Source organism: Pseudomonas sp. UYIF39 (assembly GCF_029963765.1).
In the GTDB taxonomy this organism is placed as follows: Bacteria; Pseudomonadota; Gammaproteobacteria; order Pseudomonadales; family Pseudomonadaceae; genus Aquipseudomonas.
Genome location: NZ_JALBYU010000033.1, coordinates 1 through 56,318 on the forward strand (window position 1 = coordinate 1; position 56,318 = coordinate 56,318).

51 protein-coding genes, 1 tRNA gene and 1 pseudogene (1 of these 53 running past the window's edge) are annotated in these 56,318 nt (G+C 59.7%); 35 read left to right on the forward strand and 18 right to left on the reverse strand.

Annotated features, from left to right (window positions below):
* Positions 1-50 precede the first annotated feature (50 nt).
* A complete protein-coding gene (locus MO767_RS28035) occupies positions 51-1,529 on the forward strand; it encodes an efflux transporter outer membrane subunit (protein WP_282483199.1) in 1,479 nt (492 codons plus the stop codon).
* Between the two features lie 220 nt (positions 1,530-1,749).
* Positions 1,750-3,321: a glycosyltransferase family 39 protein gene (locus MO767_RS28040; protein WP_282483163.1), complete on the forward strand. Its 1,572-nt coding sequence runs from the start codon at positions 1,750-1,752 to the stop codon at positions 3,319-3,321.
* A 205-nt stretch (positions 3,322-3,526) separates the two neighbouring features.
* Here MO767_RS28040 and MO767_RS28045 read toward each other — a convergent pair whose 3' ends face one another.
* The 3 genes from MO767_RS28045 to MO767_RS28055 form a co-directional block, all read right to left on the reverse strand.
* Positions 3,527-3,910 (reverse strand): DUF6124 family protein, encoded by a 384-nt coding sequence (locus tag MO767_RS28045; protein ID WP_282483164.1) that lies wholly within the window; start codon positions 3,908-3,910, stop codon positions 3,527-3,529.
* A 362-nt stretch (positions 3,911-4,272) separates the two neighbouring features.
* Positions 4,273-5,031, reverse strand: a complete 759-nt coding sequence (locus MO767_RS28050) for a slipin family protein (protein WP_129439535.1) — start codon at positions 5,029-5,031, stop codon at positions 4,273-4,275.
* 2 nt (positions 5,032-5,033) lie between these two features.
* The gene (locus MO767_RS28055) at positions 5,034-5,564 is read right to left on the reverse strand and encodes an NfeD family protein (RefSeq protein WP_008148135.1); all 531 of its coding nucleotides are present in this window, start codon (positions 5,562-5,564) and stop codon (positions 5,034-5,036) included.
* 198 nt (positions 5,565-5,762) lie between these two features.
* Between MO767_RS28055 and MO767_RS28060 the strand changes: the two genes are divergently transcribed.
* Both MO767_RS28060 and MO767_RS28065 read left to right on the forward strand, forming a co-directional pair.
* Positions 5,763-6,224, forward strand: coding sequence for a YbaK/EbsC family protein (locus MO767_RS28060; protein WP_140894823.1), 462 nt, complete (start codon positions 5,763-5,765; stop codon positions 6,222-6,224).
* A 138-nt stretch (positions 6,225-6,362) separates the two neighbouring features.
* Positions 6,363-6,608: pseudogene (locus MO767_RS28065) on the forward strand (DUF2789 domain-containing protein).
* A gap of 3 nt (positions 6,609-6,611) precedes the next feature.
* On the opposite strand, the gene MO767_RS28070 reads toward MO767_RS28065, so the two are convergent.
* The gene (locus MO767_RS28070) at positions 6,612-6,893 is read right to left on the reverse strand and encodes a type II toxin-antitoxin system RelE/ParE family toxin (RefSeq protein ID WP_282483165.1); all 282 of its coding nucleotides are present in this window, start codon (positions 6,891-6,893) and stop codon (positions 6,612-6,614) included.
* Positions 6,890-7,168, reverse strand: coding sequence for an antitoxin of toxin-antitoxin stability system (locus MO767_RS28075; protein ID WP_149631096.1), 279 nt, complete (start codon positions 7,166-7,168; stop codon positions 6,890-6,892). Before MO767_RS28075 ends, MO767_RS28070 begins: the two co-directional genes overlap by 4 nt.
* A 197-nt stretch (positions 7,169-7,365) precedes the next feature.
* Here MO767_RS28075 and MO767_RS28080 point away from each other — a divergent pair, with 197 nt between their 5' ends.
* The 7 genes from MO767_RS28080 to MO767_RS28110 all read left to right on the forward strand — a co-directional run bounded on the left by MO767_RS28080 (position 7,366) and on the right by MO767_RS28110 (position 14,907).
* A complete protein-coding gene (locus MO767_RS28080) occupies positions 7,366-7,794 on the forward strand; it encodes a MarR family transcriptional regulator (protein ID WP_282483166.1) in 429 nt (142 codons plus the stop codon).
* Complete coding sequence (locus MO767_RS28085; protein WP_282483167.1) at positions 7,791-9,863, forward strand: FUSC family protein; 2,073 nt, start codon at positions 7,791-7,793, stop codon at positions 9,861-9,863. The genes MO767_RS28080 and MO767_RS28085 overlap by 4 nt, the downstream gene beginning before the upstream one ends.
* Entirely contained in the window at positions 9,860-10,069 is a 210-nt protein-coding gene (locus tag MO767_RS28090; protein ID WP_033058629.1) for a DUF1656 domain-containing protein, read from the forward strand. Before MO767_RS28085 ends, MO767_RS28090 begins: the two co-directional genes overlap by 4 nt.
* The gene (locus MO767_RS28095; RefSeq protein WP_282483168.1) at positions 10,066-10,953 is read left to right on the forward strand and encodes an HlyD family secretion protein; all 888 of its coding nucleotides are present in this window, start codon (positions 10,066-10,068) and stop codon (positions 10,951-10,953) included. Before MO767_RS28090 ends, MO767_RS28095 begins: the two co-directional genes overlap by 4 nt.
* Positions 10,950-12,398 carry an efflux transporter outer membrane subunit gene (locus tag MO767_RS28100; protein ID WP_282483169.1) on the forward strand — a complete coding sequence of 483 codons (1,449 nt, stop codon included), beginning with the start codon at positions 10,950-10,952 and terminating at the stop codon, positions 12,396-12,398. The genes MO767_RS28095 and MO767_RS28100 overlap by 4 nt, the downstream gene beginning before the upstream one ends.
* Positions 12,399-12,480: 82 nt before the next feature.
* Entirely contained in the window at positions 12,481-13,119 is a 639-nt protein-coding gene (locus MO767_RS28105) for an NADH:ubiquinone oxidoreductase subunit N (protein WP_282483170.1), read from the forward strand.
* A gap of 282 nt (positions 13,120-13,401) precedes the next feature.
* Positions 13,402-14,907: a YdgA family protein gene (locus MO767_RS28110; RefSeq protein WP_282483171.1), complete on the forward strand. Its 1,506-nt coding sequence runs from the start codon at positions 13,402-13,404 to the stop codon at positions 14,905-14,907.
* 89 nt (positions 14,908-14,996) lie between these two features.
* Here the strand turns inward: MO767_RS28110 and MO767_RS28115 are convergent, their stop codons facing one another.
* Positions 14,997-16,526 carry an FAD-dependent oxidoreductase gene (locus MO767_RS28115; RefSeq protein WP_282483172.1) on the reverse strand — a complete coding sequence of 510 codons (1,530 nt, stop codon included), beginning with the start codon at positions 16,524-16,526 and terminating at the stop codon, positions 14,997-14,999.
* 139 nt (positions 16,527-16,665) lie between these two features.
* On the opposite strand from MO767_RS28115, the gene MO767_RS28120 reads away from it, so the two are divergent.
* From MO767_RS28120 to MO767_RS28140, 5 genes are all read left to right on the forward strand, one after another.
* Positions 16,666-17,226 carry a YbhB/YbcL family Raf kinase inhibitor-like protein gene (locus MO767_RS28120; RefSeq protein WP_282483173.1) on the forward strand — a complete coding sequence of 187 codons (561 nt, stop codon included), beginning with the start codon at positions 16,666-16,668 and terminating at the stop codon, positions 17,224-17,226.
* A gap of 87 nt (positions 17,227-17,313) precedes the next feature.
* Positions 17,314-19,026, forward strand: a complete 1,713-nt coding sequence (locus tag MO767_RS28125) for a VWA domain-containing protein (protein WP_282483174.1) — start codon at positions 17,314-17,316, stop codon at positions 19,024-19,026.
* A 1-nt stretch (position 19,027) separates the two neighbouring features.
* The gene (locus tag MO767_RS28130) at positions 19,028-19,594 is read left to right on the forward strand and encodes an RNA polymerase sigma factor (protein WP_282483175.1); all 567 of its coding nucleotides are present in this window, start codon (positions 19,028-19,030) and stop codon (positions 19,592-19,594) included.
* On the forward strand, positions 19,591-20,223 hold the full coding sequence (locus tag MO767_RS28135) for a hypothetical protein (protein WP_282483176.1): 633 nt from the start codon (positions 19,591-19,593) through the stop codon (positions 20,221-20,223). The genes MO767_RS28130 and MO767_RS28135 overlap by 4 nt, the downstream gene beginning before the upstream one ends.
* Before the next feature lie 20 nt (positions 20,224-20,243).
* The gene (locus tag MO767_RS28140) at positions 20,244-20,510 is read left to right on the forward strand and encodes a hypothetical protein (RefSeq protein ID WP_282483177.1); all 267 of its coding nucleotides are present in this window, start codon (positions 20,244-20,246) and stop codon (positions 20,508-20,510) included.
* A 148-nt stretch (positions 20,511-20,658) separates the two neighbouring features.
* Here MO767_RS28140 and MO767_RS28145 read toward each other — a convergent pair.
* Positions 20,659-20,735, reverse strand: a tRNA-Arg gene (locus MO767_RS28145).
* Between the two features lie 350 nt (positions 20,736-21,085).
* Between MO767_RS28145 and gabD the strand changes: the two genes are divergently transcribed.
* The 3 genes from gabD to MO767_RS28160 all read left to right on the forward strand — a co-directional run bounded on the left by gabD (position 21,086) and on the right by MO767_RS28160 (position 25,367).
* The gene (gabD, locus tag MO767_RS28150) at positions 21,086-22,528 is read left to right on the forward strand and encodes an NADP-dependent succinate-semialdehyde dehydrogenase (RefSeq protein ID WP_150633171.1); all 1,443 of its coding nucleotides are present in this window, start codon (positions 21,086-21,088) and stop codon (positions 22,526-22,528) included.
* A gap of 197 nt (positions 22,529-22,725) precedes the next feature.
* A complete protein-coding gene (gene gabT / locus MO767_RS28155; RefSeq protein WP_134419251.1) occupies positions 22,726-24,003 on the forward strand; it encodes a 4-aminobutyrate--2-oxoglutarate transaminase in 1,278 nt (425 codons plus the stop codon).
* 149 nt (positions 24,004-24,152) lie between these two features.
* On the forward strand, positions 24,153-25,367 hold the full coding sequence (locus tag MO767_RS28160) for a response regulator (RefSeq protein WP_282483178.1): 1,215 nt from the start codon (positions 24,153-24,155) through the stop codon (positions 25,365-25,367).
* A 124-nt stretch (positions 25,368-25,491) separates the two neighbouring features.
* Here the strand turns inward: MO767_RS28160 and MO767_RS28165 are convergent, their stop codons facing one another.
* Positions 25,492-26,481 carry a sensor domain-containing diguanylate cyclase gene (locus MO767_RS28165; protein WP_282483179.1) on the reverse strand — a complete coding sequence of 330 codons (990 nt, stop codon included), beginning with the start codon at positions 26,479-26,481 and terminating at the stop codon, positions 25,492-25,494.
* Between the two features lie 151 nt (positions 26,482-26,632).
* On the reverse strand, positions 26,633-27,817 hold the full coding sequence (desA, locus tag MO767_RS28170; RefSeq protein ID WP_056745676.1) for a delta-9 fatty acid desaturase DesA: 1,185 nt from the start codon (positions 27,815-27,817) through the stop codon (positions 26,633-26,635).
* Positions 27,818-27,964: 147 nt separating this feature from the next.
* Between desA and dibA the strand changes: the two genes are divergently transcribed.
* The 6 genes from dibA (at position 27,965) to MO767_RS28200 (ending at position 34,065) form a co-directional block, all read left to right on the forward strand.
* Entirely contained in the window at positions 27,965-29,890 is a 1,926-nt protein-coding gene (gene dibA / locus MO767_RS28175) for a phosphodiesterase DibA (RefSeq protein WP_282483180.1), read from the forward strand.
* 139 nt (positions 29,891-30,029) lie between these two features.
* Positions 30,030-30,212, forward strand: a complete 183-nt coding sequence (gene oscA, locus MO767_RS28180) for a sulfur starvation response protein OscA (protein WP_007945260.1) — start codon at positions 30,030-30,032, stop codon at positions 30,210-30,212.
* A gap of 71 nt (positions 30,213-30,283) precedes the next feature.
* Entirely contained in the window at positions 30,284-31,297 is a 1,014-nt protein-coding gene (locus tag MO767_RS28185; RefSeq protein ID WP_282483181.1) for a sulfate ABC transporter substrate-binding protein, read from the forward strand.
* A 71-nt stretch (positions 31,298-31,368) separates the two neighbouring features.
* A complete protein-coding gene (cysT, locus tag MO767_RS28190) occupies positions 31,369-32,187 on the forward strand; it encodes a sulfate ABC transporter permease subunit CysT (RefSeq protein ID WP_282483182.1) in 819 nt (272 codons plus the stop codon).
* 12 nt (positions 32,188-32,199) lie between these two features.
* Positions 32,200-33,072, forward strand: a complete 873-nt coding sequence (gene cysW, locus MO767_RS28195; RefSeq protein WP_046047287.1) for a sulfate ABC transporter permease subunit CysW — start codon at positions 32,200-32,202, stop codon at positions 33,070-33,072.
* 3 nt (positions 33,073-33,075) lie between these two features.
* On the forward strand, positions 33,076-34,065 hold the full coding sequence (locus MO767_RS28200) for a sulfate ABC transporter ATP-binding protein (RefSeq protein ID WP_046047288.1): 990 nt from the start codon (positions 33,076-33,078) through the stop codon (positions 34,063-34,065).
* Between the two features lie 98 nt (positions 34,066-34,163).
* On the opposite strand, the gene MO767_RS28205 is transcribed toward MO767_RS28200, so the two are convergent.
* A complete protein-coding gene (locus MO767_RS28205) occupies positions 34,164-34,688 on the reverse strand; it encodes an Mpo1-like protein (protein WP_282483183.1) in 525 nt (174 codons plus the stop codon).
* 84 nt (positions 34,689-34,772) lie between these two features.
* On the opposite strand from MO767_RS28205, the gene MO767_RS28210 reads away from it, so the two are divergent.
* Together MO767_RS28210 and MO767_RS28215 are read left to right on the forward strand one after the other, a co-directional pair.
* On the forward strand, positions 34,773-35,459 hold the full coding sequence (locus tag MO767_RS28210) for a Crp/Fnr family transcriptional regulator (RefSeq protein ID WP_282483184.1): 687 nt from the start codon (positions 34,773-34,775) through the stop codon (positions 35,457-35,459).
* Between the two features lie 70 nt (positions 35,460-35,529).
* Positions 35,530-35,895 (forward strand): response regulator, encoded by a 366-nt coding sequence (locus MO767_RS28215; protein ID WP_008148221.1) that lies wholly within the window; start codon positions 35,530-35,532, stop codon positions 35,893-35,895.
* 32 nt (positions 35,896-35,927) lie between these two features.
* Here the strand turns inward: MO767_RS28215 and MO767_RS28220 are convergent, their stop codons facing one another.
* Positions 35,928-36,932, reverse strand: coding sequence for an AraC family transcriptional regulator (locus MO767_RS28220; RefSeq protein ID WP_282483185.1), 1,005 nt, complete (start codon positions 36,930-36,932; stop codon positions 35,928-35,930).
* Between the two features lie 100 nt (positions 36,933-37,032).
* On the opposite strand from MO767_RS28220, the gene MO767_RS28225 reads away from it, so the two are divergent.
* The 4 genes from MO767_RS28225 to MO767_RS28240 all read left to right on the forward strand — a co-directional run bounded on the left by MO767_RS28225 (position 37,033) and on the right by MO767_RS28240 (position 41,040).
* On the forward strand, positions 37,033-38,106 hold the full coding sequence (locus MO767_RS28225; RefSeq protein ID WP_282483186.1) for a fatty acid desaturase: 1,074 nt from the start codon (positions 37,033-37,035) through the stop codon (positions 38,104-38,106).
* Between the two features lie 385 nt (positions 38,107-38,491).
* Positions 38,492-39,073: an alpha/beta hydrolase gene (locus tag MO767_RS28230; protein ID WP_282483187.1), complete on the forward strand. Its 582-nt coding sequence runs from the start codon at positions 38,492-38,494 to the stop codon at positions 39,071-39,073.
* Positions 39,074-39,148: 75 nt separating this feature from the next.
* On the forward strand, positions 39,149-40,081 hold the full coding sequence (locus tag MO767_RS28235) for a sigma 54-interacting transcriptional regulator (RefSeq protein ID WP_282483188.1): 933 nt from the start codon (positions 39,149-39,151) through the stop codon (positions 40,079-40,081).
* A 176-nt stretch (positions 40,082-40,257) separates the two neighbouring features.
* A complete protein-coding gene (locus MO767_RS28240; protein ID WP_010464830.1) occupies positions 40,258-41,040 on the forward strand; it encodes a MetQ/NlpA family ABC transporter substrate-binding protein in 783 nt (260 codons plus the stop codon).
* A gap of 414 nt (positions 41,041-41,454) precedes the next feature.
* On the opposite strand, the gene MO767_RS28245 is transcribed toward MO767_RS28240, so the two are convergent.
* Positions 41,455-42,651, reverse strand: coding sequence for an AAA family ATPase (locus tag MO767_RS28245; protein WP_282483189.1), 1,197 nt, complete (start codon positions 42,649-42,651; stop codon positions 41,455-41,457).
* 201 nt (positions 42,652-42,852) lie between these two features.
* Between MO767_RS28245 and MO767_RS28250 the strand changes: the two genes are divergently transcribed.
* The 4 genes from MO767_RS28250 (at position 42,853) to MO767_RS28265 (ending at position 50,429) form a co-directional block, all read left to right on the forward strand.
* Entirely contained in the window at positions 42,853-43,956 is a 1,104-nt protein-coding gene (locus MO767_RS28250) for an efflux RND transporter periplasmic adaptor subunit (RefSeq protein WP_282483190.1), read from the forward strand.
* Complete coding sequence (locus MO767_RS28255; RefSeq protein ID WP_282483191.1) at positions 43,953-45,020, forward strand: efflux RND transporter periplasmic adaptor subunit; 1,068 nt, start codon at positions 43,953-43,955, stop codon at positions 45,018-45,020. The genes MO767_RS28250 and MO767_RS28255 overlap by 4 nt, the downstream gene beginning before the upstream one ends.
* Positions 45,017-48,070, forward strand: coding sequence for an efflux RND transporter permease subunit (locus MO767_RS28260; protein ID WP_282483192.1), 3,054 nt, complete (start codon positions 45,017-45,019; stop codon positions 48,068-48,070). Before MO767_RS28255 ends, MO767_RS28260 begins: the two co-directional genes overlap by 4 nt.
* A gap of 109 nt (positions 48,071-48,179) precedes the next feature.
* Positions 48,180-50,429: a glycoside hydrolase gene (locus MO767_RS28265; protein WP_282483200.1), complete on the forward strand. Its 2,250-nt coding sequence runs from the start codon at positions 48,180-48,182 to the stop codon at positions 50,427-50,429.
* Positions 50,430-50,512: 83 nt separating this feature from the next.
* Here MO767_RS28265 and MO767_RS28270 read toward each other — a convergent pair whose 3' ends face one another.
* From MO767_RS28270 to MO767_RS28295, 6 genes are all read right to left on the reverse strand, one after another.
* On the reverse strand, positions 50,513-51,142 hold the full coding sequence (locus MO767_RS28270) for a class I SAM-dependent methyltransferase (protein WP_282483193.1): 630 nt from the start codon (positions 51,140-51,142) through the stop codon (positions 50,513-50,515).
* Between the two features lie 99 nt (positions 51,143-51,241).
* Positions 51,242-51,886, reverse strand: coding sequence for a methionine ABC transporter permease (locus tag MO767_RS28275; protein ID WP_129439456.1), 645 nt, complete (start codon positions 51,884-51,886; stop codon positions 51,242-51,244).
* Positions 51,876-52,997, reverse strand: coding sequence for an ATP-binding cassette domain-containing protein (locus tag MO767_RS28280; protein WP_282483194.1), 1,122 nt, complete (start codon positions 52,995-52,997; stop codon positions 51,876-51,878). The genes MO767_RS28275 and MO767_RS28280 overlap by 11 nt, the downstream gene beginning before the upstream one ends.
* Positions 52,998-52,999: 2 nt before the next feature.
* Entirely contained in the window at positions 53,000-53,809 is an 810-nt protein-coding gene (locus MO767_RS28285) for a MetQ/NlpA family ABC transporter substrate-binding protein (protein ID WP_282483195.1), read from the reverse strand.
* Positions 53,810-53,951: 142 nt separating this feature from the next.
* Positions 53,952-55,304 (reverse strand): LLM class flavin-dependent oxidoreductase, encoded by a 1,353-nt coding sequence (locus MO767_RS28290; RefSeq protein ID WP_282483196.1) that lies wholly within the window; start codon positions 55,302-55,304, stop codon positions 53,952-53,954.
* Positions 55,305-56,318: the 3' portion of an SfnB family sulfur acquisition oxidoreductase gene (locus MO767_RS28295; protein ID WP_282483197.1), read on the reverse strand. 192 nt of this gene lie beyond the right edge of the window; 1,014 of the gene's 1,206 nt are visible here — the last part of the coding sequence; its start codon lies off the right edge, out of view — the gene reads right to left on this strand; it ends in the stop codon at positions 55,305-55,307.

Consider the following 56,318-nt stretch of genomic DNA (forward strand, 5'->3'; position numbering starts at 1 on the left):
GAGCTGACGTCATCGCGAGCAAGCGCGCGCCCACAAGGGAATGCATTTCAATGTGGGAGCGAGCTTGCTCGCGAAGGGGCCGTCAGCCTCAACTCACCTTTTGCGCCTTGCTGATCATGAGCCTTTCAGCCTGCACCGTTGGCCCGGACTTTCAAAAGCCTCAGGCACAGCCAATCTCCGAGTGGTCGACACCGTCCAGGTCAGCCGCCAGCCAAGCCATCGCCGAGACCATGGACGAACGCTGGTGGGAGGTATTCCACGACCCGAAACTCTCAGCTCTGAGCCAGCGTGCCCTGACCGATAACCTCGACCTGAAACTCGCCAGCAGCCGCTTGCAACAAAGCCGCGCCGTGCGTCAGGTGATCACCGCCGACCGTTACCCAAATACCGCCGCCATTGGCAGCTACGGGCGTAAACGCAACAGCGGCGAAGGCTTGAACGATCCGTCGGGACACAGCGGTGACTCGGCGTACAACCTGTGGGATGCAGGCTTCTCCGCGTCCTGGGAACTGGATTTCTGGGGCCGTGTGCGTCGCGAAACCGAAGCCGCCGACGCCACTCTGGAAGTCGCGGAAAACGACCGGCGCGGCGTGCTGCTGTCGGTGCTCGCCGAAACCGCTCAGGACTACATTCAGCTGCGCGGTGTGCAAAGTACGCGAGCCGTCACCGAGCAGAACCTCGACGTCGCCCGCCACAGCCTGAAACTCTCGCAGCTGCGCCTGGCCGACGGTGTCGCCACCGACCTGGATGTCGCCGAAGCCGCCGCCCAGGTAGCGGCCATCGAATCGCGTCTGCCCGCGCTGGAGCAGCACCAGTCGCAACTGATCAACGCCTTGAGCCTGTTGATGGGCGAGCCGCCGCAAGCGCTGTCTGCCGAGTTATCCACAGACGCCCCGGTGCCGCAAACTCCGCGTCAGGTCGCCATCGGGCTGCCGTCGCAACTGGCCGAACGCCGCCCGGACATCCGCCAGGCCGAAGCCCGCCTGCATGCCGCGACCGCGAGTATTGGTGTGGCCAAGGGCGATTTCTATCCGCGGATCACCCTGTCGGGCAACATCGGTTCGCAAGCCATGCAACTCAGCGATTTCGGCTCCTGGGGCTCGCGCTCGTTCGGTATCGGCCCGCAATTCAGCCTGCCGCTGTTCGATGGCGGACGCTTGCGCGGCGTGTTGCACTTGCGCGAAGCCCAACAACAGGAAGCCGCCATCGCCTACCAGCAAACCGTGCTGCGTGCCTGGCATGAAATCGATGATCAACTGACCGCCTACAACGCCAGCCAACTGCGCCGCGACAGCCTTGCCGAAGCCGTGCGCCAAAACCAGATCGCCCTGCGTACCGCGCAACAGCAATATGTGGAAGGGGTGGTGGATTTCGTTAACGTACTGACGGTGCAAGGCGCGTTGTTGGCGACTCAGGAGCAGTTTGTGGAAAGTTCGACCGGGGTGTCGTTGGCGATGGTCGGGTTGTACAAGGCGTTGGGTGGGGGATGGGAGTCGGTGTATCCGTTGGCGGAGATGGGACAGCGTTGACTTGCTTGTCGGATGGCCCGGGTATTGCGGGCAGACCGTTGTGATCAGCCGATTCTTTTTATCTCCGTGGCTAAGTCACGCCATGCCAGAGCGTAGACCCGGATCCGCATGGCTGCCGAATGTCGTGGGTCGCAAAGCCAGCATCGACGGCGGCGCTGTGGCTGTCCTACAGTGATGGCAAGTTTCAAGGTTTTTTCACCGGCAGACTCGAGGGGAGGCAATGGAGGCGCGCAGAGAAACACCGCTAGACGGCACCCAAGGTCCACGCGCGGCACCCGGCGCCTGGGCGAGCGTTCAGCGCTTGCTTCGATGGGTGCGCGAGCATTGGCTGCTGCCGATCCTGGCATTGGCCACGCTGGTGCGTTTTTATGACCTGACCGCGGCGGCGGTCTGGGGCGATGAGGGTTCCAGTCTCCTGCTGAGCCAGTATTCGCTGGCCGGGATCTGGACGCATGCCGCCTATGATGTGCATCCGCCGCTGTATTTCATGCTGCTGCATGGCTGGATCGAGCTGTTCGGCGATGGCATTTTTTCGATTCGAATCCTGAGCGCGCTACCGGGGATTGCCACCGTGGCGCTTGGTGTCTGGCTGGTGGACTTGCTCGCCACTCGCCGCGCTGCTTTGTTGGCCGGCGTCCTGTTGGCGCTGCTGCCTACCGCCGTGCGTTACAGCCAGGAAGTGCGCATGTATTCGTTGCTGGGGCTGTGGCTGATCGGTGCCACGATTGCCCTGGTTTACTGGATCAAACACCCCGGACGTAAGCGCTATCTGGTGATTTACGCACTGCTGATGAGCGCGGCGTTCTACACCCATTACTTCACGGCCCTGTGCGTGCTGTGTCACTGGCTGTATCTGGGGCTGATCCGCGTACAGCCTGGCTATCGCTTGCGGCATATCCAGCAGCCCGGCTGGTGGTGGGCGAACGTGGCGATTGTGTTGGTGTACTTGCCGTGGGTGCCCAGCCTGATCGATCTGATGCAGCACATGGACCAACTCAAAGCCAATGGCGATGTAGGGTGGGAGACACCGGTCACCTTAGCCTCGTTACCTTCGATGATCTTGTCGTTCCTGATCCAGGACGATGGTGAGAACCTGCCCACATGGATTTTCATCACGTTGCCCTTGGCGTCACTGGCCTTGGTGTGGGTGGCGCTGGCGCGGGATCGCAGTGTCATTCGTGGCAGCGCGTTGCTGGTGATCTACACCGTTTTACCGTTGTTGCTGGTGTTTTCTGTGTCGTTCATCTCGCCGGTGTTCGTCGAACGTTACCTCACCGCGTACGCCCTCGGCCTGCCGATGATTGCCGCATTGGCCATCGATCGCCTGTACGCCGTCTTCCGGGTGCTGGCCGTGACGGTGCTGGTGTTGTTTGTCAGCGTCGAACTGGTGGGCCTGAACAACAACGCCGCGGTCGATACCAACGATCAAATCAGCGTCCTGGTGGATTACGTGAACCAGCACTTTGTTGCCGGTGACCGGATCGTCACCAGCGACATGCTCTGGTACCTCAGTTACGTCTATTACAACCGAACTGACGCCAAACCGCTGCTGTACACCCCGCCGTTGGCCAATGGCGCTTCGAGCCGGCCGAATGCCTATGGTTTCGGCACGCTGGTGACTCAGGATATTTACCTCGACAGCCTCGGTAATTTGCCCAAAGGCACCGGCCGGGTGTGGTTGATCGGCACCATCGATTTGCCGAACGAATTCGCGCCGTTGCCCGCAGGCTGGCAAAACGTTGGCGTAACGCAGGCGGGAGGCGCTAACGCGCGCTTGTTCGTGTTGCATTGAGGCTATAACGGGTAGAACGTTGGGCGCGAAAGCCTTATGAAGCGCTAGTTGCCGAGTCATGTATCGACGGCACTGACGCCATCGCGAGCAAGCTCGCTCCCACAGTTGATCTTCGGTGAACACAAGGTATGCGTACAACTGAAATCCAATGTGGGAGCGAGCTTGCTCGCGATGGCGGCGGTCAATTCACCACAAACCTACCCGGCTAAACCTTGACCCGAGCCTGCATGATCTCCGACTCCTCCCAATGATCCAGCGCTCGCTCTACGAGCAACTGCACGCCGTCGGCCATGCGGCTGAGCGCCAGGGCTACGGAGCGCCGCGTTCCGTCCACATCGTCTGCCAGATTGGCAGCGATGGCGCTGATGGACAGCAGATCCTCGGAGGCGTTGGCCAGAAGGGTTTCGGTGTTGACCTCGGGGGCGACGGTGAAGAGGTTGCCTTTGCGGTGCCTGGGTGGCTTTTCGGTGGTCGGGGGGAAGTAGTGGGCGAAGGCGCGTTCGGCGGCTTCTTTGAGTTTTTCGTCTTCGAGGGAATCTTCGGACGGGGTGCCAGAGTTGTCTGGCGGATTGGGAGTGACTTTGAACATGGTGTACTCGCTTTGATTGCAAGGAGGCCAACCTGATGTTCGCTTGCACGCGAATGTAGGGTGGCAGCTATGTGCGGGGTGCAAGACCGAGTAAAGCAACACCCAAAAACCTCGGCAGACCCCGAAGGTCTCCCGCACACAGCCGCCATAAAGCGATGACAGCAGGCATAGAGGTGCCTGATGACTAGCCAGAAGCAGTGTTGGGAAGTGCTTTTACCCGGACTTGCACGTCCGTGTCACCGTTTTTTCAGTGACAAGGCCAGACTAGACCCGGGTTCGGACCGGAACAAGTTCACCAACACCGCTACAACTTGAAGGAAATCTCCGACGCGGTTACCGGACGTTGGTGTCTGTAGGAAAGGTCAGGGCTTGGACGACAAATCCGCCATCCCCTTGAGCAGCTCGATCGGCAGCGGAAAGACAATGGTCGAACTCTTGTCCCCGGCAATCGAACTCAGCGTCTGCATATAACGTAACTGCATGGCCCCAGGCTGGCGCCCGAGCATCTCGGCCGCCTGCATGAGTTTTTCCGAGGCCTGCAATTCGCCTTCGGCGTGGATCACCTTGGCCCGGCGTTCCCGTTCGGCTTCGGCCTGTTTGGCGATGGCGCGGATCATCGATTCGTTGAGGTCCACGTGCTTGATCTCGACGTTGGCGACCTTGATGCCCCAGGCGTCGGTCTGGGCGTCGAGCACTTGCTGGATGTCGATGTTCAATCGCTCACGCTCGGCCAGCAGCTCATCGAGTTCGTGTTTACCGAGCACTGCCCGCAACGTGGTCTGAGCCAATTGGCTGGTGGCCATGAGAAAGTCTTCGACCTGGATGATCGCTTTCTGCGGATCGAGGACACGGAAATACAGCACCGCGTTGACCTTGACCGAGACGTTGTCGCGGGTGATCACGTCTTGTGGCGGTACGTCGAGGACCACGGTACGCAAGTCGACGCGAACCATTTGCTGAACCACCGGAATCAGCAGGATCAGGCCAGGGCCTTTGACCTGCCAAAAGCGCCCGAGCTGGAAGACAACCCCGCGCTCGTATTCGCGCAGGATGCGAAAGGTCGACCCCGCCAGTGCAATCACCAGTAACAGCAGCGCGGCAAAACCCAGTTGCAGGCCCATGGTTATTCTCCACCCGGCGCCGCGTCAGCCGCGGCCACTTCCAGCAATAATCCCTTGCGTGCCACCACCCGGACCCTTTGCCCGGGTTGCAGCGGCGTGGCGCTGAGTACTTGCCACTTTTCTCCTTGCAGGTGCACCCAACCGTTGTAGGCATTGCCGGCCAGCGACATCACCGGGGTCACGCTGCCCACCAGTCCTGCATCGCCACTGACGTTTTCGCGCGGTCGGGTTTTCAGTGCGTGGATCAGCAGGAAAATCAGCAACAGGGCACTGATCAGTCCCAGGCCGATCATCAACGGAACCGGCACCTCGGTGTTGCTCAGAATCACCGCACCGATCACGAACATCACAATGCCGCCCAGACCGATCACGCCGTAATTGGGCAGGGCCGCCTCGGCGATCAGAAACGCGATGCCGAACGTGATCAGCCAGATCCCGATGGGGTTGGGCACCAGCAGGACGACGGTGTCCGCCGCGAATACCGATCCGCTCAAGGCCAACAGCAGCGCAACTGCACAACAACGAGTGTTCACGTGACCCTCCGGGAGAGTCATAGATGGTTCTTTATACAGTCTAGCTGAGCTCTTGATTGTACGAATTTTGATCGATTTTCGGCGTTGCTCCGGCGGGCAGATTTCCCGCGCGATGGCGCCAGCGGGCCTAGACTTTTAGTGGAGAGAAAAAGTTTAACCATCGTCCGCGAAACGTTATTGCGGACTCCGAGGTGCATCATGCGTATGGCAAGAACTGTGCAGGACAGCCTCAATAAGGCTCACTGCGAATTTGACGTCGTCACCCATCCGCACTCGGCCAGCAGCCTTGAAACAGCGCGGGTCGCGGGCATTCCTGCCGAACGGGTGGCCAAATCGGTGATCCTCGACGACCACCACGGTCATTTCCTGATGGCTGTGCTGCCGGCGAGCCGTCACCTGGACCTGAGCAAAGTACGCGGCAGCGGCGAATGGCAGATCACCCGGGAAAGCACCCTGGCGCATCTGTTCCAGGATTGCGAACGCGGCGCGGTGCCTGCGTTGGGCGAATCCTATGGCCTGGACATGGTCATCGACCCGCTGCTGACCCGGCAAAAAGACATCTACCTGGAGGCTGGTAACCACAACAACCTGGTACACATGAGCGTGCCGGAATTCCTGAAAATGGTGCCGCATGCTGAAGTGTGTGAGTTGAGTCAGTAGTTTTTGCGGCGTCAGTTACATCGCCATCGCGAGCAGGCTCGCTCCCACAGTTGAGCGCGATTCCATGTGGGAGCGAGCTTGCTCGCGATTGACTGCGCAGCAGTCACCCAATCATTTGCCATGAAAAAGGAGCCCACCATGGAATCCCCAACCCACAGCCTCCCCTCCCTGTTCAAACAACTCGGCCTGCCTGACGACGCCGAAAGCATCGACAAATTCATCGCCACCCATTCACCGCTCAAGCCTGAATTGCATTTGGCTGATGCGTTTTTCTGGAGCGAGAGCCAAGCGTAGCTTCTGCGTGACGAAATTCTGGATGACGCCGATTGGGCGGAGGTGGTGGATCAGCTGGATGTTCTGATGAGGAAGGGGCGGGGGGTGTGAAAATCACCTTTCTGGTGGCCACTGTCGGGATGTATGGACTAGCGCGAGTATCCAAATTGCATCCGATCCTGGCTGATAAACCACGCGATAACTTTGATGGGGGATCATCTCGCGAGTACCTGCAATGATTCCGGCAGGGCCGCTTTCAGGAAACTGGGAAATACGAGATATCGCATCAATGAATCGGTTGTCCATTTCGAGGGCGGCTATCGGGTTGACGGAATGCAGGTAATCCCAGATGTCTGCACGATCCTGTGCTGCTGCGGGCGTCCAGATTATCTTCATCCTTTCTTGGTTACCTGCGCACGCCTGGCAGCGAATTGTGCTTCAACTTCCTCATTGGTCAAGCCATCACCAGCTCGCATGGAAATACGTGCACTGTCGACTTTGCGTTGCAAGAACGCTTCGTACTCGCGCGACTCTCGTTGTGTTTGAACGAACTGACGCATCATTTCCCTGACGATTTGCGATGCGGGGCGATGAGAAGCTTCAGCTTCGGCCATGAACTCTTCTCGCAGTTCTGGTTCAAGTTTCATTGTGAAAACAGCTTGTTTAGACATTTTCATATCCTCGATTCGAATACTGACGAAGTATATACGTCTTCAGTACCGGCGTTCATTCAGGCAGCCGCCTCGCGACGGATGGCAGCCAAGTTGTTTCAAAACTTGACCAACTTTCCCCTCAAATGCCATATTGATAGTTAGCAAACTAACAGTGTGTGTTTCCCCTCGTGCCGAAGAACCTCGACGCTCTCCAGATGAACATCAGCAGCTCCATGGTGGTGGCCGCCAGGCATTGGCGGAAGATCTGCCAGACCACGCTGGTCAACTATGGAATCTCCGAAGCCTGCGCCGTTCCGTTGTTGATGATCGGGCGTTTGGGCGAGGGTGTGCGGCAGGTGACGGTGGCGCAGGCGGCCGGGATGGAGAGCCCGTCCCTGGTGCGCCTGCTGGATCAGCTGTGTCATGCCGGTTACGTCTGCCGTACCGAAGACGCCCATGACCGTCGCGCCAAATGCCTGAGCCTGACCGAGACCGGTCGTGAGTTGGTGCAAGCCGTCGAAATCGAGTTGGTGCGTTTGCGCCATGAAGTGCTCGAAGGGATCGATCAGAGTGATCTGGAAGCAGCGTTGCGGGTTCTGAGGGCTTTTGAATCGGCCAATCATCCGCTGGTGATCAACCCTTGAGCGGATTTTTTACCGGCATGCCCCCGGCGCGGGACTGGTTCTACGGTGTGCGAACGTTCGCGGCATCGATGATCGCGTTGTACATCGCCATGCTCATGCAAATGCCCCGGCCTTATTGGGCGATGGCCACGGTCTACATCGTTTCCAGTCCGTTTGTCGGCCCTACCAGTTCCAAGGCGTTGTACCGCGCGGTCGGCACCCTTCTCGGTGCCGCAGCGGCGGTTTTTTTCGTGCCGATGTTTGTCCAGAGCCCCTATGTGCTGGTGGTGGTCATCGCGCTGTGGACCGGGATTCTGCTGTTTCTGTCGCTGCACCTGCGCACCGCCAACAATTACGCACTGATGCTCGCCGGGTACACCTTGCCGCTGATCGCTCTGCCGGTGGTGGATAACCCGTTGGGGGTGTGGGACGTGGCCGAAGCGCGGACGGAAGAAATCTTCCTCGGCATCGCCGTGGCCGCGGTGGTTGGCGCCATGTTCTGGCCACGACGGTTGGCGCCGGTGTTCAACGATTCGGTGAACAAATGGTTTGCCGATGCCTCGACTTACAGTCTGCGTTTCCTCAGCCGCAACGTGCAGCCGGACGAAGTCAGCGCGTTGCGTTCGTCGATGGTCGCGACCTTCAACACGCTGGAGTTGATGATCGGTCAGTTGCCCCACGAAGGCGCGCGGCCGCAAACGGTGCGCAACACCAAGGAACTGCGCGGCCGCATGATTCATCTGCTGCCGGTGATCGACGCCCTCGACGACGCGCTCTATGCCCTTGAGCGGCGCACGCCCGAGCTTGTGGATAAGTTCGCGCCGCTGCTGGCGGCGACCACCGAATGGCTCGGCCACAAAGACGCCGACCTTGAGCGCTGGCAAGCGCTGAAAGATCAACTCGAAGCCCTGCAACCGTCGGCCGAAGCGTTGGATGATCGCAAGCAGCTGCTGTTCTCCAATGCCCTGTATCGCCTCGGCGAGTGGATCGATGTGTGGCAAGACTGCCGCAGCCTGCAGTACGCCATCCAGTGCGAAAGCCAGGACAGCTGGCGCGCGGTGTATCGGCACTGGCGGCTCGGTCGGCTGTCGCCGTTTCTTGACCGTGGGCTGATGCTTTATTCGGCGGCGTCCACCGTCACCGCCATCATCGTTGCTTCGGTGCTGTGGATTCTGCTCGGCTGGACCGACGGCGGCGCCGCGGTGATTCTGGCGGCAGTGGCGTGCAGCTTTTTCGCTTCGATGGACGACCCGGCACCGCAGATCTTCCGATTCTTTTTCTGGACGGCGATGTCGGTGTTGTTCGCCAGTCTTTATCTGTTTCTGGTTCTGCCCAACCTGCATGACTTCCCGATGCTGGTGCTGGCGTTTGCCGTGCCGTTCATTTGCATCGGCACCCTGACGGTCAAGCCGCAGTTCTATCTGGGCATGCTGCTGACCCTCGTCAACACCTCGTCCTTCATCAGCATTCAGGGCGCCTACGACGCGGATTTCCTCAGTTTCGCCAACTCCAACCTGGCCGGCCCCGTGGGCTTGCTGTTCGCCTTCGTCTGGACCCTGATCGCCCGGCCGTTCGGCGCCGAACTGGCGGCCAAGCGTCTGACCAGTTTCAGCTGGCGCGACATTGTCAGCCTGACCGAACCGGCGACGTTGTCTGAGCACCGGCACTTGGGTGTGCAGATGCTCGATCGCCTGATGCAGCATTTGCCGCGCCTGGCCATGACCGGCCAGGATACCGGCATCGCCCTGCGGGAAGTGCGCGTGGCGCTGAACCTGCTGGATTTGCTCGCCTATACACCGCGAGTCCTCGGCGTACCGCAAGCGCTGCTGCACCAGGTGGTGGCCGAGGTCGGTGAGTATTTCAAAGCCTGCCTCAAGGCTGGCGAACGGTTGCCGGCGCCGAGTCCGTTGCTGATGACCCTGGATCGCACCCGCCGTGCACTCAACACGGAGTGCGATGAAGGAGCACGTCTGCATTTGCTGCACGCCTTGAGCGGCCTGCGCCTGTCGCTGCTGCCAGGGGTGGAATTCGTCGGCGCCGGCGAGCTCGAAGAACCGCTGCCCCATGGCATCGATGGAGCGCCTTTATGATCGGTGATCTGGATATCAGCGGGGTTTTTCTGCCCACGCTGCTGGTGCTGATGGGCATTACGTACGTGTTGTTCCTGCTGGTGCACGGGTTGCTGACGCGTCTGCACTTTTACCGTCTGGTCTGGCACCGGGCATTGTTTAACGTGGCTCTCTACGCTGTGCTGCTCGGCGCCGTGGACTCACTCAGTCGATACCTGATGACATGAAAAAACCTTTTTTGACCATCGGTCGCGTAGTGCTGACCCTGCTGATCGTGACCTTCGCCGTTGTCGTGGTCTGGCGCATGGTGATGTATTACATGTTCGCGCCCTGGACCCGGGACGGCCACATTCGCGCCGACATCGTGCAGATCGCGCCGGACGTGTCCGGGCTGATCCAGCGAGTCGACGTGCGTGACAACCAATTAGTGAAGCGTGGCCAAGTGCTGTTCAGCATTGATCAGGACCGTTTCAAACTGGCCCTGCGTCATGCCAAGGCGGCGGTCGCCGACCGTCAGGAAACCCTGGCGCAGGCGCAACGCGAAGCTAAGCGTAACCGCGGCCTCGGCAATTTGGTGCCGGGTGAGCAACTGGAAGAGAGCCAGTCCCGGGTGGCCCGCGCCGAAGTGGCGTTGATGGAAGCTCAGGTGGCGGTGGACAGCGCCCAGCTCAACCTCGACCGCTCGACCATTCGCAGCCCGGTGGACGGCTACGTCAACGACCGTGCACCGCGCAACCAGGAATTCGTCACGGCCGGGCGGCCAGTGTTGTCCGTGGTGGACAGCAATTCATTCCACATCGACGGTTATTTTGAAGAAACCAAACTGGACGGCATTCATGTCGGCCAGAGCGTCGATATTCGGGTGATCGGCGACCGTGCTCGCCTGCGCGGACATGTGGAAAGCATCGTCGCCGGTATCGAAGACCGCGACCGCAGCAGCGGCAGCAACCTGCTGCCCAACGTCAACCCGGCGTTCAGCTGGGTGCGGCTGGCGCAGCGGATTCCGGTGCGGATCGCTTTCGATGACGTGCCGGCGGATTTCCGCATGATCGCCGGGCGTACCGCCACGGTGTCGATCATTGACGATCAAACCCAGGAGCCCGCGAAATGAGCAGGGCCTCGGGTTTGGCTATCGCCGGGTTAGGCCTGTTGCTGTCGGCCTGCCAGGTGGTCGGGCCGGATTATCACGTGCCGGACGAGGCCGCCGTACACCGTGAAGACTTGCAAGGCGACTTGGCGGTGAACGGCAAAAATGTCGTCTCCGCGCCGGTGCCCAGCGATTGGTGGCGCTTGTATCAGGATCCGCGCCTTGATCAATTGGTCCAGCAGGCCATGGCCTCCAACACCGATTTACGCGTGGCAGCGGCGAGCCTTTCCCGAGCGCGCGCGCAGGTCGATGCAGCTCAAGCGGCCGGTGGCTGGAGCGGCGGGGTGAAGATGGGCGCCCAGCGATTGCAGGAGTCCGGCGAAGCGTTCCTGCTGCCGGAGAAAGTGCCGGTGGCCAACGTCGGCGACATTGGCATTACCACCTCGTATCAGTTCGACCTGTTTGGCACGTTGCAGCGCGGCATCGAAGCGGCCAAGGCTAATGCCGATGCGACTCAAGCCGCGGCTGATACAGCGCGGATTACCTTGGTGGCTGATGTGGTTCGGGCTTACACCCAAGTCTGCGCAGCCAACGAAGAGCAGGAAATCGCCCAGCACTCCCTCGACTTGCAAGCCCAGAGCACCACGCTGATCCAGCGTCTGCGTGACGCCGGGCGCGGTGATGAAACCCAGGTGACCCGCTCGCAAACCCAATTCAAATCCCTGCGTGCCGACATGCCGCGTTATGGGGCGGCGCGTCAGGCCGGGTTGTTCCGCTTGTCGATGCTGCTGGCCAAACCTGTCGACCAATTGCCGACAGGCACCAGCGACTGCACCGAATTGCCGAAAATTGCTCAATTGTTGCCGGTGGGTGACGGCGCGACGTTGCTCAAGCGCCGTCCCGATGTGCGGCAGGCCGAGCGACGACTGGCTGCCGCGACCGCCGGCATCGGCATCGCCACGGGCGAGTTGTACCCGGACATCAGCATCGGCGCGACCGTCGGTACCGTCGGCATCCTGGAAAACCTCGGCAAACCGGCGACCAATCGCTGGGGCTTCGGGCCGTTGCTGACCTGGACCGTGCCGTCCAACGGCTCCCGGGCGCGAATCCGCGAGGCCGAAGCAACGACCCAAGGCGCGCTGGCACATTTCGATGGCGTGGTGCTCAACGCCATCCGTGAAACCCAAACCGGCCTGGCGCAGTACTCCGCGTTGCTGCAACGTCGCGACGCGCTGGCCGACGCCGAGCAATCGGCGCAATTGGCCGCAGACCAGACCCACCGCTTCTTCCGGGCTGGCCGCGCATCGTTCCTGGCGGACTTGCAAGCGACCCGAACCTACACCGACGTGCGGGCGCAACTGGCTTCCGCCAGCACGCAGGTTGCCATGAGCCAGATTGATTTGTTCCTGGCATTGGGTGGCGGCTGGGAAAGCGGACGAACGCAAGGCACGAACTCCGGCAAACCCTGACGCCGTTGCTATGCTTTGATTTGATGAGGTCGTGCGTCGAACTCATCAATCAAGGCTCGCGTTGGTCATGGGGATTCCAATAATGAAAAACCCTTATGCTCCCGGCTTCTGGTGCGCTATAGCGGCATTGGTGTTGCTGTCGGCCACTTATTTCTACGGCATCATGCTGGCCCACCAGATCGACAAGGCACTGGTGTTCCTCGACAGCGCCGCGGCACTGATTGCCGTGATGGCAATCGTGGTGGTGGCCTGGGCTTCGGTCCAGGGCGCGCGCATCAAAAAAAGACAACTCGAACAAGGCAAGACCCTGGTGCTGATCTGGGACACCAAGGTCGCGCTGCGCCGTGTCGAAACGGTGTTCGATCGTTATTTCTGGGGCAGTTACTGGCAACCGGGGCGTACGTTCCAGGAAGTCATGGGCGAACTGACCGGCACACCGCTGGAAAAAAGCCTCGAAACCCTGAAAAAACAATGCCTGGCGCTGGACAAGCAAGTGTCCGCGGAAGGCTGGCACTGGCTCAGCAACGCCCGTGAACTCTCCGATGTCGCCGCCGCCATGGCCCGCGAACGTTATCAACTGGACTTCTGCGACCCGCGCTCGGAATCCCCAAGCGGCACGGCGGTGATCAATCGCGACTTCGAAGTGCTGGTCTATACATGGACCGCACGGCTCAAGAGCTTTGATCATCAGCTTGATGAGATCGAGGTCCAGTATTCCTGATCTTTGTTGGCAGGACTGACGCCATCGCGAGCAAGCTCGCTCCCACAGGTTTAGCGCAATCTCTGTGGGAGCGAGCTTGCTCGCGATGGCGATTTCATATCCGCCGAAACTCTCAACCCCTGCGTACGGTCCATAGACACTCTTTAACCTTTAATCATTGGGCCGCCCCGTGCGCCTGATGCTAATCTCCATCGCACTTTTAGCGCAGTCGTGACCGCAACCCGTCATGGGTTCAGGGAAGACGACCACACCTTCAAACAACGGACATTGATCGGGTCATTCATGAATAAATCAGCAGGCGTGCTTCTTGGAATCGTCGTTGCCATCGGTGCAATCAGCGCCGGCGGAGCCTGGTACACCGGCACCAAACTCGAAGGTGTGCTGAACACCTCGATCGCCGACGCCAACAAAGAGCTGCAAGCCGCGCTGGTCGGTTCCAACAGCACGGCGTCGCTGGAGCTGGTTTCGCTGGAGCGTCATGTGTTCAGCAGCACGGCGCACTATCGTCTCAAGGGCGAAGGCGAGAGGTTCGGTGAAGCGCCGGTGGAGTTGCTGTTCGTTGATCACATCGAGCACGGTCCGCTGCCGTTTTCGCGCCTGGTGTCGCTGAAGTGGCTGCCGGTCCTGGCCACCAGTCACTACGAACTGGAAAGAACCCCGATCACCGAGAAGTGGTTCGCCGCAGCCAAGGACAAATCGCCGCTCACGGGCGTGGTCAATATCGGTTACGACAATGCCACCAACGGCACTCTGCAATTGCTGCCGCTGGACGTCGCGCTTGACGAAAAGTCCAGCCTGAAATTCTCCGGGCTGAACCTCGATGTCGCCGCCAGCGCACAAGCGCAGAAGGTCAAGGCCGACGGTTACATGGACAGCCTGACACTGAGCACGGTGGCTGAAGATCAGACGCCGGTGAAGGTCGAACTGAACGGCCTGACCCTGGCCAGCAACCTGACAAAAAGTACCTATGGCTACTACACCGGCGAGAACACCATCGAGCTGAGCGACAGCAAGACCACCTTCGGCGCCAAGCAGTCGGTCTTGGGTTTCAAGAAATTTGAAATGAAGAACCAGACCGAGGAATCCGGCACCAGCGCTTCGGGGCGTGCCGATTACAAGGTGGGTGAGGTGACCCTGAACGGCAAGGCTGTCGGCTCTGCGCAGATGGCCATGAGCCTGAAGAACCTCGACATCCCGGCAACCATGTCGTTGATGCAGATTTACCAGACCAAACTGCAACCGTACGAGAGGGCCGCCGCTGAGGCCGCCGCTGCGGGTGAACCGGCGCCAGAGTTGGTCCTGACCCCGGCCGAAGAGGCGCAGGTCAAAACCGGCCTGGAGAAACTGCTGGCCGCTGGCCCGCAGGTCGCCCTGGAGAATCTGTCGTTCAACACCCCCAATGGCGAAAGTCGCGCCAATCTGGTGCTCGATCTGACCAAACCACAATCCATGGACCTGCCGCCCGACCTGCTGACCCAACAGCTGATCGCGCTGCTGGACGTCAACGTGAAAGTGTCCAAACCAATGCTCGTTGACCTGCTGAGCGTGCAGTCGCAAATCGGCGGTCAGACCGACGCCAAGCTCATCGCCGACCAGGCCACCGCCACCGCCGACATGTTTGGCAGCATGGCAGTCGGTTCGCAGTTGGCAAAACTGGATGGCAACAACATCGTTTCCAAACTGCACTACGCCAATAATCAGGTGGAATTCAACGGCCAGAAGATGACCGTTGAAGAGTTTGTCGGGTTTGTCATGAGCAAAATCGGCGGTAATGTCACCGTCGAGTAAAACCAGGGCTTACAGACTGACGCCCGGCCTCTGCGCAACGCAGACGCCGGGCGTTTTGTTGTCTGGCGTTTGAAGCGGGGGAACCGCCGTTAATTCAAGTCCCGAATCAGTACCCACGCCTCATCCACCGGCAACGGCTGTTTCATCCGTTCGGCGAGCAGCGCGATCGCGCGTTCTTGATCGCAAGCCACCGCGGCGACCACCAACCCGTCCTTGCCGAACAGGCCGATAAAAGGGGGATGGTCAGGGTCGCCTTTGAACTCGACCTCGTCCCAGGTCTCGGCGTGGCCGAGGTAGTCGTAGTTTTTACCGAAGTGCCAGGTCCAGAAATAGGGCACGTCGAGGTAATGCTCGTCGCCGCCGAGCATGTTCATCGCCGCGATCCGTGCCTGTTGCTGTGCCAGGCGCCAGTGTTCGATTCGTTGGGGCTGGCCGTTGAGCGGGAAGGTTGCGATATCGCCGGCGGCCCAAAGCCCATCGGTCACGCGCATCCCGCCGTCGACCTTCAGCGACTGGTCTTTTTCCAGGGGAAGGCCGGTAAATGCGCCGGTTGCCGGGCTGACGCCAATGCCGACTAACACCAGATCCGCCGGTAAACGTTGACCGTTGTCCAGGCGTACCGCTTCAACCTTGGTCGTTCCTTCGACGTGAGTTGCATTGCCATCTGTATGAAACACCACGCCGTTGGCCTCGTGCAGGGCACGAATCGATTTGCCGACGGCGTCGCCAAACTGTTTGGCAAAAGGCACTGCATGGCGGGCCAGAACGGTCACGTCCAGGCCGTATTGACGCAGGGAGGACGCGGATTCCATGGCAATAAAACTGTCGCCGATGATCACCGCTCTTTGGCCGGGTTTTGCCGAGCCCAGAATCCGCTGCGCCTGATCCTTCGAACGCAGCACGAACACCTGCGGCAGTTCGGCGCCAGGCAGCGTCAGTGGATTGGGTGTGCCACCGGTTGCGAGCAGGGCAGCGTCGTAGCTCAGCGATTGACCATCAGCCAGGCGCAACGTCTTGTTCGCGGCGTCCAGGCTCGCCACTTCTGCGTTTATTCGCTCAATGCGCTGTTCGCGGTAAAAGTCTTCATCACGCAGCGGCGGGACTTCTTCCGGCGGCATCTCCCCGGCAATCACGAATTTGCTCAAGACCGTGCGGTCGTACCCGGCGTCGGTTTCACGGTCGATCAACAGCACCCGGCCACCGAAGCCCTTTTCGCGCAACGCCGCCGCGCATGCCGTGCCTGCGGCGCCGGCACCGATGATCACAAACGTTCGCTCATCGTCCGCCGGAGGCGTGTGAGCGTCAGCCATTGGCTGATCGTCGACCCAGACCTCGCCATCGCGCACTTCCAGCGGATAGCGCTTGAGGCTGTCCAGGGCCGGCGGTTCGCACAGCGCGCCGTCCTCGATCCGATACGCAGCCTTGTGCCACGGGCAGATCAAACGGCCGTTGCACAGAGCGCCTTCGGCCAGCGGCGCCCCGGCATGGGGGCATTCGCCCTGAAAGGCGCGCAGATGATCGCCCACCCGCAGCAAGACAATTTTCGTGTCTGCGATCTGGACCTCAAGGCCCCTGGTTTCGGACACATCGGCGAAGCGGGCAACGCGGTGCAGTGCCATGTTCACTCTCCAGGCAGGCGTTTCAATTAAGAGTTTGGCGCTTATCTGGAGGTTCAGCCAATTCCCACTGCCACCGAATGAACGGTCCGGCTATAGTTTGCACGCCGACGACGGCCCCACCCGCACAAGGTGCTCCGGTATGACCCGATTGACCTCTCTGAATCCTTGGCTGGCGGCCGTTGCAGTCGCCCTTTGCGTGCAATTTCCGGCGCAGGCCCAGGAGCGTTTTACCCTGAACATCCCCGGTGTCACCGACGATCGACTGTTCACCTCGGCTGCCGCCAGCGATGCTCCGGGTTGTGGCGGGCACAACTCGTCACCGGCACTGAACTGGAACGCCGGGCCGGCGGGTACGTTGAGCTATGCCATCGTCATGCACGATCCTGACGGCCAAAAGGGCCAAGGCGTCGATCACTGGGTGCATTACGGCATCAAAGCCACGACTCATCAGATTGCCGCCGGTGTCGGCGCAAAATCCGCCCTTGAAGGCGTCGGTGGCACCAACAGCAAAGGCACCACAGGTTATGTCGGCCCTTGCCCGCCGGTCGGCGACAGCGCGCACCACTACATCATCCAGCTCTACGCCCTGGACCTGGCGCCGGAAGCTCTGCCCGCCGGCCTGACGCGCGCGCAGCTACTGGAAAAAATCAAAGGCCATGTGCTGAAAAACAGCAGTGTGGTGCGGCGTTATCACCGCTGAAGTTTTTTTCAGCGGACTTAACCCGAATCGACGGGGCTGCCCGTCTCAGAGGATGAATGGATCAATTTCCTCCTGAGGTCAGCCCCCATGTCCCTCCCTCTGCATTTCCTCCGCCCGGCCGCCCAGGGTTTCGCCGCCGGGTTGCTGCTGGCCATGGCCGGTTGCGGCGTTTCCTCCAAGCCTGATTCCGCCTCGGGTGCGCCACCGGCTCAAGGTGCGCTGCCGGCTGAAGTCTTGGTGCGCAGCGAGGCTGTCATGGCAGACACCTCGATGGCCAAGCGCAGCGTGCGTCCGGCACCAACAGCGAGCTATGCGCCGATGCCCGCGGGCGAGGCATCTGCGCAGGGTTATAGGGATGAGCGGCGCGAGCAATATCAAGCGCTGGCGGATAACCCGATTCACAGCGTGGCCAAAGCGCCCGTCTCGACCTTCAGCGCCGACGTCGATACCGGCGCTTACGCCAACGTCCGTCGCCTGCTCAATCAAGGGCGCCTGCCACCGGAAGGTGCGGTGCGACTGGAGGAGATGGTCAATTACTTTCCCTACGATTACGCATTGCCTACCGATGGTTCCCCCTTCGGCGTGACCACAGAGCTGGCGCCGTCGCCGTGGAACCCGCATACCCGACTGCTGCGCATCGGCATCAAGGCCTCGGACCGCGCGGTCGCGGAATTGGCCCCGGCGAACCTGGTGTTTCTGGTGGACGTGTCCGGCTCGATGGACCGGCGCGAGGGTTTGCCGCTGGTCAAAAGCACCCTGAAATTGCTGGTCGATCAATTGCGCGAGCAGGACAGGGTTTCATTGGTCGTCTATGCCGGTGATTCGCGTGTGGTGCTGGAGCCGACCTCCGGACGCGACAAAGCGAAAATTCGTACAGCCATCGATCAATTAACCGCCGGCGGCGCCACCGCCGGAGCGTCAGGCATCGAACTGGCCTATCAGATGGCGCAACAGGCGTTTATTCCCAAGGGCATCAACCGCATCCTGCTGGCCACCGACGGTGACTTCAATGTCGGCATCAGCGACTTCGACAGCCTCAAACAAATGGCTGTGGATAAACGCAAGACCGGCGTTTCCCTGACCACATTGGGTTTTGGTGTGGATAACTACAATGAACACCTGATGGAACAGTTGGCCGATGCCGGCGACGGCAACTATGCCTACATCGACAACCTGCGTGAGGCGCGCAAGGTGCTGGTGGACCAGCTCGGCTCGACCCTCGCGGTCGTGGCGAAAAACGTGAAGCTGCAAGTGGAGTTCAATCCGGCACAAGTCAGTGAATATCGGTTGTTGGGGTATGAGAATCGCGCGTTGAAACGTGAAGATTTCAGCAACGACAAGGTCGATGCCGGTGAAATCGGCGCAGGGCATACGGTGACGGCGTTGTACGAAATTGTGCCCAAGGGCGAGAAGGGCTGGCTGGAGCCGCTGCGGTATGGCAATCCTGGGGCCGCTGTTTCCGAAAAGACTGGGGAATTGGCGATGTTGCGCGTGCGCTATCAGTCGCCTGAGGGTGGGAGTAGTCGCTTGATCGAGCGGCCGATCGCGAACGGTCAGGTCGGCAAAGCCAGTGATGACCTGCGATTTGCGGCTGCCGTGGCGGCGTTTTCCCAGCAGCTCAAGGACGGGCGATATACCGGCGATTTCAGCCTGAAGGACACCGAGGCTTTGGCGCGCGGTGCGCGGGGCGAAGATCGATTTGGTCTGCGGGCAGAGTTCGTGCAATTGGTGGAGTTGGCGCAAAGTCTGCGAACCACGACCGCATCGAACAGTGAGCCGCTTAAAGGAGGCTACAACTGAAATGTCAGCTCCTGAATCGAGCGACGAATCGCTGCTGGCCCGTTATCGCGCAGGCGACGGGCCGGCATTCGAGATTTTGTACGCCCGTCACCGCCAAGGGCTCTACCGATTCCTGCTTGGTCTGAGCGGCAAGTCCGAGCTGGCCGAAGAGGTTTACCAGGAAACCTGGTTGAGCCTGATCCGCAGCACCAGTCAGCCACAAGGCCGGGCGAACTTTCGTACCTGGCTCTACCAGATTGCCCGCAATCGACTGATCGATCACTGGCGCAAACACGGAATCCACAACCCCTTGCACGACAGCTACGACGAACAGATCCACGCGCTGAGCGATGACACGGCCGATCCCGAACAACTGCTGAGCCTGAGCCGCGACAACCAGCGCCTCGAAGCGGCCCTGCAAAACCTGCCCGCTGACCAGCGCGAAGTGTTCCTGCTGCGCGCCCATGGTGATCTCGACCTGCCGCAGATCGCCACCCTCACCGAAACACCGCTGGAAACCGTCAAAAGCCGCTTGCGCTACGCCCAGCAAAAACTGCGTCGGCTGCTGGCCGAGGAGGTACTGACATGACTGACGCCCGTCCTACGCCAGAAGACGAAGTATTGAAGCACTATCGTGAACACGCGACCGGCGAACCACCGGCCCATCTCGACGCGTTCCTCCTGGCTGCCGCACACCGTGAAGTCCCTGTGCAGAAGCCAAGTCTGTGGAAACGCTGGGTCCAGGCCTGCCAGAAACCCCGTTGGCAGGTCGCGTTCGCCAGCCTTGTCGGCGTGGCCCTGATGCTGGCGCTGGTGCAACGCAAGGAGGAGCAACTGCCGAGTTACGACTTCGCGCCTGCACCCAAAGCGTCTGCGCCGGTCGCCAAAAAAGAAGCCGCAGAGGCGCCCCCTTCGGTTGCTCGCTCGCTGGCTGCCCCGGCCGGCGCGATGTCCGCACCCGCGCCTGCGGCGCCAATGGCCGATTTTGCCGCGCCCGCGCAGAGCGAATCGATCAGCGCTGAAATGGCTGACGAAGCGAAGGTCAGCAAACGTCAGGCGATAGCTCCGGCAAAGTTTATCGACGATCAATTACGGGAAGTGATCCGCCTGCAAAAGGCCGGTCAGGCTCAAGCGGCCGCTGACCTGATGGCGACATTGCACAAACGCTTTCCCAAGGAAAATCTCACGGCCAGACTCAAGGATTTGCAGAAAAACTGAGAGGCAGAGCGGTCAGTCATTTGGCATCGACACCCGAATGCGCGCACTATCGACCCATAGCCGATGCGTTGGAGGTAGCCATGGCGAAAAAAATCGACCGCATCGCCCAAATGCTCAACTGTCCGGTGAAGGGTCAGGAATTACGGCGCGCGGTGACTGAGAGTCGTAAGGAGTTTCTGCTGGCGAAGCAGGAAGAAGATGCGTTTGAGGAAGACGTTCTTGATGATGAAGTGGTTGAGGACGAAGAGGATGATGAATACGACGAGTTTGATTGGACCACTGAATAAAAAACCGCTTCGGCGGTTTTTTTTCAGACTCAGTTCTCAGTTGATCGGTTAACCCGAACAGCTGCATCCAGCGCCCGCCCTGAGGCTTTAACGACACCCACAAAAAAGCCCCAAACCCTGCGGTCTGAGGCTTTCTCGTTTCTACGTATGGTGCACCAGGCGGGATTCGAACCCACGACCACTGCCTTCGGAGGGCAGTACTCTATCCAGCTGAGCTACTGGTGCAATGCGGGCGCCATGATACTCATATGCATCGCGGGCGTCCATGCTGCTGAATCGCCTGCGTTTTTCCAAAGCGTAACCTGCGGTTGCTACGTTGATCAGAAAAAATAGGCAAATGCGCCGTTTTCGTTCTTTTTTTCGAACGCCCTATTGTCCTTTCCCGGCATTGATCCTAGGATTCGTTCGAGATTTCAAACGCTCTTGTCTGGGTGCTGAACCGCACGAGTTTCAATCAGTGCGCTATTTATGTGCTTCAGCCCGGTGAATGATTTCCCTGACGGCAGCCTATAAGGCGCCTTTCTACAATCATAATTCGCTCCGCGCCTGTCGCGGTGCTGTTAAGGAAAGCCGACATGCAGCTTAAAGACACCCAGTTGTTCCGCCAACAAGCCTTTATCGATGGCGCTTGGGTTGATGCGGACAATGGTCAGACGATCAAGGTCAACAACCCGGCAACGGGCGAAATTCTGGGCACTGTGCCGAAAATGGGCGCTGCCGAAACCCGTCGTGCAATCGAAGCCGCTGACAAAGCGCTGCCGGCCTGGCGTGCACTGACCGCCAAGGACCGCGCCAACAAGCTGCGTCGCTGGTTCGAACTGATCATCGAAAACCAGGACGACCTGGCTCGCCTGATGACCCTCGAACAAGGCAAGCCATTGGCCGAAGCCAAGGGCGAAATTGTTTACGCCGCTTCCTTTATCGAGTGGTTCGCCGAAGAAGCCAAGCGCATCTACGGTGATGTAATTCCGGGTCACCAGCCAGACAAGCGCCTGATCGTGATCAAGCAGCCAATCGGCGTGACGGCTGCAATCACCCCGTGGAACTTCCCGGCTGCGATGATCACCCGTAAAGCCGGCCCGGCCCTGGCCGCCGGTTGCACCATGGTGCTCAAGCCTGCTTCGCAAACTCCGTTTTCCGCATTCGCTTTGGCTGAACTGGCCCAGCGTGCCGGCATTCCAGCCGGTGTGTTCAGCGTGGTGTCCGGCAGCGCCGGCGACATCGGCAGCGAGCTGACCAGCAACCCGATCGTGCGCAAATTGTCCTTCACTGGCTCGACCGAAATCGGTCGTCAGCTGATGGCTGAATGCGCCAAGGACATCAAGAAAGTGTCCCTGGAACTGGGCGGCAACGCGCCGTTCATCGTGTTCGACGACGCGGACCTGGATAAGGCCGTCGAAGGCGCGATCATTTCCAAATACCGTAATAACGGCCAGACCTGTGTATGCGCCAACCGCCTGTACATTCAGGATTCGGTCTACGACGCGTTCGCCGAGAAGCTGAAAGTGGCCGTGGCCAAACTCAAGATCGGTAACGGTCTGGAAGAAGGCACCACCACGGGTCCGCTGATCGACGAAAAAGCCGTGGCCAAGGTTCAAGAGCACATTGCTGACGCGATCAGCAAAGGCGCAACTGTTCTGGCAGGTGGCAAGGTCATGGAAGGCAACTTCTTCGAGCCGACCATCCTGACCAACGTGCCGAAAAACGCTGCCGTGGCCAAGGAAGAAACCTTCGGCCCGCTGGCGCCGCTGTTCCGCTTCAAAGACGAAGCCGAAGTGATCGCGATGTCCAACGACACCGAGTTCGGGCTGGCTTCGTACTTCTATGCTCGCGACCTGGGTCGTGTGTTCCGTGTGGCTGAAGCCCTGGAATACGGCATGGTCGGCGTCAACACCGGGTTGATCTCCAACGAAGTCGCGCCATTCGGCGGCATCAAGGCGTCGGGCCTGGGCCGTGAAGGCTCCAAGTACGGCATCGAAGATTACCTGGAAATCAAATACCTCTGCCTGGGCATCTAAGCTCGAAGGGATAAGCCCGGCAAGGCATTGCTTCAAACGCAAAGGGCACGAGAGCGCTGTCCCTTTGCGTGCAACAAACGGAATTTTCTCTGTGGCCGGGAAAGCTGTGGCAGTCGATCATCGCATGCTGCCGTAGTTGCCTCCCCGCTGCCTTTTCCTTGAACCACGCCGCCCGATGAGCGGTGAATGAGGACTTTATGAGCAAGACTAACGCATCCCTGATGAAACGCCGCGAAGCCGCTGTACCACGCGGTGTTGGCCAGATTCACCCGATCTTCGCCGAGTCCGCGAAGAACGCCACCGTGACCGACGTTGAAGGTCGCGAGTTCATCGACTTCGCCGGCGGTATCGCCGTGCTGAACACCGGTCACCTGCACCCGAAAATCATCGCCGCCGTGACCGCGCAGCTGAACAAGCTGACCCACACTTGCTTCCAGGTACTGGCCTACGAGCCGTACGTTGAGCTGTGCGAAAAAATCAACGCCAAGGTTCCGGGTGATTTCGCCAAGAAAACCTTGTTGGTGACCACCGGTTCCGAAGCCGTAGAAAACGCTGTGAAAATCGCCCGTGCCGCTACTGGCCGTGCTGGCGTGATCGCGTTCACCGGCGCGTACCACGGTCGCACCATGATGACCCTGGGCCTGACTGGTAAAGTCGTGCCTTACTCGGCCGGCATGGGCCTGATGCCAGGCGGCATCTTCCGCGCGCTGTACCCGAACGAACTGCACGGTGTGAGCATCGATGATTCGATCGCCAGCATCGAACGCATCTTCAAGAACGACGCCGAGCCGCGTGACATCGCTGCCATCATCATCGAGCCGGTTCAGGGTGAAGGTGGTTTCTACGTCGCGCCTAAAGAGTTCATGAAGCGTCTGCGCGCGCTGTGCGACCAGCACGGCATCCTGCTGATCGCTGACGAAGTACAAACCGGCGCTGGTCGTACCGGCACTTTCTTCGCCATGGAACAGATGGGCGTTGCTGCCGACCTGACCACCTTCGCCAAATCCATCGCTGGCGGCTTCCCGCTGGCCGGTGTGTGCGGCAAGGCCGAATACATGGACGCCATTGCTCCAGGTGGCCTGGGCGGCACTTACGCCGGTAGCCCGATTGCTTGCGCCGCGGCCCTGGCCGTGATGGAAGTGTTCGAAGAAGAGCACCTGCTGGACCGCTGCAAGGCTGTCGGCGAGCGTCTGGTCACTGGCCTGAAAGCCATCCAGGCCAAATACCCGGTGATCGGCGAAGTCCGTGCCCTGGGCGCGATGATCGCGGTCGAGCTGTTCGTTGATGGCGACAGCCACAAGCCGAACGCTCCAGCGGTAGCCGCCGTTGTGGCCAAGGCTCGCGACAAGGGTCTGATCCTGCTGTCCTGCGGCACATACGGCAACGTTCTGCGCGTCCTGGTACCACTGACTTCGCCGGACGAGCAACTGGACAAAGGTCTGGCAATCATCGAAGAGTGCTTCTCCGAGCTGTGATTTCCAAGCTCTGATCGATTTGTGAACTGATCGACAAAAAAACCCGCTTCGGCGGGTTTTTTTGTGTCCCTGGAACCCATCGATGGCAAATGCGCTGTATCGAATGGCCGGTATTGATTAAGGTGCAAGCACGACTTTGGAGTGTGTAAATGACTGCTGTGGTGTTACCCGCTGCACCGCGTGTGCTGATTGCCGAGGCCGATCCCTGGTCCCGCGACCTGCTTAAGCAGGTTTTGTTGAATGTGCGCTGCGATGCGCGGCTGGATCTGTGTGCCAATGGTCAGGAAGCGCTGCATCTGTTGGCGGAAAATCCTTACGACCTGGTGATCGTCGACTGGGAGCTGCCCGGCGTCGATGGTTTGAATGTCTTGCGCAATGTCCGCCAGCGCAAGCGTAATCCACCGCTGCCGTTCATTCTGATGAGTAGCCGCAACGACAGCGCCAGTGTGCGCGAAGTCTTGCCCCTGGCGCCTGCTGCGTACCTGACCAAACCCCTGAACATGGAAAGCCTGACCCTGCGACTGCAGGATCTGCTGCTCAATGCTGGTGAGGAAGTGTCTTGCGAGGTGCCTTCATTGGCGCCTGGCATGACCTTGTCGGCGTACCTGGAACGTCGTCGCGAGTTTGCTGATGGCGCGCCGTTGATGACCGACGTGCAGTTGGCGGTCAAGCGCAGCCTCAATCCCAGCGGCCTCGATTTGACCGTGTTGGAGGACGAAATCCGCACCGATCCGCAGGTCACTGCCGTGCTGATCGCCGCTGCCAATAGCGCGGCCCAGCACCATGGCGCCGCCGTACAAACCCTGTCCCAGGCGCTGCACCGCCTCGGCACCGGGCAAAGCATGAACCTGATTCTGGGGTTGGCCCTCCAGCGCAGTGCCCGCCTCACCGAGCCGTGTCTGGCCGACTATGCCGAGCGCTATTGGGAGCTGTCGCTGCGCACCGCCGAGTATGGCCGGACCCTGGCGCGCTTGCTGGATCTGGATCAGGAGCGTTGTTATTGCGCCGGTATGTTGCATCGCCTCGGCGACCTTGCGCTGTTGCGGTGTTTGCAGGAATGGAAGCAGGCCGGTGGTGAGCTGGATGAATGGGAGGAGGTTGGTGAGGCGCTGGCCGAATTCGGCGCAGCTTATGGTTCGGCGCTTCGCACTCGCTGGCGCCTGCCGCTGGAGCTGCGAGAGCTGATTGCGGCGGTCTACCAGCTCGGTGGCGGGGTTTACTCCCGCGAAGCGCTGGTGATGAACATGGCAGCGCAACTGGCGCGACTGACCGAACATGAGGGCATTGAGGAGCTGTCGAAGAGCCGGACGGCGCGGTTGCTCAAGATCGGGTTGCCAGAGCTGATGCGCTTGCGCAAGAAATAGGCATCACACAAAACCTGTGGGAGCGAGCTTGCTCGCGATAGCGGACTGTCAGCCAGCATCAATGTTGAATGTCAGTACGTCATCGCGAGCAAGCTCGCTCCCACATTGTTTTGTGTCGGGTCCACTAGCCGGAGATGATGCGGTTCTTGCCCTGGCGTTTAGCTTGGTACATCGCCGCATCTGCGCGGGCAAACAGGATGTCGATGCTTTTGTCCTCGGCGGTGAGGCTGGTCAGGCCCTGGCTGACGGTGATGCCGAACGTCTGGTCGCCATGGCTGAAACTCAATCGCTGAATCTCCCGTTGCAGACGCTCAGCCACTTGCATGGCCACGTCTGGCGCACAGCCGGGAAACACTGCTGCGAATTCCTCACCGCCAACTCGCCCGAACACATCACCTCGCCGCAAAGCCGCGCGACCGCTCTCGGCGATTCGTTGCAGCACGTTGTCGCCTTCCTGGTGGCCGTAGGTATCGTTGATCACTTTGAAATCATCGATGTCCAGCAGCAGGAATGCCAGCGGCGTGCCTTGGTGCCGTGCCTTTTCGAATTCACGGTGGGCGCATTCGAAGAAGTGTCGGCGGTTGCTGCTCTGGGTCAGCACATCGGTGGTGGCCAAGCGTTGTAGCTCGGTTTCCATCTGCTTTTTGTCAGTAATGTCTTCGGCAATGCCGACGATGATCACCGGTTGCCCCGGTTCGGCCTGACGGTTGATGAAGCACTTGTCACTGAGCCAGCGGACTTGGCCGTCGACGGCAATGATTCGGTATTCACGGTCTTCAACGGCGCCTTTGGCCAATACTTCGGCCAGGCTGCGTTCGGCATAGTCCAGATCGTCGGGGTAAATGCTGTCGCGCCAATGGTTGTAGTCGGACAGCAACAAGCCTGCAGATCGGCCGAAAATCCGTTCATACGCGGGGCTGACATAGAGCACCCGACGGGATTCCCAGTCGAAGGCCCAAAGCACCGCGTTGACGCTCACCAGCAGAGCGCTGAACAGTTGTTCGCGTTCGCTCAGGCGCGCCACTTCGCCTTGTGCATGCATTAGCGCCAGCAGCGTTTGCGCGGCCTCGGGCCACTGCGGGAGGGATGAGTCTTGTAGGTTTTTATGGACCATCAACACAAAATCTCAAAGGGCGTGTGCCGCTCGAGGTTCGAAAGCGGCCAATACCAGTGCCCGCCTGGATGGCGAAGTGTCTTTGAGATAGGGGATTTGGAGCTTAGTTCCGAAGGGTGCGCCCACGAACGGGGCGCACCGATCAACGGCGTCAGACGGCGGCGGGGCGCAGGGAGTAGGTTTTCAACTGATCGGCGAAGTCGCGCAGGGATTGAATCCCGCTGGCTTCGGCTTCGTGTACCCAATCCTTGATGGCGGCCAGCATGTCGTGACCATTTGAGCTGGTCTTGACCCAGATCTGCTGCAAGGCCAGGCGTTTCTCGTAAATTACCTTCAGCGCCTGACTGTGCTCGAGCATGGTCTGGATGCGAATGTGGTGTTTGTCATCCAGCAGGCTGGTTTCCCGCGAGAGCAGGCGCTTGGCGCGGTGGAACTGGTGACGGACCGAGTGATCGACCTTTTCCAGCTCTTGTTTGACCAGCGGTGCGATCACCAATTTGCGGTACTGGGCCATGATCTGGAAGCGGTTGTTGAGGATCGCCATGGCGGTGTCCATGTCCAGGTTGCCTTTGCCTTCGACCCGATGGGCGATTGGCGCGACCCGCTGAACCTTGGCCAGACGCAGGAAGCTGAAGACCTGGATCCAGGCCCAGCCGAGATCGAATTCCCACTTTTTCACCGACAGTTTTGCCGAATTAGGGTAGGTGTGATGGTTGTTATGCAGTTCTTCGCCGCCGATCAGGATGCCCCATGGCACCAGATTGGTTGCCGCATCGCGGCATTCGAAGTTGCGGTAGCCGATGGCATGGCCCAGGCCATTGACCACGCCGGCGGCCCAGACCGGGATCCACATCATCTGGATCGCCCAGATGGTGATGCCGATGGTGCCGAACAGCAGCAGGTCGATGACGCCCATGATTGCCACGCCCAGCAGCGGGAAACGGCTGTACAGGTTGCGTTCGATCCAGTCTTCGGGGCAGTTCTTGCCGTAGATGCGCAGGGTCTCGGGGTTTTCCGCCTCGGCACGGTACAGCTCGGCGCCTTTGCGCAGAACGGTGGAAAGGCCCTTGATGACCGGGCTGTGCGGGTCATCGACGGTTTCGCATTTAGCGTGGTGCTTGCGGTGGATAGCAGTCCACTCACGGGTGTTCTGTGCCGTGGTCAGCCACAGCCAGAAGCGGAAGAAATGTTTCAGGCCAGCATTGAGCTCAAGCGAGCGATGGGCTGAATAACGATGCAGATAGACCGTGACGCCGATAATCGTGACGTGGGTCATCAGCAGGGTGACTGCCACCAGTGACCAGGGCGACAAGCCGAGAAAACCTTCGTACCACATAGGCTATTGGGCCCTCGATAAAGAAATAAACAGCCGTTGCATTATCACTTAGCTCACAGATAAAACCAGTCGCCCTTTCAGATAAGAGTGGCTGGATGTTTCTTTAAACTATAATCCCATCCTTTTTGCAGGGACATGGACGACCGAATGTCTGCCACCTATCGCGATGCTTTGCGTGCAGCACTGCTTTACCTTCTGGTTTCTGTAGGTTGGCTGCTGTTCAGCGGTCATTTATTGAACAGTTTTTTCGATGGCTCCGCTGAGCTAATGCGATGGCAACTGATCAACGGTTACGCCTGGGTGGTATTCAGTGCCGGTTTGATTTTTCTCGCTCGGGCGCGATTGTTTCGTTGTCTGGGGATCGGCGCAAAATTGCGTGAGCGCACTGAAGACCGCGAGCGTTTGCGTCAGGCGGCGGCGGTGTTCGATTGCACGCGTGAAGGGGTGCTGGTCACCGACAACAAAGGGTTGATCGTCCATGTAAACCGGGCCTTCATGGCAATCACCGGTTATCAGAGCGAGGAGGTGCTCGGCCAGCGCCCCAGTCTGTTCAAGTCCGGTCATCACCCGCCGGCTTTCTACCAGGCGATGTTCGCGGCACTCAACAGCACCGGTGAATGGAGCGGGGAAATCTGGAACCGCCGCAAAAGCGGCGAGACCTACCCGCAATGGCAGACCATCCGCGTCATTGACGACGAGTGGGGGCGGCGCAGCCATTACGTGGCAGTGTTTTCCGACATTAGCGCAATCAAGAATTCCGAACATGAGCTGACGCATCTGGCTCACTACGATCCGCTGACCGATCTGCCCAACCGCTTGCTGTTCACCGACCGCACCGAGCAGGCCCTGGCTTCGGCGCAGGCCCACAAGCGCGGCTGCGCGTTACTGATGATCGATCTTGATCACTTCAAGATGATCAACGACAGCCTCGGGCATAGCATTGGGGACCAGTTGCTCAAGGGCGTGGCCGAACGTTTGAAAGCGATGGTCGGTCCGGGAATCACGCTGGCGCGCCTCGGCGGTGACGAGTTCGCCGTGCTGGCTGAAAGCTGTCCGCAAATGGTGCACGCGGCGGCGCTGGCTCAGCGGATCATCGATGGCCTCAAAGAACCGTTCCAGATCGACGGGCATCAGTTGTTTGTCAATATTAGCGTCGGCATCAGCCTGTTCCCCAGCGACGCCTTGAGCTCCGAGCAGTTGTTGCGTAACTCCGACTCGGCGCTGTTCAAGGCCAAGAGTGTAGGCCGCAACGGCTACGCCCTCTATACCGAAGAATTGACCGCCCACGCCCAGCAGCGGGTCGAAACTGCATTCGAATTGCGCCGTGCGCTGGAGCAGCAGGAGTTGCGGGTTTATTACCAGCCGGTTCACGACCTCAAGACCAGCCGCCTGATCGGCGTCGAGGCATTGGTGCGCTGGGAGCATCCACAGCGAGGGTTGGTGTCGCCGGCAGAATTCATTCCCATTGCCGAGCGCACGGGTCTGATCGCTGAAATTGATGCCTGGGTGATGCGCCAGGCGTGTGAGCAGATGTGCCAGTGGCAGCAGGCCGGGGTGGTGTTGTCGTTTGTCGCGGTGAATGTTTCTTCTCGATTGTTCGCCCGCCGTGAGTTGTTTGGGCAGGTGGCGAAGGTGCTGAACGAAACCGGGCTGGACCCTGCCTGCCTGGAGCTGGAAGTTACCGAGAGCGCTGTGATGGATGACCCGGAAGTCGCGCTGGAGCAGATGCACAGGTTGCGTGAATTAGGTGTGCGGCTGGCCATCGATGACTTCGGTACAGGCTATTCGTCGTTGCTGCGCCTCAAGCGAATGCCGGTGCAGAAACTCAAGATCGATCAGGGCTTCGTGGCTGGGTTGCCGTGGGATGAGGATGACGCGGCGATTGTTCGGGTGATCATCGCGCTGGCCCAGAGCATGGGGATGCAGGTTCACGCCGAGGGGATCGAGCAGGTCGAGCAGGCGGGCTTCCTGCTCGAGCACGGCTGCGATCTGGGGCAGGGGTACTGGTTTGGGCGGCCAGTGCCGGCCGGGCAGTTGGATTGGGACCGGACTCCACAGATTCTCCAGCACTGATCAGTTCTTGATCATTTTTTTGGTTATATTAAAATTCTTAAATAGTCTTTTTAAGAATATCAGCGCTTATCTACTATTGGTCTCACGCCGCAAGCAGTCTCGCCACTGCCAGGCAACCTCTAGTTGAAGGAGCAGCACCATGAGCGCATCCCTGCGTAGCGTTGACGGCCAGGACGAAGCAACCATTTTGCGTGAGATCCAGAGCGCCTTGCGCGATCTGCGTTTTGGCGCAGTGGAAATCACCGTGCACAACGCCCAGGTGGTCCAGATCGAACGCAAAGAGAAATTCCGGTTGCAGAACCCAAGCAACAAACCGAGTTAAAAAACCGGCAGCCCGATTCCAGCACCCCATAAGAAAAAGCCAACACAATCAGAATTCCAGGAGCTTTCACCATGTCGTCGATTCGTCATTTCGCTTTGGCCGCCTTGGCCGGTGCCCTTTTTGCTGGTTCCGCGGTTGCCAAGGATTACGAACTGCTCAACGTGTCGTACGACCCGACTCGCGAGCTGTATCAGGACTACAACGCTGAATTCGTCAAGTTCTGGCAGAAAGACCACGCTGGCGACAACGTGAAAATCCAGCAGTCCCACGGTGGTTCGGGCAAGCAGGGTCGGGCAGTGATCGACGGTCTGCGCGCCGACGTGGTGACCTTGGCCCTGGCCGGTGACATCGACGAAATCGCCAAACTCGGAAAGACCCTGCCGGCGGATTGGCAGAAGCGTCTGCCGGAAGCGAGTACGCCTTACACCTCGACCATCGTGTTCCTGGTGCGCAAGGGCAACCCTAAAGGCATCAAGGACTGGGGCGACCTGACCAAGAACGGCGTGGAAGTCATCACCCCGAACCCGAAAACCTCCGGCGGCGCACGCTGGAACTTCCTCGCGGCGTGGGCCTATGGCCTGAAAGCCAATGGCGGTAACGAAGCGAAAGCCAAGGAATACGTGCAAACCCTGTTCAAGCACGTGCCTGTGCTGGACACCGGTGCTCGCGGTTCGACCATTACCTTCGTCAACAACGGTCAGGGCGACGTGTTGCTGGCCTGGGAAAACGAAGCCTTCCTGGCCCTGAAAGAAGACGGTGGCGCTGACAAGTTCGACATTGTCGTGCCTTCGCTGTCGATCCTCGCCGAACCTCCGGTCGCCGTGGTCGACAAGAACGCCGAGAAAAAGGGCAACACCGAGATCGCCGAAGCGTACCTCAAGCACCTGTACAGCCCGGCCGGTCAGGAAATCGCGGCAAAAAACTTCTATCGTCCACGTGACAAGGACGTTGCCGCCAAGTACGCCAAACAGTTCCCGACACTGGACCTGGTGACCATCGACAAGGACTTCGGCGGCTGGAAAACCGCTCAACCGAAATTCTTCAACGACGGTGGCGTATTCGACCAGATTTATCAGGCGCAATAACCTGAAATAAGCCATAAAACGAGCCTCGAATTGCAATTCGAGGCTTTGCGCGTTCTCAACCAAGGACTTTTATGTCGCGTCGTATTTCCCCCGTCATACCCGGCTTCGGGCTGACGCTGGGCTACACCTTGGTGTACCTCAGCCTGATTGTGCTTATTCCACTGGCGGCGATGTTCGTGCATGCCGCTCAACTCACCTGGGACCAGTTCTGGGCGATTATCTCGGCGCCACGGGTGCTGGCGGCGTTGAAGCTGAGCTTTGGCACCGCGCTCTATGCCGCGATCATCAACGGCATCATCGGCACGCTGCTGGCCTGGGTCCTGGTGCGCTACACCTTCCCTGGACGCAAAGTCATTGACGCGATGATCGACCTGCCGTTCGCGCTGCCCACTGCCGTGGCCGGTATCGCGCTCACTGCGTTGTACACCCCCACAGGATTGGTGGGTCAGTTTGCAGCGGACGTGGGTTTCAAGATCGCGTATACCCCCCTCGGCATCACCCTTGCCCTCACTTTTGTGACACTTCCATTCGTAGTACGTACGGTACAGCCAGTATTGGCTGATATCCCGCGTGAAGTGGAAGAAGCGGCGGCGTGCCTGGGAGCAAAACCGTTGCAGGTTTTCCGCCATATTCTGGTGCCCGCGCTGCTGCCAGCCTGGCTGACCGGTTTCGCGTTGGCCTTTGCCCGCGGGGTCGGCGAGTACGGTTCGGTGATTTTCATTGCCGGCAACATGCCGATGAAAACCGAGATCCTGCCGCTGCTGATCATGGTCAAGCTCGACCAGTACGATTACACCGGTGCCACGTCCATTGGTGTACTGATGCTGGTGGTTTCTTTCGTCCTGTTGCTGCTGATCAACTTGCTGCAGCGGCGCATCGAAACCCCATAAGGAGGCGCGAAAATGTCCCAATCGTCTATTAGCGCCGCTTCCTCGGCCAACGCCGCCCGCCGTGGCAGTGCCACTTCGCGGCGAATCCTGATCAGCCTTGGCTGGTTGGTCTTTGCGCTGTTTCTGTTGCTGCCACTGTTTATCGTGGTGTCCCAGGGACTGAAAAATGGCCTCGGTGCGTTCTTCACCGCGATCTTCGAACCCGACGCTTTGTCGGCCCTGAAACTCACGGTGATCGCCGTGCTGATTTCAGTGCCGCTGAACCTGGTGTTCGGTGTCAGCGCTGCATGGTGCGTGAGCAAGTACTCGTTCCGCGGCAAGAGCATGCTGGTGACCCTGATCGACTTGCCGTTTTCGGTGTCGCCGGTCATCGCCGGTCTGGTCTACGTGCTGATGTTCGGTGCTCAGGGCCTGTTCGGTCCTTGGTTGCAGGACCATGACATCCAGATTGTCTTCGCCTTGCCGGGCATCGTGCTGGCGACGATTTTCGTCACCGTACCGTTCGTGGCGCGCGAGCTGATCCCGCTGATGCAGGAACAAGGCACGCAGGAAGAAGAGGCCGCGCGCCTGCTCGGGGCCAATGGCTGGCAGATGTTCTGGCACGTCACTGTTCCCAACATCAAGTGGGGCCTGATCTACGGCGTAGTGCTGTGTACGGCGCGGGCCATGGGTGAATTCGGTGCGGTGTCGGTGGTTTCCGGGCACATTCGCGGGGTGACCAACACCCTGCCGCTGCACGTCGAGATCCTCTACAACGAATACAACCACGTGGCCGCGTTCGCCGTGGCGAGCCTGTTGCTGATCCTGGCGCTCTTCATCCTGCTGCTCAAGCAGTGGAGCGAAAACCGTATTAACCGCCTGCGCGCCAGCGCCGCGGAGGAATAAGTCATGTCGATCGAAGTGCGTAACGTCAGCAAGAATTTTCACGCGTTCAAGGCGCTGGACAACATCAGCCTGGACATTCAAAGCGGCGAACTCGTGGCGCTGCTCGGCCCGTCCGGCTGCGGCAAGACCACCCTGCTGCGGATCATCGCCGGTCTGGAAACCCCGGATAAGGGCAACATCGTGTTCCACGGTGAAGACGTGTCCGGCCATGATGTGCGTGATCGCAACGTCGGTTTCGTGTTCCAGCACTACGCGCTGTTCCGCCACATGACCGTGTTCGACAACGTCGCGTTCGGCCTGCGCATGAAGCCGAAAAACCAGCGCCCGAGCGAAAGCCAGATCGCGGTGAAAGTCCACGAGCTGCTGAACATGGTGCAACTGGATTGGCTGTCGGATCGCTACCCGGAACAACTCTCCGGCGGTCAGCGTCAACGTATAGCCCTGGCTCGTGCCTTGGCGGTGGAACCGAAAGTCCTGCTGCTCGACGAGCCCTTCGGCGCCCTCGACGCCAAGGTCCGTAAAGAACTGCGTCGTTGGCTGGCGCGGCTGCACGAAGACATCAACCTGACCTCGGTATTCGTGACTCACGACCAGGAAGAAGCGATGGAAGTCGCCGACCGCATCGTGGTGATGAACAAGGGCGTGATCGAGCAGATCGGCTCACCGGGCGACGTCTACGAAAACCCGGCCAGCGATTTCGTTTATCACTTCCTGGGCGATTCGAACCGGCTGCATCTGGGTGAAGACAACCATGTGCTGTTCCGTCCTCACGAAGTGTCGCTGTCGCGTCATGAGCTGGAGGATCACCACGCGGCCGAGGTGCGGGATATTCGTCCGTTGGGCGCGACGACACGGGTGACGCTGAAGGTCGAAGGCCAGAGCGAATTGATCGAAGCTGAAGTGGTGAAAGATCACGACAGCCTGATCGGGTTGGCGAAGGGCGAGACCTTGTTCTTCAAACCCAAGGTCTGGCAGAAGCTCGCCAACATCTAAAACATCGTCGGAGCGCCGCCCGGAGCAAGCTCGCTCCCACAGGGGTTCTATGCACACCATAGATCCAATGTGGGAGCGAGCTTGCTCGCGATGGCGTCTTATGCCGCAGCGCGATTCGGATTGACCCGCATACCACCCACCCGCGCCTCGACCTGCTCTTTGAGGTCATGCAGTAACCCCAGCAAAAACGCCAACTCAACCACCACAAACAACGGCCCGACAATCAACCCCGTCACATCATCGACGAACGCCGGTTTGCGTCCTTCGTAGTGATGACCGACAAACTGAATCGCCCAACCCACCACAAACATCCCGATGCCGCTCGCCAGCCAGACCAGCGTGCTTTGCTGCGCGAGCACATGTCCCAGCCAAACACAAAGGCCCAGCAACACGGTCATCAGCACGCCCAGCCGTAACTCCAGTCGCAGATAAAACCACGCCGAAGCCAGCGCCAAAAGCACTGCCGGTGACACCCAAGCCCCGGCCAGCGGCCACTCGGGCCGTGACAGCAGCACGGCAACGGCGCCAACGATCAGCGGAATACCGATAAAGTGGGTGGCAATATTGCGCGGGTCACGGTGGTAGGCGGCGTATTGACTGAGATGGTCGACGAGGCTTTTCATTGTTGTTCCTCCTGTTGGGTGATGGATCATGCCCCGGGTCCACATTTCGCTCTGTCAGGCAGGCGACAATCTTTAGGAGTTTTCATGGATATGCAGGTCTGGCGTCCACGCCTGATGAGTGGCCAGTGGTTCAGCCATTTACCTGTTTCCTTGCAGGATAGTCTGCTGGCCGCCGCCAGGGTGCGGCGGTTGTCGCCAGGCCAGCGGCTGTTCAAGCGCGGCGATCCACCGTGCGGGCTGTACGCGGTGCTCGAAGGTTCGGTGCGCATCGGCGCAGTGAGCGAGCAGGGCAAGGAGGCGCTGTTGAGCCTGGTGGAGTCGCCCCACTGGTTCGGCGAAATCTGCCTGTTTGATGGCCAGCCGCGCACTCATGATGCGGTCGGTCTGGGTCATTGCGTCCTGTTGCACATCCCGCAAACCGCGCTACTGACGTTGCTTGATGAACAACCGGCGTACTGGCGGCAACTGGCACTGCTGATGAGCCAGAAACTGCGACTGACCTTCATCAATCTCGAACAATTGAGCCTGATGCCAGTCGCCGCTCGATTGGCTCATCGCTTGCTGATGATCGCCGAGGGTTACGGCGAAATCGACCCGCCGCGACGGGTGTTGCAACTGCCCCAGGAACAATTGGCGTCGATGCTTTCGCTGTCGCGCCAGACCACCAACCAGATTCTCAATGACTTGCAGGGGCAGGGGATTGTGAATCTCAAGTACGGCGAGATCGAGATTCTGGATGCGCAACGATTGCGGATGTTGGCGATTATCTAAAACCCGGCGTTAGTGGTGGGCTTTGGACGCGAAGGCGCCTAGCCTGTGATGACGACAATCGAGGTGTGCCATGCGTGTGCTGTTAGTGGAAGACGAACCGGAGACCGCCAAACTCCTGGCTAAAGGTCTGAACGAGGCAAGTTACTCAGTCGATGTGGCGGTCAACGGTATGGACGGCCGTCGTTTCATCGAGTCTGGCGAATACGAGCTGATCATCCTCGACGTGATGCTGCCCGGGCTCAATGGCTGGCAGTTGCTGCAGCAGATCCGCAAGCTCGGTGATACGCCGGTGCTGTTCCTGACCACCAAGGACGGCATCGAGGATCGCCTGCGCGATCTGGAGTTGCATGAGGATGATTACCTGCTCAAGCCGTTTGCCGTGAGTGAACTGGTGAAGCGAGTGCGCAAGTTGTTGCGGCGGGATCGGGGGCGCTGAGGCCAGACGAGGCAACACACCTCCCGGATCCTTTACCGCAACCCATCCCGAAACTGCCCCGGCGTCATCCCGGTCCAGCGCTTGAACGCGCGGCTGAAGCTGCTCGTGTCCGCAAATCCCAGCAGATAGCTGATCTCGCTCAACGAGCATTGCGGATCGCGTAGATGCAGCAGCGCCAGGTTCTCGCGGCTCTCGTTGAGCAGCGTATCGAACCGGTAACCCTCGTCCGCCAGATGCCGTTGCAGGCTGCGCAAACTTAGGTGCAGGGCTTGGGCGATGTGTTCGGCGCTGGGCTCGCCTTCCGGCAATTGCTCCTCAATGGCGTCGCGAACCTTGCGTTCCCAGGTCAGGGGTTTGAGTTGGGCGAGGGTGCGTTTGAGCACGGTTTCGTTGTGCTCGGCCAGTTCCGGGTTGGCGTCGTCCAGGTGGCTGTCGAAGTCCACGACGGCGAATTCCAGGCGGTCTTCATCGGCGGCGAAGTGCACCGGTGAGCGGAAGACTTTGTGCCATTGATGCGGGTCCGCCGGTTCCGGGCGGCGCAGGTACACCGCCAGCGGGGCGTAATCGCGGCCCAGGCGATTGCGGCAGGTGCGTACGTAAATCGCTGTGAAGGCGTCGATGGCTTCGAAGGCCGGGGCCGGATTGCCTGGCGGGATCTTCAGGCGGAAGCGGTAGCGGTCCTCGGCGCGGGTCAGTTCCAGGTCCAGGGCATCGCTGACCACCTGGTGATAACGCACGATGCGCTCGAACACTTCTCGCAGACTGCCGCTGGCCACCAGCGCATAGCCGAGTGCGTGAAACGTGGTGGGGCTGACGAAGCGCGATACCCGCAAACCAATCGCCGGATCACCGCTGACCTGCACCGCGATTTCCCACAGGCGCGTGGTGCCGGACAACGGGTAACGGGCGTTCGGGTCGTCCATCAGTTGCGGGTCGAGCCCCGCCTGTTGGCACAGGGCGGTGCTGTCGAGGCCCAGGGCATCGAGTTGCTTGCGCAGGGCACGGGTCCAGCTGGCGAGGGAGGTCGGTTCAGTCATGCTGATTGGCGCTTCCGGTCAACAGGTTGGCGTTCACGGCTACCGCTTTGCGAGGGTTCACAAGGCAGGATGCGAACATCAATAACCAGAGGATGGAAGCATGCATGGTACTTCTGCAAGTCCCCAGCGACTGAATGCAGCTCAGCGATCAGCGCATATTCGCCAAGTGGTGCTGGCCAAGGGGGTCGAGCTGCGTCAGCGCTACCCGACTCTCAACCATCAGGACGCCCTGGGCGCGGGCATTCTGGCCTTCGCGCTGGTCGGCATAATTGGCTCGGCAACGCTCTACATGACCGGGCACATGGCGTGGTGGGCATGCCTGTTGCTCAACGCATTTTTTGCCTCGCTGACTCACGAGCTGGAACACGACCTGATTCATAGCATGTACTTCCGCAAACAACGCGTACCGCACAACCTGATGATGGGACTGGTGTGGCTGGCGCGGCCTAGCACGATAAATCCGTGGATTCGCCGGCATCTGCACCTCAACCACCACAAGGTCTCCGGCACAGAATCCGACATGGAAGAGCGCGCCATCACCAACGGAGAACCCTGGGGTTTTGCGCGGCTGTTGATGGTTGGCGACAACGTGATGTCGGCGTTCATTCGTATGCTGCGGGCCAAGACCTGGGCTCACAAGATCAGCATCATCAAGCGCACCCTGAAGGTCTACGCGCCGCTGGCGCTGGTGCATTGGGGCGCCTGGTACATGTTCCTGGGCTTCCATGCGGCCAATGGCATCGCCTATCTGATGGGAACGTCGATTGAATGGTCGGCCACCACGCTGTCGGTGATGCAGGTCATCGATATCGCTGCCGTGGTGATCATCGGGCCAAACGTGTTGCGTACCTTTTGCCTGCATTTCGTCAGCTCGAACATGCACTACTACGGTGATGTGGAGCCGGGCAATGTGATCCAGCAGACCCAGGTGCTGAACCCGTGGTGGATGTGGCCGTTGCAGGCGTTCTGCTTCAACTTCGGCAGCAGTCACGGGATTCATCATTTTGTGGTGAAGGAACCGTTTTACATCCGTCAGATGACCGTGCCGGTGGCGCACAAGGTCATGCGCGAGATGGGCGTGCGGTTCAATGATTTCGGGACGTTTGGGCGGGCGAACCGGTTTGTGCGCACGGAAACAGCAGAGGCGCAGGAGGTTCGTGCCGCTCAGGCTTGATCGATGCTCTCGGAAACTCAAAACGGCAAAGGTGCTCGTCATCAATCTGACCCAAAAGGGCGATACGTTGTGACGCAAGCAGGGTTACCTGGTGGTTACGGTATCGCTGATTGGTATATGCGTTATGGGTCTAATAAAGTAATTAAATATTCCTATATTAGATAACCGTTTCAGCCAATCATCGCATCCAGTCAGGTTGTTCGCGCTAGCAGATTTTGAGTTTCCGGGGCCGTCTCCTTGGCAGGGTGCGGTCCCTTTTTTTGTCTGCCCCAAACTGATGCATATTCCTTATAGGTCTTAATAAATATCTTCTTATTCCTTAACGAATATAACTCTCCTCCCTATACTTGCTCTGGAACAGACACGCAGCAGGAGAGCTCCCCCCATGCGCAACGAATCAATTCGCTACCTGATTGTGCCGGGCTGGCAAGGATCGCCAGAAGATCATTGGCAAAGCCATTGGCAGAACAGCCTGCCGAACAGCGCGCGGGTGGAGCAGGCCGACTGGCTGACGCCGCGTCGTGAAGATTGGGTCGCGGCACTGGCCGAGGCGATTGCCGCCGACAGCACGCCGGTGATCCTGATCGCCCATAGCCTGGGCTGCATCACTGTCGCGCATTGGGCTGCCACGGCGCCCGTGCAGTTTTTGCGTCAGGTTCGCGGCGCCTTGCTGGTTGCCCCTGCGGACGTCGAGCGTGCGGCCTGCGCACCGGCCCTGCGCAACTTCGCCCCGATTCCGACAAGCTTGCTGCCATTCCCGAGTCAGGTTGTCAGCTCCGACAACGACAGCGCCGTGAGCGCACCGCGTGCACTGGAACTGGCACGTCACTGGGGCGCCGAGGCGGGGATTTTGTCGGGCGCCGGGCACATCAATGTGAAGTCCGGTCACCAACGCTGGGAGCAGGGTTTTGCCTATCTCTATCGCCTGCAAAACCGAATGGAACACCACGCCCTGCGACGTGCTTAAACCTTTTCTTTTTTTTGCTTTTGTTTCTTAAAACAACGCCCCTCGTCTCCCGGCGGTTTAGGGCGGGAGTCTGCCATGAGTTTTGAAGCCTTCGGTCAGCCGCTGCTGACTTTCCCCGACGCAGAAAAAAGTCCCCTGAGCATTCGCGCCAAGGCGCTGGTGTTTGTCGATCCGCGCTCCCGTCAGTTACGCCAGGAGCTGGAGCTATTGGCGCCGCGTTCGATCTCGGTGCTGATCCGTGGCGAAACCGGCAGCGGCAAGGAGTTGCTCGCGCGGCACATCCATCGCGCGAGTGATCGTGGCGGGTTGTTCGTCTCGGTCAATTGCGGCGCGATCAGTCCGACCTACGCTGACGCTGAATTGTTCGGTTATGCCGCTGGCAGTTACAGCGGTTCGGCCAGCAGTCGCGCCGGCTGGTTCGGTTCTGCCAACGGCGGGACGCTCTATCTGGATGAGATCGGCGACTTGCCGCTACCGATCCAGATCAAATTGCTCGCGGCGCTGGAAAACCACGAAGTCACGCGGGTCGGCGCTCACCAACCAAGCCCGGTGGACGTGCGCCTGGTCGCCGCGACCAGTATCGACCTGGCCCAAGCGGTGGCCGCTGGAAAATTCAATGAGCGGCTCTACCACTACCTCAGCGAAGGCCAGCTCGAACTCCCAGCCTTGCGTGAACGGGTGGGCGATATTTTGTCGCTGTCGGAATATTTCCTCGGCATCTACAGCCAGCGCCTGGACCTGCCAGTGCCGCTGATCAGCGAAGCCGCGCAGCATTTGTTAGAGCAACACAGTTGGCCGGGCAACACCCGGGAGCTGGAAAACGTCATTCACTTTGCGTTGTTGGTCAGCACCGGCGATGAGATTTTGCCGGAGCATTTGAATCTGCCCGAGGCGCCGCCGTCATTGGTGCAGATCGAGCAACAAGCTGCTCAGCTGATTAAAAACGGCACGGCTGCCGAGCGATCTGCACTCAAGAAATTGCTCGAAAGCCTGACGCAGACGCTATAGCGATCTGTATGAACAAAATGGAATATGAAAGTGAATAAAAGATATTGTTCGGGAATAAAAAATCCCGGTATCGTCCGCGTCACGCCAGCGATAGCACTTCATTAGCACTTACAAAAACCACTCGTAATAAACAAGCCGTCGTCGATCACGACCGCGATTTTCGATAAGGACACTGCATGAAAAAGGTTCTGTTGTTCACCGCATTAGCGGCTGCCCTGACCGCGGGCCTGGCCCAGGCTGGCGAGAAACTGGTGGTTGCGGCGACCCCGGTCCCACACGCCGAGATTCTGGAACTGATCAAGCCCACCCTCGCCAAAGAAGGTGTGGACCTGGAAATCAAAGTCTTCACCGACTACGTTCAGCCGAACGTGCAGGTTGACCAGAAGCGTCTGGACGCCAACTACTTCCAGACCCTGCCGTACCTGAAAAGCTTCAATGAAGGCAAAGGCACTAACCTTGTGACCGTGATCGGCGTACACGTCGAACCGTTCGGCGGCTACTCGAAGAAAGTCAAAACCCTGGCTGAGCTGAAAGACGGCGCAACCATCGCAATCCCGAACGAAGGCAGCAACAGCGGCCGTGCCTTGATCCTGTTGCAGAAGGCTGGCCTGATCGAGTTGAAAGACCCGAAAAACGCTCTGGCCACCCCGAAAGACATCGCCAAGAACCCGCACAACTTCAAGTTCAAGGAACTGGAATCGGCCATGCTGCCGCGTGTTCTGGACCAGGTCGACTTGGACATGATCAACACCAACTACGCGCTGGAAGCAGGCCTGAACCCCGCTAAAGACGCGCTGGTGATCGAAGGTGCAGATTCGCCTTACGTGAACTTCCTGGTGGCTCGCCCGGACAACAAGGACAGCGTAGCCATCCAGAAACTGGCCAAAGCGTTGACCAGCCCGGAAGTGAAAGCATTCATCGAGAAGAAGTACAGCGGCGCGGTATTGCCGGCGTTCTGATTCGACGCAGTATTAAACCCTTCAAGGTTTCAAACGCCGACGGCTGATATAGCGTCGGCGTTTTTTATTGCGCCAAGATCTTTTGCTTTAAAGTTTCAGGCCCCCTGCGCCTTCAACGCCCTGCGCAACGCCACCAGCAACTTCACGATGTCCTGCGGATCCAACCGCTGTGGCACTTTTACGTCAGCCATTTTTCTCTTCCTTGTGATGGTTCGGCCGGGGGAGTCTGGCCAAAAGTTGTGCATCCTTGGAGGGGTATTCTGAAAAAAAGATCCTTCCTACAGCGCAAAGAAAAATAGTCGTCTTCCACAACCACAGCAAATTCAGAAGATGGTTTTTTGCGTGATATCAATATGCTTTAACGGTATTTAAATTCTTCTTTTTATACCTTTAAAGTCGATGCCAGCCGGGTAGTTAGTCAGGCCAATACCAGGCAGGCTCATCCAGCATCCGCTGCCCGACAATCCCGGTCTGGCCCAGGTTCTTCTCCAGCACAATGCAATTGCATTCCGGATCCTCCTGCAACGCCGAGATCAACCGCCGCGCATGGGACACCACCCACACCTGACACTGCTCGGACGCGCGAATAATCAACCGCGCCAACGCTGGCAACAGGTCGGGATGCAAACTGGTTTCCGGCTCGTTCAACACCATCAGCGTCGGCGGCCGAGGCGTCAGCAGCGCCGCGACCAGCAGCAAATAGCGCAACGTTCCGTCCGACAGCTCGGCTGCCGACAAGGGCCGCAACAAGCCTTCCTGGTAAAACTCGATGGCAAAGCGTCCACCGGGCAGCGATTCGATGTTCAGCCTCGCGCCGGGGAAGGCGTCGCTGATGGCCGCCCGCAGCGCCTCGGGGTCGCCGATTTCGATGATGGTTTGCAGGGCTGCCGCCAGGTCGCGACCGTCGTGGTGCAGCACTGGCGTGCGGGTGCCGAGTTGCGGTTGGCGCACGGGGGCATCGGTGTCACTGCGAAAGTGATCGTAGAAGCGCCAGCGACGGATGAACTCGCGCATTTCCAGAACCTCCGGCGAAGCACGCAAGCTGCCGACCTGGTCGAACAGGCTGTCAAAAGTCGGTGTGTGCTGGGCCAGCACGTCCCAGCTGCGGTTGGCTCGGGCGCGGATCATAGGCCCGTCGCGATCCACCAGCAGGCTTGCCGGACGATAAAACGGCCCGGCCCAGACGCATTCGCGTTTGATTTGCGGGTCAAGGCTGAAACGTGACGGAATGGGTGAACTGTGCTCGGGTAGCATGAAGTGGCCGTTGGAGTCGGGTAGTCCGAGGCTGATCGAGTAGCTGAAATCTTCCCCGGCAAACCCCAGGCGCAGGCGTTTGGCGCCGTGCCGAACGGTCGCCTCGATCGGGACTTCGCCATTACGCATCCGCCGGCTGATGTTTTCTGGCCCGGCCCAGAAGGTCGAATCCAGCCCACCCTCACGGGCCAAGGCATTGACCACGCCGCCCTGAGCGGTTTCCGCCAGCAGGCGCAACGCGCGATAGAGGTTGGATTTGCCGCTGCCGTTGGGACCGGTGATCAGGTTCAACCGGCCCAGCGGAATCACCAATTTATTGATCGAGCGGTAATTGGCCACTGCGAGGGTTTTGAGCATGGGAAGCTTCCTGCTGCATGGCTCGCCAGTTTGCCTTATTGTCAGAAACACTGTGCCCCTGTAGCAGCTGGCGAAGCCTGCTGCTACAAGGATCGCGGCGTGATCGCTTTATTTGAAGCCGTGAGGCGCACCCTTGGAACCCTGTTCTAAGCTCACAGTCGTATCGCCATTGGCACGTTCGTGCAACGCAAAGGAGTCTGCATGGTGGGTCCCGGATTGAAAACAGTGGTTGGCCTGAGCCTCCTTGTCCTGCTGAGCGGATGTGGCGATAAAAAACCGGTCGAAAAGGACCGTCCGCGGGTATTCGTGCAAGAGGTAAAACCTGCGGATTACGCGGCGACGGTGACCCTGACCGGTGATGTTCAGGCGCGGGTCCAGACTGACCTGTCGTTCCGAGTTGCCGGCAAGATCATCCAGCGTACAGTCGATGTCGGTGATCGGGTTTCGGCCAAACAAGTGCTGGCCAAGCTCGATCCAAAGGACCTGCAAACCAGCGTCGACTCGGCCCAGGCGCAGGTTGTTGCCGAACAGGCCCGGGTCAAACAGACCGCCGCCGCATTCGTTCGCCAGCAAAAACTCCTGCCCAAGGGCTACACCAGCCAGAGCGAGTTCGATTCCGCCCAGGCCGCATTGCGCAGCAGCCAAAGCGCCCTGACGGCTGCCCAGGCGCAGCTGGCCAACGCCCGTGAACAACTGGGCTACACCGCGTTGATCGCGGAGGCGCCGGGGGTGATTACGGCGCGTCAGGCCGAAGTCGGTCAAGTGGTGCAGGCGACGGTGCCGATTTTCAGCCTGGCCCGGGACGGTGAGCGCGACGCCGTGTTCAACGTCTACGAATCGCTGCTGAAAGAGCCACCAGAGGATAAAACGGTGGTCGTCAGCCTGCTCGACAACCCCGCGATCAAAACCACCGGCACCGTTCGGGAAATCACCCCGGCCGTCTCCGCTCAGACTGGCACGGTGCAGGTCAAAGTCACTCTCAGCGGACTACCGGAAGGCATGCAGCTCGGTTCGGTGGTGAGTGCCACGGCCAAGACACCGGGCAAATCGGCGGTCGAACTGCCCTGGTCGGCACTGACGAAAAATCTCAGCGACCCGGCCGTGTGGCTGGTGGACGGCGAGGGCAAGGCACAGCTGCACACCGTCACGGTCGGCCGCTACCTGACGGGCAAAGTGATCATCAGCGACGGCCTGAAAGGTGGCGAAAAAGTGGTCATCGCCGGCGGCCAGTTGCTGCACCCCGGCGTGAAGGTGGAAATCGCCGAGAACACCTATAAGGATTTAGCCGCGGGAGCCCAGCCATGAAGCGTCTGTTACTGGTTTGCGCCGGAATGCTGCTGGTGGCCTGCTCGAAAAAAGAACCGCCACCGGAGCCTGTGCGTCCGGTGCTTTCGGTCAAGGTGCAGGCGCTGGACGAAGAAAATTTGGGCCGCTTCGCCGGCAGCATCCAGGCCCGTTATGAAAGTAATGTCGGCTTTCGAGTGCCGGGGCGTATCGCCAGCCGTAACGTCGATGTCGGTGCCGAAGTTGATAAAGGTGCGTTGCTCGCCACGCTCGACCCCACCGATCAGCAGAACCAGTTGCGCTCCGCTCAGGGTAATCTGGCCAGCGTCCAGGCGCAGCTCATCAACGCCCAGGCCAACGCCCGGCGTCAGCAAGAGTTGTTCGATCGTGGCGTGGGTGCCCAGGCGCAACTCGACGTCGCACAGACCGACCTCAAAACCACCCAGGCCACCCTCGATCAAGCGAAGGCTGCGGTCGATCAGGCCAAGGACCAGCTCAACTACGTCGAACTGCGCGCCGATCACAAAGCCGTGGTCACCGCATGGAACGCCGAAGCCGGGCAAGTCGTCAGCGCCGGCCAGCAAGTGGTGACCCTGGCGCAGCCGGACATCAAGGAAGCCGTAATCGATCTGCCGGATACTTTGGTCGACCAGTTACCGCAAGACGTGGTGTTTCAGGTGGCCGTCCAGCTCGACCCGAGCATCACCACCACTGCCATCGTTCGCGAAATCGAACCCCAGGCGCAAAGCGCGACCCGCACCCGTCGCGCCCGCCTGACACTGACCGACACGCCAGCGGGTTTTCGCCTGGGCACGGCGATCAGCGTGACCCTCAGCTCCGCGGTCAAACCGCGTATCGAACTGCCCCTGACCGCGCTCCAGGAGGTCGATGGCAAATCGCGCATCTGGGTCATCGACCCGCAGACCCAGACCGTTTCCCCGCGAGACGTCAGCCTGGTCAGCCGCACTGACTCAACGATGGTCCTGGCCAACGGCGTGAAGTCTGGCGAGCGGGTGGTCAGTGCCGGCGTGAATAGCCTGAAACCGGGGCAGAAAGTAAAAATCGATGAGGACAGCCCGCAATGAAAGGGAGTTTCAACTTATCCGAATGGGCCCTCAAGCATCAGTCGTTTGTCTGGTATTTGATGTTCGTCGCGCTGCTGATGGGCGTGTTCTCGTACCTGAACCTGGGTCGCGAGGAAGACCCGTCGTTCACCATCAAAACCATGGTGATCCAGACTCGCTGGCCGGGCGCGACCCAGGAGGAAACCCTCAAGCAGGTCACTGACCGGATCGAGAAAAAACTCGAAGAGCTCGACTCGCTCGACTACGTGAAAAGCTACACCCGCCCCGGCGAGTCGACGGTCTTCGTAAACTTGCGTGATACCACCAGCGCCAAGGACATTCCGGAAATCTGGTACCAGGTGCGCAAGAAGATCAACGACATTCGCGGCGACTTCCCCCGAGGCCTGCAAGGGCCGGGGTTCAACGATGAGTTCGGTGACGTGTTCGGCTCGGTGTACGCCTTTACCGCCGATGGTTTGTCGATGCGCCAATTGCGCGATTACGTCGAGCAAGTCCGCGCCGAGATCCGCGAAGTGCCGGGGCTGGGCAAGGTCGAGATGGTCGGCGAGCAGGATGAAGTCCTCTACCTGAACTTCTCCACCCGCAAACTGGCGGCGCTGGGCATCGATCAGCGTCAGGTAGTGCAGAGCCTGCAATCGCAAAACGCGGTGACCCCGGCCGGTGTGATCGAGGCCGGTCCCGAGCGGATTTCCGTGCGCACGTCCGGGCAGTTTGCCTCCGAGAAGGACCTGGAAAACGTCAACCTGCGCCTCAACGATCGTTTCTACCGCCTGGCCGATGTTGCCGACATCAGCCGTGGCTACGTCGACCCGGCGACACCGGAATTCCGCTTTAACGGCCACCCCGCTATCGGCCTCGCCATTGCGATGAAGAAGGGCGGCAACATTCAGGTGTTCGGCAAGGCGTTGCACCAGCGCATGACCGACCTGACCGCCGATCTGCCGGTGGGCGTCGGTGTGCACAACGTTTCCGACCAGGCCGAAGTGGTGGAAAAAGCCGTCGGCGGCTTTACCAGCGCACTGTTCGAAGCAGTGGTGATCGTGCTGATCGTCAGCTTCATCAGCCTCGGCGTACGCGCCGGTCTGGTGGTGGCGTGCTCGATTCCGCTGGTGCTGGCGATGGTCTTTGTCTTCATGGAATACAGCGGTATCACCATGCAGCGGATTTCCCTCGGCGCGCTGATCATTGCGCTCGGGCTGCTGGTGGATGACGCGATGATCACCGTCGAGATGATGGTCACGCGCCTGGAAATGGGCGAGACCAAGGAGCAAGCGGCCACGTTCGCTTACACCTCGACTGCGTTCCCGATGCTCACCGGTACGTTGGTGACGGTGGCTGGTTTCGTGCCCATCGGCCTGAACGCCAGCTCGGCCGGCGAGTACACCTTCACGCTGTTCGCGGTAATCGCGGTGGCCATGATCGTGTCGTGGATTGTCGCGGTGCTGTTCGCCCCGGTGATCGGCGTGCACATCCTCAGCGCCAACGTGAAACCTCACGACGCAGAACCGGGGCGCATCGGTCGGACGTTCAATTACGGCTTGCTTTGGGCCATGCGCAATCGCTGGTGGGCGATCGGCATCACCATTGCACTGTTTGTGGCGTCGGTGTTTTCCATGCAGTTCGTGCAGAACCAGTTCTTCCCGTCCTCGGACCGCCCGGAAATTCTCGTCGACCTGAACCTGCCGCAAAACGCTTCAATCGCCGAAACCCGCAAGGCGGTAGACAAGCTCGAAGCGACCCTCAAGGGCGACCCGGACATCGTGCGCTGGAGCACCTACATCGGCGAAGGGGCGATCCGTTTCTACCTGCCCCTCGACCAGCAATTGCAGAACCCGTACTACGCGCAACTGGTGATCGTCAGCAAAGGGCTGGAATCGCGTAACGCGCTTAGCCAACGCTTGCGCGAGCGACTGCGTAAGGATTTTGTCGGTATCGGCAGCTACGTCCAGGCGCTGGAAATGGGCCCGCCGGTAGGGCGGCCGATTCAGTACCGGGTCAGCGGCAAGGACATCGATCAGGTGCGCAAACACGCCATCGCCCTGGCCACCGAACTGGATAAGAACTCGCACATCGGCGAGATCATTTACGACTGGAACGAACCGGGCAAAGTCCTGCGCATCGACATCGCTCAGGACAAGGCGCGGCAATTGGGACTGTCGTCGGAAGACGTCGCCAATCTGATGAACAGCATCGTGGTCGGTGCGCCGGTGACTCAGGTCGATGACGATATCTACCTGATTAACGTGGTGGGTCGTGCGGAAGACGCCGAGCGCGGCACCCCGGAAACCCTGCAGAATTTGCAGATCGTCACGCCGGGCGGCACGTCGATTCCGCTGCTGGCGTTCGCCACCGTGCGCTATGAACTTGAGCAGCCGCTGGTCTGGCGCCGCGACCGCAATCCGACCATCACCATCAAGGCGGCGGTGCGCGATGAGATTCAGCCGACCGACCTGGTGAAACAACTCCAACCCGACATCGATAAATTCGCCGCCAGTTTGCCGGTGGGCTACAAGGTCGCCACTGGCGGTACGGTGGAGGAAAGCGGCAAGGCCCAGGGGCCGATCGCCAAGGTCGTGCCGTTGATGCTGTTTTTGATGGCGACCTTCCTGATGATCCAGTTGCACAGCGTGCAGAAGCTGTTCCTGGTGGCCAGCGTCGCGCCACTCGGGCTGATCGGCGTGGTGCTGGCGCTGATCCCGACGGGCACGCCGATGGGCTTCGTGGCTATCCTCGGGATTCTCGCGCTGATCGGCATCATCATCCGCAACTCGGTGATTCTGGTGACGCAGATCGATGCCCTGGAGAAGGACGGTCATGCACCGTGGGATGCCGTGGTGCAAGCCACGGAGCATCGTCGCCGACCGATTCTGCTGACGGCTGCGGCGGCGAGCCTGGGCATGATTCCGATCGCCCGGGAAGTGTTCTGGGGGCCGATGGCCTACGCGATGATTGGCGGGATTATTATTGCGACGTTGCTGACGCTGCTGTTTTTGCCGGCGCTTTATGTGGCTTGGTACAAGATTCGCGAACCGAAGAAAGAAGCGCAGTAATTGATGCGTTGATCGTTCCCGAGTGACGCTTGGGAACGGTCCTACTTACATGGCCGGTGCGTTGCTGTACGGTCCCTTTCCAAATGGAGGAGGGACTTCGATGTCACCGATGACCTATGGTCTGCGCTATGTGCTGTTACTCGGCGCTCTGTTGTTTTCACCCCCGACGCTGGCCGGCGGTGTGCTGGAAAATTCGCTGTGGCGCGTCGAACTCGATCCCGCCACGCTGGCGATCCGCGTCATCCCCGCACAAAATTCGCCAGTGCAAGCCTCGTCGGGCGTTACTGGGTATAAGGTCAGCAACCTCAAGCAAAGCACCAATCGCATGGACTGGCAGTGGGATGGCGGCGCCTGGACGCTGAGCGCCGCCCTCGATCAGCGTGACCTGTCCCTGTCCATCACGGCCCGTGAACCCGGTGAGTTGAGCGTTCTAAAACAGCCCGGCAGTTCTATGGGCAAAGGGCTGATCTTGCCGCTGGCCGAGGGGCGTTACGTGCCTGCCGGAGATCCGCTGTGGCAAACCTTTCTGCTCGATCAGGGGGCGTTCAATACCACCCAAGACCTGAGTTTGCCGCTGTGGGGCGTTGATCACGGTGACTTCACACTGAACTGGCTTATGACCAACCCTTACAACAATCGCCTGATCTTCAGCGCCGAAAACAACAACACCCTTGCTCTGACTCTCCATCATCAATTCACCTCCCTTGAGCCCAATGCACCGCTAACTTTCAAGCTGTCGTTGGGTGATACCGATCTGTTGGCGGGTGCCAAGCGCTATCGGAAATGGTTGGTCGACAGCGGGCAATACGAAACCTTGAGCGACAAACTGCTGAAGATTCCCGAAGCCAAAAAGCTCCTGGGAGCCAGTCATGTTTATCTGTGGGGTAACGACCTGCTCGGACCGGACGATGTTCGAAGCTGGCCAGCCTTGCTGACAGGGTTGCGCGGTAACGGTGTGCTGGCCAGCGAGTTACGTACCAGTTTTGACGCTGAAAGCTCGCAGTTACTGGCCCGGGCTGAGCCACCGCTTGATCGTTACCAGCAAGTCACGTTGCTGCGCAGCCTCAATGCTGCGCTGAACAAAAAGGCACGCAGCGGCTGGCAGTCTGTCGTCGAACCGGACATGCAAAAACTGGCTGACGGCTACGGCGTGTTACGTGCAGAGCTGGCAGTGGCGTTCTCCGATGCTGTGACGGCAATACCGGAACGCTGGGGCAATACCTTGTCACCGACGACTATCGAACAACTGAAAGCTGCGGGTTTGTCGCGATTATGGTTAGGCCTTGGCGAGGGTTGGGAAGGTGGTCTCTGGCACCCTGAAACGGTGCGTCAAGGCGTTGCCGCAGGCTACCTGGTGGCGCCTTATGATTCCTATGAGACGGCACTGACCCTCACTGAAAACCCGGACTGGACCACCGCGCATCTGGGCTCCAGAGCCAATCAGGAATGTGCGATCGTGTTGGAAACCGGGACGTTTAAAAGCGGGTTTCAGCAATCGGGGCATTACACCGATCCGCGTTGTGTTCGGCCATTGCTTGAGGCGCGCATCAGGGCTGTACAAAGCAAGGCCGGGTTCAATAGCTGGTTTCTGGATGCCTACGCCACCGGCATGCTGTTCGACAGCTACCGTGTGGGAGCGACCATGACTCAGGTGCAAAATGCCGAGGGCAACATCGACGCCTCGCGCTGGGTCAACGAGACGTTGAAGCTACCGACCGGCTCCGAGGATGGCAACGCCACCACAGCCCAAGGTGTACTGTTTGCCCATGGGATGCAGACACCGGTGATCGGCTGGGGGGATTCGGATATGAGCAAGAATCCGAAGTCGCCCTATTACCTGGGCCGCTGGTTTCCTAATGAACAGCCGCAGGTTTTCTTCAAAACCGTGCCACTCAAGGAACCCTACCGCACGGTTCACTTTGCTCCGCAAACGCGCTTGCCGCTTTATCAGGCGGTGTTCCATGGCTCGGTGATCACCACCCATCATTGGCTGTTCGACAGCCTTAAGTTGAGCAATGTGCGCGCCGAGAATGAGCTGACTCAATTGCTCTACAACGTGCCGCCGCTGTATCACCTGAGTGCGGCGACGCTCAAGCAGCGGTTACCGGTGATTGCTCGTCAGGATGCTTTCTTCCGCCCGCTGCATGAGCGTCTGGCGACTCAGGCGATGACAGATTTCCGATGGCTGACTGAGGATCGTCAGGTACAGCAGACAACGTTCGCCGATGGCACGCGGCTGGTGGCCAATTTCGATGTGCGCGAGCGTGAAGTTGAAGGCAAACGGTTGGCCGGGCGAAGCATCACGGCGTTTGGCGTGGATGGATCAGTGGTGAGCTATCAGGTTGCTTCGTCGCGTTGAAGACCTTCGCGAGCAAGCTCGCTCCCACAGGGGAATGCGGTCAACTGTGGGAGCGGGCTTGGCCGCGAAGGCGTCGGCACTGACTACGCAGGCTTGCGCCAGACACTCGCCAACCAAGCCTGCTGCTCCCGCGGCAGTCCCGCTGGCCGGTAGTAATGCTCCAGCTCCACAAACCCCGCCGCCGTCAGCAATTGCTGCCACGTCTCAAGATCGTGGTACGCCCCATAACGCGGCCCATTCCACCCCTCCTGATTCTCGCCACGGGGATTGGAACTGAACAACACCCCGCCCGGCTTCAAAGCCCCGCGCAATTCCTTCAACACCCGAGGCAATTCCTGACGCGGAATATGAAACAACACCGCATTGGCGAAGATCCCGTCAAAGCGCTCAGCCGGCAAATCCAGCTTCAGAAAATCTTGCTGCCAGACCTCACAACCGCTGTCTTCGCGCGCCATTTGCGCAAACTTCTCCGAGCCATCAAGCCCGACAGCGGTATGGCCCATGCGCGTGAAGGTTTGCAAGTCACGCCCCGGCCCACAGCCAAAGTCGAGAATGTCGAACGGTGCCTCACCCTGAATATGTCGCAGCAGCGCATCAATGTTCTGGCTGACATCATGATCGCGAGTCCCTTCGCGAAAACTTTCAGCCACCGAGTTGTAATGGCCCAGGGTGGTGGAGGTGATCTGCTCGAGGTCGGTGGGGGTCTGTTTCATGGTGGGCTGCGCAGGCAATGTGAGTTCGCCGAATATACGCCATGAGGCAGAAGGCTGCTGCGCAGCCATCGTCGGAACGCCCAATGACTTGAGCCAGACTCAACGCTTGTTCAACCCCCGAGCCAACCGATCCCCGCCCAACTGAATCGCCGCCACCAACACCACCAGCAACACAATCACCGTCAACATGATCTGGCTATCAAACCGCTGATACCCGTACCGATAGGCGATATCGCCCAAGCCACCGGCACCAATAGCCCCCGCCATCGCCGACGAGTTGATCATCGTCACCAACGTAATCGTGAAGCCGCCGACAATCCCCGGCAGCGACTCGGGCAACAACACATGCCAAACGATATGCCAGCGCCGGCAACCCATCGCCTGCGCCGCTTCGATCAACCCGTGATCAACCTCACGCAAACTGACTTCGGCGATGCGCGCAAAGAACGGTGTGGCGGCGATGGTCAGCGGCACCACGGCCGCCCAAACGCCGTACGTGGTGCCGACGATCAGCCGGGTGAACGGAATCAGCGCCACCATCAGAATCAGAAACGGAATCGAGCGGAACAGGTTCACGAACGCGCCCAACGCACGGTTCAGCGCCGGCGCTTCATAGATGCCGCCCTTGGAACTGGTGACCAGAATCACCGCCAGCGGAATGCCCGCCAGCAGCGCGATCAATGACGACACACCGACCATCAGGAAGGTGTCGATGAAGCCTTGCAGCAAGCGATCAAACCACATAACCCAGCACCTCCACCTGTTGCGCCCAGTTGCAGGCGCGCTGACGCAATTCCTCTGCGCCGAGGGCCGAACCGGTCACCGCCAGCAGCAATTGCCCCAGCGCATGGCCCTGAATCCTTTCCACGCCACCTTGCAGCAAGCGCACACGGCCGCCGAGGGCGGCGAACAGTGCGGCCAGATCCGGTTCATCGCTGGCGCTGCCGGTGAACTGCAAACGCAACACAACAGCGGCGTCCGAGGACTGTGGATGTGCCTGTAAGCGGCTTTGCAATTCTTCCGGCAAACCGTGTTGCAACGGCGCCAGCAAGGTTTTGCTGACCTCGTGCTGGGGGTTGCCAAAGACTTCCCAGACCGGCCCTTGTTCGACGATTCGCCCGTGTTCCAGCACCACGACTCGGTCGCAGATATCGCGAATCACCGCCATCTCGTGGGTGATCAGCACGATGGTCAGGCCCAGGCGCTGATTGATCTCGCGCAGCAGGCCGAGAATTGATTGAGTGGTTTCCGGGTCCAGTGCCGAAGTGGCTTCGTCGCACAGCAGAATCGCTGGGTCATGCACCAGTGCCCGAGCGATGCCGACGCGCTGTTTCTGCCCGCCGGACAGCTGCGCCGGGTAGGCCTTGTGTTTCTCTTGCAGGCCCACCAGTTCCAGCAATTCGCGGACTTTCTGCTCGCGTTTTTCCTTCGGTACACCGGCGACTTTCAGCGGCAACTCGACGTTCTGCCAAACCGTCTTGGCCGACATCAGGTTGAAGTGCTGGAAGATCATGCCGATGCGCCGACGCAGCGTCACCAGGCGGTCTTCATCGAACTCGCCGATGTCGACCTGATCGATCAGCACGCGCCCCGTGCTCGGTTGTTCCAGACGGTTGATGGTGCGGATCAGCGACGACTTGCCGGCGCCGCTGCGGCCGATGATGCCGAACACTTCACCGCGCTGGATCGCCAGGTCGATGCCGTGCAGCGCAGCGACCGGACCTTGCTGGCCGTTGTAGGTTTTGCCCAGGCCGATGAAGCGCACGTGAGCGCGGTTGAGCGCGGGATGCAGTTCGGTTTTTTCGACTTTGTGGGGCTCTGGAGTTTCCAGTCGCAGTTGGGTGGCTGCCGTCATCTTCAGCTTTCCCAGCCAGCTTGATAGAGCTTGCCATGGGCTTTATCCAGCGCGGCACGAACGGCTGGCGAATGCTGGTAGATGTCGACAAATTTGATCAGGCGCGGGTCGGTTTTGCTTTTTGGCTGAATCACGAACTGAATCACGTATTCCTTGTGATCGAGGCCGTCGAACAGCAAGGCAGAGCCGGCATCGAAGGTCTTCGACAAGCGGATGTAGGCCGGATAACCCTGGACCAGATCGGCGTCGTCGTAGGCGCGTACCAGTTGCACGGCTTCGACCTGCAGGATTTTGATTTTTTTCGGATTGGCAATGATGTCTTCTTCTGTGGCCTTGTAACCAACGCCCGGTTTAAGCGTGATCAGCCCAGCCTTGGCCAGCAGTTGCAAACCGCGCCCGCTGTTGATCGGGTCGTTGGCGACCGCCACGCTGGCGCCTTCCGGCAACTCGTCGAAGCTTTTGTATTTTTTCGAGTAGAGGCCGACGTTGTTGATGATCCCCGGTGCGAACGGCACCAGGTCAAAACCGGCGGCGGCCTTGGCGTTTTCCAGGAACGGGACGTGCTGGAAGTAGTTCACGTCGATGTCACCGGCGGCGAGGCTGACGTTGGGGGCGATCCAGTCGCTGAACTCCACCAGGTCGACTTGCAGGCCTTGTTTCTTGGCTTCTTCGACGGCAGCTTCCAGGGGAATGGCGAAGGCGGCGGTGGTGCCGACCTTCAGCGGCGCGTCGGCTGCGAAGGTGATGGAGCTGAAAAGGCCGAGGGCCAGGGCCAGTGCTTTGACTGGGTGGTTCAGGAGTTTCTTGGTCATGGTGGTTATTCCAGTCAGTGCATAGTTGTGTGGTGTTTGGTCGGGCCTCATCGTCGGAACGCCGCCCGGAACAAGCTCGCTCCCACAGGGGGTTTGTGAACACCCGAGATCCACTGTGGGAGCGAGCTTGCTCGCGATGCTTTTAGCGTCGAAACGCGGATCCGGTGTGCTGTTCGGGCAAAAGCGCCTCGCCGTGAAACAGCTTTTCCCGCAGGCTGCCGCTGTCGTAAGCGGTCTTGTACGACCCGCGTCGTTGCAACTCCGGGATCACCCAATCGATGAAATCCACATAGCTTTCCGGCGTGACTATTCGCGTCAGGTTGAAGCCATCCAGCCCGGTTTCCGTGATCCACGATTCCAGCTCGTCGGCGACCTGCTCAGGCGACCCAACCACGGTGATGTAGCGGCCACCGAGGGCGTGTTGCTCGAGTAATTTGCGGCGAGTCCAGTCGTTGTTTTGCAGGTTTTTGGTGGCGGACTGGATCGCGTTGTTCTTCACGTACTGGATCGGTTCGTCGATTTCGTACTCGGAAAAATCGATCCCGGTGGAGGCCGAGAAATGCGCCACGCCGGCCTCGGCACTGGCGTAGCTCAAGTACTCGGCGTGCTTGGCCCAGGCCAGCTCTTCGGTGGCGCCGACAATCACGTTCAGCCCCATGAACACCTTGATGTCCTCGGGGTTGCGCCCGGCCTCGACGGCACTGGCGCGCACCTTGTCTACTTGAACCTTGGTCGACGGTTTGTTCTGGCCGCTGATGAACACGCACTCGGCATGTCGCCCGGCGAACAGCAAACCACGATCCGAACTGCCCGCCTGGAACAGCACCGGTGTGCGCTGCGGCGAGGGTTCGCAGAGGTGATAACCCTCGACCTGATAGAACTCGCCCTTGTGCTCGACCTTGTGCACTTTCTCGGGCTGCGCGTAGATCCGCTGCTGCGAATCGTTAAGCACCGCGCTGTTTTCCCAGCTGCCTTCCCAGAGTTTGTAGAGCACTTGCAGGTATTCATCGGCCTGGTCGTAACGACGGTCGTGTTCCACCTGTTCACTCAAACCCATGGCCTTGGCGGCGCTGTCGAGGTAGCCGGTGACGATGTTCCAGCCGACCCGGCCACGGCTCAGGTGATCGAGCGTGGACATGCGTCGGGCGAACAGATACGGCGGTTCGTACGTCAGGTTGGCGGTGAGGCCGAAGCCAAGGTTTTTTGTCACTGCGGCCATGGCCGAAACCAGCAGTAGCGGGTCATTGACCGGCAGCTGGATTGACTCTTTGAGCGGTACGTCTACCGAGTTTTGGTAGACGTCGTACACGCCGACGATGTCGGCGATGAACAGGCCGTCGAACAGCCCACGCTCCAGCAATTGCGCCAGTTCGGTCCAGTATTCAATCGTCTTGTACTGAGTAGAGTTGTCCCGTGGATGCGTCCACAGACCATGGTTGATGTGCCCGATGCAGTTCATGTTGAACGCGTTGAGCAGGATCTTTTTCTTGCTCATTTAGATGGTCCCCCGCAGTGGCGGGTTTTCATCGTTAAGGTAGTAATTGCCGACCGCGTGATACTTCCAGCGCACAGGGTCGTGCAACGTATGAACCCGAGCGTTGCGCCAGTGGCGATCCAGACCATGTTCGATCAGGGTTGCCTGACTGCCGGCCAGTTCAAACAGCGTGCTGCCAGCGGCGAGGGAAATCTCGGTGCTGATGGCGCGGGCTTCGGCGACGGCAATCGACGCGGCGGCGACGGTCTCGGCGTTGGTGTCGGCCTGAGCCTTGTCGAGGAATTCACCAGAGCGTTCCAGCAAGGCTTCGGCGGCATGCAGACGAATGCTCAAGTGGCCGAAGCTCTTGATGGTCAGCGGGTCCTCGGTGGCTTTGTCGTTGCCGGAATCGATCCACGGCCGGGTCTTGGTGCGCACGAAATGCAGCGCATCTTCATAGGCGGCGCGGGCGATACCGGTGTCGATAGCAGCATGAAGAATCTGCGCCAGCGGGCCGACGGTGGTCGGGCGTTCGAACGCACTTTGAAACGGGATCACGTCTTCGGCGGCGACGTAAACATCTTCAAACACCACCGAACCACTGCCGGTGGTGCGCTGGCCGAAGCCGCTCCAGTCGTCGATTACCGTCAGACCTTTACTGTTGCGCGGGACGAACGCCAGTTGCTGCACGCCGTGCTCATCCACCACCGACGTCGGAATGCGCTGGGCATAAATCGCGCCCGTGGCGTAAAACTTGCGGCCGTTGATGCGATAGCCGTCACGTTCTCCGTGCAGATCAGGGGTCAGGCTGGTGATGCGGTCGTGAGCGGTTTTGGTGCCCAGTTCCGCGAGGGCATTGCCGAAGCGTTGGCCGGCCAGTACTTCTGCATACAGGCGTTTTTTCTGCTCTTCGCTGCCATTCACCCGCAGCACTTCGAGCGCATAGAAATGGTTCTGCGGGATCTGGCCGAGGGAGCCGTCAGCCTGGGCGATCAGCGCGATCACCTTGGCCAGGGTGACGTTGGAAACCCCGGC

What these genes read in the sequence shown, in the direction of transcription:
- MO767_RS28225 (WP_282483186.1), top strand. Translation starts at nt 37,033, where the DNA reads ATGCATGGTACTTCTGCAAGTCCCCAGCGACTGAATGCAGCTCAGCGA.
- MO767_RS28200 (WP_046047288.1), top strand. Translation starts at nt 33,076, where the DNA reads ATGTCGATCGAAGTGCGTAACGTCAGCAAGAATTTTCACGCGTTCAAG.
- cysT (WP_282483182.1), top strand. Translation starts at nt 31,369, where the DNA reads ATGTCGCGTCGTATTTCCCCCGTCATACCCGGCTTCGGGCTGACGCTG.
- MO767_RS28165 (WP_282483179.1), bottom strand. Translation starts at nt 26,481, where the DNA reads ATGGTCCATAAAAACCTACAAGACTCATCCCTCCCGCAGTGGCCCGAG.
- MO767_RS28285 (WP_282483195.1), bottom strand. Translation starts at nt 53,809, where the DNA reads ATGACCAAGAAACTCCTGAACCACCCAGTCAAAGCACTGGCCCTGGCC.
- MO767_RS28240 (WP_010464830.1), top strand. Translation starts at nt 40,258, where the DNA reads ATGAAAAAGGTTCTGTTGTTCACCGCATTAGCGGCTGCCCTGACCGCG.
- MO767_RS28075 (WP_149631096.1), bottom strand. Translation starts at nt 7,168, where the DNA reads ATGTCTAAACAAGCTGTTTTCACAATGAAACTTGAACCAGAACTGCGA.
- MO767_RS28265 (WP_282483200.1), top strand. Translation starts at nt 48,180, where the DNA reads ATGACCTATGGTCTGCGCTATGTGCTGTTACTCGGCGCTCTGTTGTTT.
- MO767_RS28160 (WP_282483178.1), top strand. Translation starts at nt 24,153, where the DNA reads ATGACTGCTGTGGTGTTACCCGCTGCACCGCGTGTGCTGATTGCCGAG.
- MO767_RS28110 (WP_282483171.1), top strand. Translation starts at nt 13,402, where the DNA reads ATGAATAAATCAGCAGGCGTGCTTCTTGGAATCGTCGTTGCCATCGGT.
- MO767_RS28245 (WP_282483189.1), bottom strand. Translation starts at nt 42,651, where the DNA reads ATGCTCAAAACCCTCGCAGTGGCCAATTACCGCTCGATCAATAAATTG.
- MO767_RS28105 (WP_282483170.1), top strand. Translation starts at nt 12,481, where the DNA reads ATGAAAAACCCTTATGCTCCCGGCTTCTGGTGCGCTATAGCGGCATTG.
- MO767_RS28040 (WP_282483163.1), top strand. Translation starts at nt 1,750, where the DNA reads ATGGAGGCGCGCAGAGAAACACCGCTAGACGGCACCCAAGGTCCACGC.
- MO767_RS28290 (WP_282483196.1), bottom strand. Translation starts at nt 55,304, where the DNA reads ATGAGCAAGAAAAAGATCCTGCTCAACGCGTTCAACATGAACTGCATC.
- MO767_RS28095 (WP_282483168.1), top strand. Translation starts at nt 10,066, where the DNA reads ATGAAAAAACCTTTTTTGACCATCGGTCGCGTAGTGCTGACCCTGCTG.
- desA (WP_056745676.1), bottom strand. Translation starts at nt 27,817, where the DNA reads ATGTGGTACGAAGGTTTTCTCGGCTTGTCGCCCTGGTCACTGGTGGCA.
- cysW (WP_046047287.1), top strand. Translation starts at nt 32,200, where the DNA reads ATGTCCCAATCGTCTATTAGCGCCGCTTCCTCGGCCAACGCCGCCCGC.
- MO767_RS28275 (WP_129439456.1), bottom strand. Translation starts at nt 51,886, where the DNA reads ATGTGGTTTGATCGCTTGCTGCAAGGCTTCATCGACACCTTCCTGATG.
- MO767_RS28045 (WP_282483164.1), bottom strand. Translation starts at nt 3,910, where the DNA reads ATGTTCAAAGTCACTCCCAATCCGCCAGACAACTCTGGCACCCCGTCC.
- MO767_RS28130 (WP_282483175.1), top strand. Translation starts at nt 19,028, where the DNA reads ATGTCAGCTCCTGAATCGAGCGACGAATCGCTGCTGGCCCGTTATCGC.
- MO767_RS28125 (WP_282483174.1), top strand. Translation starts at nt 17,314, where the DNA reads ATGTCCCTCCCTCTGCATTTCCTCCGCCCGGCCGCCCAGGGTTTCGCC.
- MO767_RS28070 (WP_282483165.1), bottom strand. Translation starts at nt 6,893, where the DNA reads ATGAAGATAATCTGGACGCCCGCAGCAGCACAGGATCGTGCAGACATC.
- dibA (WP_282483180.1), top strand. Translation starts at nt 27,965, where the DNA reads ATGTCTGCCACCTATCGCGATGCTTTGCGTGCAGCACTGCTTTACCTT.
- MO767_RS28185 (WP_282483181.1), top strand. Translation starts at nt 30,284, where the DNA reads ATGTCGTCGATTCGTCATTTCGCTTTGGCCGCCTTGGCCGGTGCCCTT.
- MO767_RS28050 (WP_129439535.1), bottom strand. Translation starts at nt 5,031, where the DNA reads ATGGGCCTGCAACTGGGTTTTGCCGCGCTGCTGTTACTGGTGATTGCA.
- MO767_RS28260 (WP_282483192.1), top strand. Translation starts at nt 45,017, where the DNA reads ATGAAAGGGAGTTTCAACTTATCCGAATGGGCCCTCAAGCATCAGTCG.
- MO767_RS28090 (WP_033058629.1), top strand. Translation starts at nt 9,860, where the DNA reads ATGATCGGTGATCTGGATATCAGCGGGGTTTTTCTGCCCACGCTGCTG.
- MO767_RS28215 (WP_008148221.1), top strand. Translation starts at nt 35,530, where the DNA reads ATGCGTGTGCTGTTAGTGGAAGACGAACCGGAGACCGCCAAACTCCTG.
- MO767_RS28080 (WP_282483166.1), top strand. Translation starts at nt 7,366, where the DNA reads ATGAACATCAGCAGCTCCATGGTGGTGGCCGCCAGGCATTGGCGGAAG.
- oscA (WP_007945260.1), top strand. Translation starts at nt 30,030, where the DNA reads ATGAGCGCATCCCTGCGTAGCGTTGACGGCCAGGACGAAGCAACCATT.
- MO767_RS28255 (WP_282483191.1), top strand. Translation starts at nt 43,953, where the DNA reads ATGAAGCGTCTGTTACTGGTTTGCGCCGGAATGCTGCTGGTGGCCTGC.
- MO767_RS28120 (WP_282483173.1), top strand. Translation starts at nt 16,666, where the DNA reads ATGACCCGATTGACCTCTCTGAATCCTTGGCTGGCGGCCGTTGCAGTC.
- MO767_RS28280 (WP_282483194.1), bottom strand. Translation starts at nt 52,997, where the DNA reads ATGACGGCAGCCACCCAACTGCGACTGGAAACTCCAGAGCCCCACAAA.
- MO767_RS28115 (WP_282483172.1), bottom strand. Translation starts at nt 16,526, where the DNA reads ATGGCACTGCACCGCGTTGCCCGCTTCGCCGATGTGTCCGAAACCAGG.
- MO767_RS28270 (WP_282483193.1), bottom strand. Translation starts at nt 51,142, where the DNA reads ATGAAACAGACCCCCACCGACCTCGAGCAGATCACCTCCACCACCCTG.
- MO767_RS28230 (WP_282483187.1), top strand. Translation starts at nt 38,492, where the DNA reads ATGCGCAACGAATCAATTCGCTACCTGATTGTGCCGGGCTGGCAAGGA.
- MO767_RS28250 (WP_282483190.1), top strand. Translation starts at nt 42,853, where the DNA reads ATGGTGGGTCCCGGATTGAAAACAGTGGTTGGCCTGAGCCTCCTTGTC.
- MO767_RS28205 (WP_282483183.1), bottom strand. Translation starts at nt 34,688, where the DNA reads ATGAAAAGCCTCGTCGACCATCTCAGTCAATACGCCGCCTACCACCGT.
- MO767_RS28220 (WP_282483185.1), bottom strand. Translation starts at nt 36,932, where the DNA reads ATGACTGAACCGACCTCCCTCGCCAGCTGGACCCGTGCCCTGCGCAAG.
- MO767_RS28135 (WP_282483176.1), top strand. Translation starts at nt 19,591, where the DNA reads ATGACTGACGCCCGTCCTACGCCAGAAGACGAAGTATTGAAGCACTAT.
- MO767_RS28235 (WP_282483188.1), top strand. Translation starts at nt 39,149, where the DNA reads ATGAGTTTTGAAGCCTTCGGTCAGCCGCTGCTGACTTTCCCCGACGCA.
- gabT (WP_134419251.1), top strand. Translation starts at nt 22,726, where the DNA reads ATGAGCAAGACTAACGCATCCCTGATGAAACGCCGCGAAGCCGCTGTA.
- gabD (WP_150633171.1), top strand. Translation starts at nt 21,086, where the DNA reads ATGCAGCTTAAAGACACCCAGTTGTTCCGCCAACAAGCCTTTATCGAT.
- MO767_RS28035 (WP_282483199.1), top strand. Translation starts at nt 51, where the DNA reads ATGTGGGAGCGAGCTTGCTCGCGAAGGGGCCGTCAGCCTCAACTCACC.
- MO767_RS28060 (WP_140894823.1), top strand. Translation starts at nt 5,763, where the DNA reads ATGCGTATGGCAAGAACTGTGCAGGACAGCCTCAATAAGGCTCACTGC.
- MO767_RS28100 (WP_282483169.1), top strand. Translation starts at nt 10,950, where the DNA reads ATGAGCAGGGCCTCGGGTTTGGCTATCGCCGGGTTAGGCCTGTTGCTG.
- MO767_RS28210 (WP_282483184.1), top strand. Translation starts at nt 34,773, where the DNA reads ATGGATATGCAGGTCTGGCGTCCACGCCTGATGAGTGGCCAGTGGTTC.